The following is a 57,671-nucleotide window of genomic DNA, read 5'->3' on the forward strand; positions in this document are numbered from 1 at the left end:
CCCGGTGCCGCCCAGCGCTTCCGCTCGCCGCTTCACCTCGGCCGTCGCGGTGGCGAGACGTTCGTCGGCGGCTTCGTCCGTGCCGGGCAGGTCGAGGCGGACCACGAGAACGCTGACCTTCTTGCGTTCCTGGACGGTCAACGCTTCCGGGGTGTGCGCGGTGAGAGCCGGGTCCTGGGTGAGGATGGCGTGTTCGAGGCTGGTCAGGGCCGGGCCGGGGGCCACGCCCAGTTCGGCGGCCAGGTGGTGCCGGGTCGTCCTCGCGGTGGCGAGGGCGTCGGCTTGGCGGCCCGAGCGGTAGAGGGCCAGCATCAGCAGGGTCTGGACGCGTTCGCGGAGCGGGTGGGCGCGGGCCAGGGCTTCCAGGTCGGCGGTGACCTCGCGGTGGCGGCCGTTCGCCAGTTCGGCTTCGTAGCGGTCTTCGGTGGCGGTGTCGTGGAGTTCGGTGATCTTGGCGAGTGTCGGCCAGGTGATGCCTTCGGCCACCAGGTCCGCCAGTACCGGCCCGCGCCAGAGGGCCAGGGCTGAGCGCAGCACGGCTGCTCTGTCCTGGGCGCTGGTGGTGTGCGCCCGGGCGAGGGTGGCTCGGAACCGGAGCAGGTCCAGGCCGGCCTCGTCGGCGTGCAGGAGGTAGCCGGGTTTGCGGGTGGTGATCTCGATGCCGGCCTTGCGCAGGGCGGAGACCGCGTTGAGCAGGATGCCCCTGGACGTGGGTGGGGGATCCGCCGGCCAGAGGGCGGTGGTGAGGTCGCTGATCGAGATGACCTGGCCGGGGTGCAGGAGGAGGTAGGCGAGGGTGGCTCGGCGGGTGAAACCGCCGAGGTGGTGCTCGTGGCCGTCCACGCGCACCTGCAGGGGACCGAGCACCGCGAACTCGATGGCCATTGGTGTGGACCATACCGGCGTTGTGGTTCCGGCGGGGTTCGGTTGCGCTTGGGTGGGTGGCTGCGGTTGAGAGGGCGGTTCCGCCGGGTCGAGCCCCACCCTGCCGCCCGTCCTTCCCCTTGTGGGCCAGATGAACCAGTGCCATGTTGGAAGGCATGGGGCGGACAAAGGTGTTCGGACTGCTGGCGGTGTGCGGGTTGCTCGCCGGGTGCCTGGGGCAGCCGCGGAGCGGGGATCAGGCCAGGAACGCGGATGCCGGGGAGTTCACGCTGACGATCGTCGCCAACGCGGCGGTGGGCGGGAAGAACGCTCGCGGGGCCGACTGGATCCAGAACTGGGTGATACCCCGGTTCACCGAGGCGCAGAAGGCCAAAGGGGTGACCGCCACGGTGAAGTTCGAGCAGAACGGCACCGGGGACGAGGACTTCAAGACGAAGGTCGCGCTGGACCTCAAGACCGGCGGTGGCGGGGACGTCGTCGAGATCGACGGGATCTGGCTCGGCGAGTTCGCGCAGGCCGGGCAGATCAAGCCCCTGGACGAGGTCGTCGGCGACACGTCGTGGGACGGGTGGGGGCAGATTCCCGAGGCCGTGCAAGGGCTGGGGGAGTTCGAGGGCAAGACCTACGGCGTGCCGATGGGCACGGACGGGCGGGTCTTGTTCTTCAACAAGAAGTTGTTCGCCCAGGCCGGGTTGCCCGCTGACTGGCAGCCCCGGTCGTGGCAGGACGTGCTGGACGCCGGGGCCGAGCTGAAGGGGCAGGCCGGGGTCACGCCGATCCAGCTCAACGCCGGGTCCGCCATGGGGGAGGCCACCACCATGCAGGGCGTGCTGCCCGCGCTGGTGGGGACGGGGCGGCCGGTGTACGAGAACGGGAAGTGGCAAGGGGATTCCGCTCAGGTCAGGGACGTGCTCGAGCTCTACCGGAAGATCTACGGAGGTGGGCTCGGCGATCCCGTGTTGCAGCAGGAGGCGAACGGACGGCAGCGGTCGTTCGCGTTGTTCAGCGAGAACAAGATCGGGATCTTGCTGGAGAGCGACTACTTCTGGCGGTCCGTGGTCGAGCCGGTCAACGGCGTGGCGAAGATGGCGGATCGGGACTCGGCCGTCGGGTGGGCCTTGGTGCCTGCGAAAGAAGCGAAGGCCGGGGTGGGCGGTCAGGACTTCGTGAGCATGTCCGGGGGTGGGGTGCGGGTGATCAACCCCAACACGCGGTACCCGCGGCAGGCCTGGGAGTTCATGCAGTTCCTCAACTCCGCGGAGGCGGTCAGGGAGTCGCTGGCCGGGACCGCTCAGCTGACGCAGCGGCAGGACGTGAACGACCAGGTGCTCGGGGGTGACCCGATGTTGTCGTTCATCGCGGAGAAGGTCCTGCCGATCACCCGGTACCGGCCCGGGGTGGCGGACTACCCGAAGGTTTCCGCGGCGTTGCAGCAGGCCACGGCGGACGTCGTGGGCGGGATGAGTCCGGACGAGGCGGCGAAGGCCTATCGGGCGTCGTTGGTCAAGGCGGTCGGCGAGCAGAACGTTGGATAGCTCCGGGCTGGGCGTCCGGCGGGCGGTGGGGTTCGTCGCGCCCGCGTTGGTGTTGATCGGGGTGTTCCTGGTCTTCCCGGCGCTGTGGACGCTCTACATCGGGATCACGGACTACCAGCTCACCGGGCCCGCCGCGGCCGATCCGCAGGTGGTCGGCGCGGACAACCTCGTCGAGGCCGTGCGGGACCCGCTGTTCACCAACTCGGTGTGGTTGACGGCCCTGTTCGTGTTGTTCTCGGCGGTGATCGGGCAGAACGTGCTCGGGTTCGGGCTCGCCTGGTCGTTGCGGTCGGTGAGTCCTTGGTTGCGGCGGACGGCCGAGGGGCTCGTGCTGCTGTCGTGGATCCTGCCGAGCACGGTGGTGGCGTTCCTGTGGTTCGCGGTGCTGAGCCGGGACACCGGGACGCTCGGCCTGCTGCTCGGGTCGCCTCAGACGTCGTGGCTGGTGGAGTACCCGATGACCAGCCTGATCATCTTCAACGTGTGGCGCGGGACGGCGTTCTCGATGTTGCTGTACACGTCGGCGCTGGCCGCGGTGCCGCCGTCGCAGGTGGAGACGGCGCGGCTGGTGGGGGCCTCGGGGTGGCAGACGGTGCGGGACGTGGTGTTTCCGCACATCCGGGGGCACGTGCTGACGAACACGCTGCTGATCAGTTTGTGGACTGCCAACGACTTCACGCCGTTCCTGCTGACGTCGGGCGGGCCCAACCACCGGTCCGAGGTGTTGCCGGTGCTGATCTACCGGCAGGCCCTGGAGGGTGGGCAGCTCGGGTACGCGTCGGCGATGTCGATGTTGTTGCTGGTCGGGAACCTGGTGGTGGCGCTGGTGTACCTGCGGTTGCTGCGGAGGCGCGCGTGAGTCCTCTGTGGATGGTGCGGCGGATCGGGTTCTACGTGCTGGTCGCGGTGGTGCTGGCGTTCTTCGCGGTGCCGATGCTGTGGCTGGCGTCGGCACCGTTCGACGAGAAGCCCGGACTCGGGTTGCGGTGGCCGGACTGGACGTGGCGCAACGTCGTGACGACGTTCGAGCACCCGTACGCGGTGTCGTCGCTGGTCAACTCGCTGGTGCTGTGCGTGGTCGCCACCGTGGTGACGACGGTGCTCGCGGCGCTGGCGGCCTACGCGTTGTCGCGGGTGCGCATTCCCGGGCGGGACCTGCTGCTGTACCTGTTGCTGTTGTTGTCGTCGGTCGTCACGGGGACGGCGGCGATGGTGCCGATCTTCGTGATGATGCTGCAGTTCGGGCTGATCAACTCGCAGTTCGGCACGGCGCTGGTGATCGCGGGCGGGATGCTGCCCGCCGCGATCTTCATCCTGAAGGACTTCATGGACGCCGTGCCGCGCTCGTACGAGGAGTCGGCGCGGGTGTTCGGGGCCTCGCCGCGGCAGGTGCTCGGCCACGTCGTGCTGCCGGTGGCGCGGCCGGGGGTGGCGACGATCTTCGTGTGGGCGTTCGTCAACGCCTGGGGCAACTTCCTGCTGCCGTTCCTGCTGTTGCGCGACGTCGGGCAGCAGCCTGCCGCGGTGTTGTTGCGGACCCTGTACGACGAGGGCGGCAGCGCCAACCTGACCGTGATCCCGGTGTTCTCGTTGCTGTACTCGATTCCGGTGGTCGTGCTGTACCTGTTCGTGAGCAAGCGGTACGGGTTCCGATTCCACGGAGGCATCAAGAGCTGATGGCGGGCATCACTGTCGAGGACCTGTCCACCGTGTACCCGAACGGGGTGCGCGCGGTGGACTCGCTGGACCTGGAGATCGCCGACGGCGAGCTGTTCGCCCTGCTCGGGCCGTCCGGGTGCGGCAAGACGACGTTGCTGCGCACGATCGCCGGGCTGGAGGCCGCCACCGGCGGTGCCGTGGCGATCGGGGAACGGGACGTCACGCGCCTGCAGCCCGGTGACCGGAGGGTCGCGATGGTGTTCCAGGACTACGCGCTCTTCCCGCACATGACGGTGTCGGAGAACATCGCCTACCCGTTGCGGGTGCGCGGGGTGGCGAAGGCCGTGCAGCAGGAGACGGCCGTGCGGACGGCCGGCGGGTTGAGCCTCGGGGAGTTGCTGGACCGGCGGCCCGGCCAGCTCTCCGGCGGCCAGCAGCAACGGGCGGCGCTCGCCCGGGCGGTCGCCGCGTCGGCCGAGGTGCTGCTGCTGGACGAGCCGCTGTCCAACCTGGACGCACGGCTGCGGCTGGAGGCGCGGACGTTCCTCAAGAAGCTGCAACGGGAACTGGCACTGACGACGGTGTTCGTCACGCACGATCAGGCAGAGGCGCTGGCGCTGGCCGACCGGATCGCCGTGATGGACGCCGGGCGGATCCGGCAGCTCGGCACGCCGCGCGAGGTGTTCCAGCGGCCCGCGGACACGTTCGTCGCCAACTTCATCGGCTCCACGCCCATGAACCTGGTGCCGCGCGGCGCGGAGATCATCGGAGTGCGGCCCGAGTACCTGTCGCCCGCGCGCGAGGGACTGTTCAACGGCGTGGTGTCCATTGTGGAGAACCTGGGCGTCACGTCGCTGGTGACGCTGGACTGCGGTGAGGACCAGATCGGGTACGTCGTGCCGGAGGACGAGGAACCCGCGGTCGGCGCCGTGGTCACCGTGGACGCACCGGACACCCGCGTGCTGCGGTACGACAAGGAGACCGGTCTACTCGTGAGGTGACGCCCGATGTTCCACACCGACGGTTACGAGACGCACGCCGGCCTGCTCGCGCCGGCGAGGTTCGAGGCGCTGGCAGCGCACTTCGAGGCCAAGCTCGCGGCGTTGCCCGAAGGACAGCGCCCCGAGCACATGGACGTGCCGCACCTCACCGACCCGGTGCTGTTCCGGTGGTTGCTGGACCCGGACGTGCTGGACCTCGTCGAGTCGCTGATCGGGCCGGACATCGCGTTGTTCTCGTCGCACTTCATCTGCAAGCCCGCCGGGGACGGGCAGCCCGTGCCGTGGCACCAGGACGCGCACTTCTGGCGGGACAGCATCGACCCGGCAGGGGACGCCGTGACGGTGTGGCTGGCGATCGATCCGTCCACTGTAGAGAACGGGTGCCTGCGGGTGATCCCTGGCAGCCATCGCGCGCCCGTCGAGCACACGGGCACCGCGGACTCGTTCTTCAACCAGGAGACGGCGGTGGACGAGTCACGGGCGGTCGACGTGGAGCTGGAACGCGGGGCGTGCAGCGTGCACTCGGCCATGCTGGTGCACGGCAGCCCGCCCAACCGCAGCACGGTGCGGCGCTGCGGCTACACCATGCGGTACATGCCCACGACCGTCCGGTTCCTGAAGCCGGACAGCCACCGGATCTACCTCGCGCGCGGCCGTGACCACGCCGGCAACGCCTACAGCTCGACCGAGAGCTCCTGAACCACCGACTCGTCCACCTCGACGCCGAGCCCCGGGCCGGTCGGCACCTGCGCCACGCCGTTCTCGACGGTGAGGCCGGAGGCGTAGGGCGAGGCGATGAACTGACGGCCGTTGAGGTCCGCCGGTCCGCTGATGCCGTGCGCGCCGAACAGGTGCAGCGACGCGGCCAGGCCGACGTCCGAGTCGGTCAGGCCCGAACCCAGCAGGCGGACGCCGCAGTCCTCGGCCAGCTGGCAGAGACGGTGCGACAGCGTCAGGCCGCCGGAGCGCTGCACCTTCGCCACGGCCACGTCGACGGCGTCGAGCTTGACGAACGTCGCCAGGTCGGTGGGGTGGCGGAGGCTCTCGTCCAGGGCCACGGGCAGGACGGAGGCGGTGCGCAGGCGGCGTTGGCCCGCCACGTCGTTGGCGGGCAAGGGCTGCTCGAACGCGAAGACGTCGTAGGGCTGGAGCCTCGTGGCGATGCGGAGGGCCTCGTCGACGGTGTAGGCCTGGTTCGCGTCGACCCACAGGGGTGCGTCCGGGGCGGCCTCGCGCACCGACCTGACCACGGCGAGGTCCGTCCGCTCGTCGTGCAGGCCGATCTTCACCTTGAACGAGCGGTAGCCGTTCTCGATGCCCTCCGCCACGGATTCGGCCACGGCGGAGGGCGTCTGGCCGGAGATGATCCAGGCCAGTTCGACCTCCTCGTGCCGCCGCTGGCCCCACAGGACGCCGATCGGGACGTTCAGGGCGCGGCCGACCAGGTCGTGCAACGCCACGTCGAGCGCGCACTTGGCGAGCGGCGCGCCGATCGAGAAGCCGCGGTTGATCGTGCGGTCGAAGATCTGGCTGATCCGGTCGAGCTGCCACACCGGCTGACCGATGATCGCGGGCGCCAGATACCGCTGGACGGTCCAATAGATCGATTCAGCGGTCTCGTAGGTCCAGGCGGGAACCGGCGTCGCCTCACCCCACCCGTGCACACCACCCGCGCTGATCTTCACGAGGATGCGGATGCTCGGATGACCTGCGACGGCGACGGATCCGCCGGACACGCCGAACGAGCGCAGCGTCGGCAGCGCGACGGCGTGGACGCTGACTTCTTCGACGGTCAGGCCGAGCTGCATCGATCCTCCATCTTGACCGGTCAGTGGACCGGACATAGCGTACGGGAAAGCGCTTTCCAACGGAGGGGAGCTACGTGAGCACAGTTCCGGCAGACCGCTGGCGAGGTGTCGTGGAACGGACGTGGCGTCCGGCCGCGCTGCTCGCCGCGTGCCTCGCGATCTGGCACCTCGTCACCGCCACCGGGATGGTCGAGGCCTACCTGGTGCCGTCGCCCGCCAAGACGTTCGGCCTGCTGGCCGACAAGTGGTCCTACCTGTGGGGCCACACGTGGGTGACCACGTACGAGACGATCCTCGGGTTCGTCATCGCGGGCCTGCTCGGCGTGCTGGTGGCGGTCGCGATGGTCTACTCGCGCACGATCGAGAGCACCGCCTACCCGATCCTGTTGTTCGCGCAGGTCATCCCCAAGATCGCGATCGCGCCGCTGTTCGTGGTGTGGCTCGGGTTCGGCTTCGAGCCCAAGGTGGTCGTGGCCGTGCTGATGGCGTTCTTCCCCGTCGTGATCTCCACGGTCACCGGCCTGAAGTCGGTCGACACGGAGATGCTCGAACTCGCCGCCACGATGGGCGGCGGCCCGGTCAAGACGTTCGTGAAGATCCGCTTCCCGGCCGCGCTGCCGCACCTGTTCGCGGGCCTGAAGGTCGCCGTCACGCTCGCCGTGACCGGGGCCGTGGTCGGGGAGTTCGTGGGCTCGAACGAAGGCCTCGGTTACGTGATCCTGCAGGCCAACGGCAACATGGACACCCCGATGCTGTTCGCCGGCCTGATCGTCATCTCCGTGGTCGGCGTCGTGCTCTTCCTGCTGCTCGACCTCGCCGAAAAGCTGATGCTGCCGTGGCACGCCAGCCGGCGCGGCGCCGCCGTCACCACCCTCCTCGCGAAAGGCTGATCGTGAAGAAAGTGCTTGCAGGCCTGTTGCCCGCGATGCTGCTGATCACCGCCTGCGGCGGGGGAGGCGGCACGACGCCGGGCTCGAGCGGTGAGACCAAGGACGTCACGCTGACCCTCAACTGGTACCCGTACGGCGAGCACGCGCCGTTCTACTACGGCGTGCGGCAGGGCATCTACGAGAAGCACGGCATCAAGCTCAAGATCCAGGCGGGCCAGGGCTCCGGCAAGACGGTCACCGCCACCGGCGCCGGGCAGACGGACTTCGGCTGGGCCGACACGTCCGCGCTCGCCACGGCCGTCGAGCAGGGCGTGCCGGCCAAGAGCATCGGCGTGTTCCTGCAGACCACGCCCGCGTCCGTGCAGTTCTTCACCGACAAGAACATCAAGAAGCCCGAGGACCTGAAGGGCAAGTCCGTCGCCACGACGGCGGGCGACGCGCTGACGAAGACGTTCCCGGCGTTCCTGAAGCAGAACGGCATGCAGGAGTCGGACGTCTCCATCCAGAACATCGACCCGGCGGGCAAGATGGCCGCGGTCATCTCCAACCGCACCGACGTGCTGCTCGGGTTCGCGTCCGACCAGGGGCCGACGATCAAGGAGAAGGCCGGCAAGGACGTCGGCTACCTGCGGTTCTCCGAGTTCGGCCTGAACTACTTCAGCAACGGGCTGCTCACCTCGAAGTCCATGCTGCAGAAGGATCCCGAGCTGGTGAGGAAGATGGTCGCGGCGACGCAGGAGGCGTGGGCGGAGGCCGAGAAAGCGCCGGAGGCCGCGGCCGAGTCGATGAAGGGCGCCGCGGAGCAGTTGCCGTCGCCGACGGTGGTGCTGGAGCAGTTCAAGACCACGCTCACGTTGCTGCACACCGACGCCACGAAGGGCAAGGCGCCGGGCGTGAACTCCGTGGAGGACTGGAAGAAGACCATCGAGACGTTCCAGCAGAACGGCATCATCGAGGAAGCGTCCGAGCCGTCGGCGTACTGGGAAGAAAGCGTGGCTCCGAAGGGATGAGCGTGACTCTGGGAACAGCCACCTCCGCTGTCGAGATCAGCGACGTCTCCGTGCGCTTCCAGTCGAAGCGCGCGGAGGTGACCGCGGTCGAACGGGTCTCGCTCGACGTCGCGCCGGGCGAGTTCGTGTCCATCGTCGGGCCGTCCGGCTGCGGCAAGTCGACGTTGCTGAAGCTGGTGTCGGGGCTGCTGAAGCCCTCGTCCGGCTCGGTGACGCTGCTCGGCGAGCCGGTGCGCGGGCCGCGGCACGACATCGGGTTCGTGTTCCAGCGCGCCGCGTTGCTGGAATGGCGGTCCGCGCGCAGGAACATCCTGTTGCAGGCCGAGATGCGCGGGATGAACGCGGCCGAGGCGGGCAGGCGGGCCGACGAGCTCATCGAGATGACCGGGCTGTCCGGCTTCGAGAACGCCCTGCCGCACGAGTTGTCCGGTGGCATGCAGCAGCGCGTGGCGTTGTGCCGGGCGTTGCTGCACCAGCCGCGCGTGCTGCTGATGGACGAGCCGTTCGGCGCGCTGGACGCGTTGACCCGTGAGCAGATGAACGTCGAGCTGCACCGGGTGTGGCGGGAGACCGGCACGACCGTGCTGCTCGTGACGCACTCGATCGCGGAGTCGGTGTACCTGGCGAACCGGGTGATCGTGCTGACGCGCAGGCCGGCGGTGGTGCACGAGGTCATCGACGTGGACCTGCCGGCGGAACGCGACTACTCGGCGACGATGGCGCGTCCGGAGTTCGCGTCGGCCACGGCCCGCATCCGCGACCTGCTCGGAGCCGTGACAGGGCAGGACTGAGCGCGTGGGGATCTGGCTCGCCGCCCCGTGGTAAGCGCTTTCTCAGGCTGATCCACGAGGTGGTGCGCGATGACACGATCACTCTCGGTCCTGGCCGTGGCGGCGGCCACCCCGGTACCCGAGGCCGCCGCCCAGTCGCCGCGGTTGTCGGCCACGCCCGCCGCCGGCACCAGCAGGCTCCCACCGGACGGCGCAGCGCTGACCTGTGGATCAGCGCTGCGCCGCGGAGGGGTTGTAACCACCTTATTAGCTGGGTAGATTCCGGATGCCGCCGCGTTGGAAAGCGCTTTCCGCTGCCGTGCTGAACGGCCTGGCCCACAGGGTGGTGGGGAATGTACCGACGCTCATCTGCTTTGGCAGTCACAACATTCATGCTTTCGGCGTTGTTCGTGCCGATCGCCTCGGCGCAGTCCGACGTGCCGATCGCCGACCCGTTGCCGACACCGGGCGCCTCCGGGATCGGGCTGGAGCTGACCGAGGCGGCGCAGCTGCCGAAGTCGCAGCCCGTGCCGCCGCCGACCGACACCAGACTGGTGCGCTACAACAGGATCAACTACCTGGGTGAGGTGCCGGACCGTTCGGGACGGCTGTTCGTGCCCGACATGAACGGCAAGCTCTACCTGCTGGACGGGGAAGTCCAGCACGCGTACCTCGACCTGGGGGCCTTGGTCGGTCCCGACTTCCACACCCACCGCGGCCTGGGCAGCGGGTTCGGGTTCGCCGCGTTCCACCCGGACTTCCAGCGCAACGGCAAGTTCTACACCGTGCACACCGAAACCGGTTCCGCGCTGACGGACAAGAAGCCGGACCTGCCGTCACCGAACTCCGTGGTGCACGGTGTGGTCACCGAGTGGACCGCCGCCGACCCGCACGCGGACGTCTTCGCCGGCACCCGTCGTGAGCTGCTGCGGGTCGGGTTCGCCTCGTACATCCACGGGTTCCAGGAGATCGGCTTCAACCCGACCGCGCGGTGGTGGGACGAGGACCACCGGCTGCTGTACATCGCGTCCGGTGACGGCGGCATCGGCGTCTCGACCACGGTGCCGCAGGACCTTTCGGTGCCGCAGGGCAAGATCCTGCGCATCGATCCCTCTGGCCGTGACGGCGTGAACGGCCAGTACGGCGTGCCGCGCGCGAACCCGTTCGTGCGCACCTCGGGCGCGTTGGGCGAGATCTACGCGTACGGCATGCGCGACCCGTACCGCTTCAGCTGGGACGAGGTCACCGGCCGGATGTTCATGGGCCACATCGGCGAGAAGGCCGTCGACGCGGTCTACGAGGTCCGCAAGGGTGCCAACCTGGGCTGGAGCGAACGCGAGGGCATTTGGGAGTACCGGCGCGGCGACCCGTCGTGCGGGGTGTTCCCGCTGCCCGCCGACGACGCCCGCTTCGGCTTCACCTACCCGGTGACCGCGTTCGACCACAACCGCCTGTCCACGCAACGACCGTGCGCGGACAGCGGCAACGCCTTGATGGGCGGCTTCGTCTACCGCGGCTCGAAGATCCCTTCGTTGCGGGGCAAGTACATCTACGGCGAGGGCGTGAAGGGCCTGCTCTACTACGCAGACTCGGGCGAGATGCGCGCCGGTCGCCCGATGGCCGTGTCCCGCGAGCTGATGGTGTACTCCGGCGGCCGGTTGACCACGATGAAGGACCTGGTGGGCGATCCGGACCGGGTCGACCTGCGGTTCGGCACGGACGCCGCCGGCGAGCTCTACGTGCTGGCCAAGGCCAACGGCAAGATCTGGAAGGTGACGGGCGCCCGCACCTTCGCGTCCTGTCACTCCGGCCATGACCTCGTCGCTGGTGCCGTCGGTGCCCGCTCGTGGCAGCCGGTGACGCCGTCGTCGTGGCAGTTCCCCGGCCGCGAGGTCGTGCTGGCCGAGGCAGGGGTGGCCCGGCCCGGCCCGCGCCGCCCGTTCGAGTACGCGGTGCTGGCCAAGGGCCCGGAGTTCGGTTCCGTGCAGCTCGACGCCTCGGTGCGGCTCGACACCCCCGTGTCGGTGTCCAACCGGGACGTGATCATCGTGTTCGGCCACCGCTCCGACACCGAGTTCTACTACGCGCACCTCTCGCAGGACAACAAGATCTACCCGCACAACGGCATCTTCGTCGTGAACAACGCCGACCGGCTCCGTCTCGACCACCAGTGGGACGCGGTGCGTTCCGTCGGCGCCGCCCCGGCCGTGTCGGACGAGGCGTGGCATCGCGTGCGGGTCAAGCACTGCGCCGACTCGGGCGAGATCGCCGTGTACGTGGACGGGTCCCCGCACCCGTTGATGACGGCCGTGGACGGGACGTTCGCTTCCGGGCGCGTGGGCTTCGGCTCGTTCGACAACGTCGGCCGCCTGCGCGACCTGCGCGTGCGGGGCGAGGGGGTCCGCTGATGCGGGTGATCCTGCTCGTGGCGGCCTTCGTCGTGGGAACGGCCGTGCCTGCTCAGGCCACCTCCGGCCCGGTGCTCCCGACTCTGTCCCGCAACCTGGTGTCGTACTACGACTTCGAACACCCGGTGCGCGGCGACTCGGCGCTGGAACGCGACCGGGGCCGTTCCGGCACGGCGTTGCAGCTGATCAACGGCGGTGCGGACATGCGCGTGCGGGACGGCGCGTTCCGCTCGAGCAGTCACTCCCTGCAGCTCAAGCAGATCAACCCGGCCATCGCCGGCAACGACGACTGGAAGGCCGGCCTCTACAGCGAGACCGGCGTGCCGACCTTGAAGGCGTTCAACGGCGCCCGGGAAGCGTCGATCCTGGGCTGGGTGAAGATGACGGGCCAGAACCCGGCCCCGAACTCCACCTCCGCCGACCCTTCCGACCTGTACGGTGCCATCGGCCTGGCCGGAGTGCTGACCGGCGACTCCAACGGCCACGCCGTACGTGCACTGCTGGAGCTGATCCAGGTGGACGGCGAGCTGAAACTCGTCGCCCTGGCACGGCGGATCGACGGCGGCGACTCCCAGACGTTCGCGGCCGCCGAGGACTGGCAGAAGCTGTTGCCGCGCAACGAATGGGTGTTCCTCGCCGCGACGTTCGACTTCGACACCGGCAAGATGGCTCTGTACCGCAACGGAAAGCCGCTCTCCGGTGCCTACGTCGCTGCGGGTGATCCGTGGCAGCTGGAGGGTGAGCCGGAACCCGACCTGGCCTCGGCCACGAACCCGCGCGGCCTCAAGATCGGCGGCAGCTACCCGCAGAACACCCGCGAGGGCAACGCCTGCAACTGCCGCATGGACAGCCTGATGTTCCTCGACCGCGCGGTGCGGCCGTGGGAGGTGGCGCTGCAACACCGCCTGATGAGGGGTTAGGGCGTGTTCTCCGGATCTAGTCGAACACCGTGACGCCCTGGGCGGCCGGCTGCATCGTCCCGACCTTGGCCTCGCTCACCTTGAGCTTGGACATGTCGGCGATCGGCTGGCCGTCCGTCCCGATGAACGTCACCTTCGCCGGCACCATCCCGGGCAGCTCGGCCGTCATCTCGTTGATGGCGAACGAGTTCGCGTCGTCCACGTCGAACAACACGCCCGCGAACGCCGTCTGCCCGGGCTGCAACGTGATCGACGGCCCCTCGCCCGGCACCAGCTTCTGCTCGACCGGAACGGCGGCGGGCTCGTTGGCGGCGTTGGTGAACGACAGCTTCGGCCAGCCCTGGAACGTGATCGGCGCGCTGCCCTGGTTGGTGGCCGTGAGCAGCCCGAGCCCCGGCTTGCCCTGCATCGTCAACTCGGCCTTCACCGCGGGCTTCTGCTTTTCACCGACCCCGCTCGCTGGCGTGCTCGCCGAGGTGGGCGTGTCCGTCGCCGGGCTCGGCTGGGCCGCCGGGGACGACCCGCAGGCCGTGGTGGCGGCGGCCGTGAGGACGGCGGCGACGATCGTGAGACGCATGCGTGGACCCCTAATCGGTGGTGCGTGTTGATCTCCGTCGAATAGCCCGGGTGGAGTGTCCCGCAAACCTCGGTCGCCCGTTCGAGTGCCTTACAACGTGGCGAGCCGCACCGCCTTCGCCATCGCCTCGAACCCCTTGTCCCCGGGGTGCAGGTGGTCCCCCTGGTCGTAGTCGGGCCGGATCCGCTGCGGATCGGCGGGATCCCGGATCACCGCGTCGAAATCCACCACCGCGTCGAAGTCCGGGCTGCTGCGGATGAACGAGTTCACGGCCTGCCGCACGCCCTCCAGCTGTTCGGTGTAGCTGTTCCACCCCTTGAACGGCGTGATCGTCGCCCCCACCACCCGCAGCCCGCGGTCGTGTGCCCGCGCGGCGATCTGCTTCAGCGCCGCGATGATCGGGGCCGGGTCGGTCTGGTGCGGGGTCTGCTGGATGTCGTTGATGCCCTCGAACACGATCACCGTGCGCACGCCGGTCTGGGTGAGGACGTCGCGGTTCAGCCGGGCCAGCGCGTTCGGGCCCGCCCAGTCGCCGTCGAGCAGGAGGCGGTTGCCGCTGATGCCCGCGTTCAGGACCCCCAGGCGTTTGTTGACGCGGTCGGCGAGTTGGTCGGGCCAGCGGAGGTTGGCGCCCCAGGTGGAGTTCGCGCCGTCGGTGATCGAGTCACCCAACGCCACGACGCTGCCTTGCAAGGTCGAAGAACGCACGTCGACGCCGGAGACGTAGTGCCAGGCCGTGGTGCGTTCCGGGTAGAAGGCGGCCGACTCCTGGGCGGTGACGTTGCCGGTGCGGTTGAAGTACGAGTTCTGCATCGTGAGGCTGTGGTGGGTGACCGGGCCGCCCGGCGACGGCGTGAAGGTGCTCACGAGCAGGTCGGAGTCGGCCGGGACGGTCAGGGCCACGCCGTCGCTCACCACGTCGGCACCGGGCGGGGCGGTGACGGAGGAAGCGCCGCCGAACGTCAGGGTGCGCATCGTGCCGGGCAGGGCGAGCGGGGTGTCGGGGCCTGCCGCTCGGGCCACGGTGACCTGGCCGAACGTGATCGGGGTGCGGCCGTAGGCGTTGGAGAGGCGGACGCGGATCTCCTTGCCGCCCGCGCTGACGTGCACGATGTTGCGGATCGAGAAGTTCGGGTAGCCGTTCTCGGTGCCGGGGACCGCGGACGACGGCGCGGTGGCCCAGGTGCCGACCCACCTCGGGGGTGCGGCCTGCGCGGGGGAGGCCGCCGCCACGAGCAACGCCACTGCCAGCAGAAAGCGCGTCATGCCCTCGACCTTGGCAGCGCTCCCACACGGGCGGTATCCGCCGATCTTCGGTTCTATGCTGGCGGACGTGTGGAACGGGGCGGAGTACCAGCGCAGATTCGACGCACTCGCCGAGTCCGGGATGGACGTGCACGGCGAGGCGACGTTCGTGCGCGCGTTCGGGCCGGGTTCGGTGCTCGACGCCGGGTGCGGGACGGGGCGCGTCGCGATCGAGCTCGCGCGGCACGGCATCGAGGTGGTCGGGGCGGACCTCGACGAGTCCATGCTGGCCCACGCGCGCGAGCAGGCGCCGCAGCTCACGTGGGTGCGGTCCGACCTGGCCGAACTCGATCTGGGACGCACCTTCGACGTCGTCGTCATGGCGGGCAACGTGCCTCTGTTCACCCCGCCCGGAACGCAGGGCGCGCTCGTCGCGGGGGTCGCCAGACATGTCGGGAACGTGTTGGTCGCCGGGTTCGGACTGGGACGTGGTTACAGCGTCGAGGAGTACGACGAGCACTGCGCCCAAGCCGGGCTCACGCTGGTCGAACGCTTCGCGACGTGGGACCGCGAACCCTTCGAGGGCGGCGACTACGCGGTGACGGTGAGCCGTCTCAACAGGAGCTGAGGCCTGGTCCTCGCGGCGCTCCTCGCGGTAGATCTGGAGGATCTACCGGCAGGGGGAGCACATGCGTTTCGTAGCAGCGATCGCCGTCACCGCACTGGTGATGAGCGGTCAGGGGGTGGTGGCGTCGGCGGCTTCGGCACCGGTCCAGCCGGACCCGTTGCTCTCGTGGTCGGAGCACCCCGGGCAGGTCGACGCGGGCACGCTGGCGCGGACTCGGGCGGCCAAGTCCCGCGCGCGGATCCTCGCCACGGCCAAGCCCGGCAGGACCTACGCGGAACGGGAGCCGGCGTGGGCGCGCGGACGCAACGACGTGCCGGCGTCCGCCGAGGTCACGGGGTTCCGCAGCAACCCCAACGCGTCGATCACCGGCTCGCTGCTGGCGGACCCGACGCTCGCGGTCCTGCCCGAGTTCGCCGAGCCCAACGACTCGGCGGCGACCGCGAGCGACACCGGCGTCGGCGCGCCCGCTCGCCGCGCGATGCGCACCACGGGCCGCATCACCGGTGCTGACCAGGACTTCTACCGCCTGCACGGCCGGGGGCACACCCGGATCGCCACGCTCACGCCCGGCAGCGACCTCGACACCGTGCTGACCGTGTTCGACGCGGCCGGCCGGGAGGTCGCGTCCGCCGACAACGTCGGCGCCACCTTCGACGCGAGCCTGGAGCTCGACCTCACCTCGGGGGCCGAGTACTTCGTGCGCGTCACGGGCGGGCCCGGCGGCGCGTCCGGCACCTACGAGCTGACCATCGCTGCCGGGGAAGGATCGGGGGACAGGGACTTCTACTCGGTCCAGCTCAGGGCGGGCGACGTGCTCGGCGCGTCCGTCACGGGCTCGGCGCGCAAGCTCGTCGTGCACGACACCGCGGGCCGTGAGGTGCAGGGCTCGCGGCAGGACTTCTCGGTCGTGTACCCGCCGAACAGCCCGCTGCCCGGCGGTGGCAACGCCGCCGTCGACTTCGTCGCGCCGTCGTCCGGGCGCTACCACCTCGGCGTCGAGGACGGCGAGGGCCGCTACGACCTGACCGTGAAGGCGTTGCGGCCCGGCGTCGAAGCGGCCGGTCTCCAGACGGTGTTCGTCGACTTCGACGGCGCGCTCGTCGACACCGTCCCGTACGGCGGCGAGGGCGTGAAGTCGTTGTCCGGCATGAAGAACTTCCTCGCGGCGTGGGGGCTCGGCCCGTCCGACGAGGACGCGGTGATCACGGCGGCGGTCGACGCGCTGCGCGAGAACCTGGCTCTGGGTGGGAAGGTGCGGATCCTCAACAGCCGCGACCACGCCGACCCCTGGGGTCAGCGGAACGTCAGCCGCCTGGTGATCGGCGGCACGATCGCCGAGTCCGGTGTGGCGACCGTGGCCATCGCGCAGAGCATCGACCCGGGCAACTTCGCGCACGAGGAGACCGCACTGGTGCAGCTCGACCTGCTGAGCGCGCCGGCGGGCCAGCCCGTCTCGCTCAACACGTACATCACGCCCGCCAGCGACAAGACGCGCTTCATCGGCCGGGCGCTCGGCAACATCGCGGCGCACGAACTCGGCCACATGTCCGGTTCGTGGCACCAGCACCAGTTCAACGAGCACGACACGCTGATGGACCAGGGTGGCAACCCGCAGGCCATGTTCGCGATCGGCGCCGACGGCGTCGGTGGCAACGCCGACGACATCGACATGGACTTCGGCGAGGACGTCTTCGTGCCGAACGAGGGCTTCACCGGTGTCGAGGACGCGGCGAACCGCACCAAGTGGGGTTACAGCCGGGGTTAGCACGGGGTTGTCGCGGAGCTAGTAGGTGCGGCTCGCTGACTCGACGAACGCCAGGGTCAGCGGGTCGTCCTTGATCCACGCGATCACGACGGGGCTGGGCGCCATGTCGGCGAGCGGCACCGTGACGAGTTCGCCGAGATCGTGCCCGAGCGGGGCCAGGCCGACGGAACCGTTCCACAGCACGGACTGCACGCACTCCTGGACGGCCCTGACCGTGGGGCCGGTGCGTGCCTTCCCGCCGTTCCAGTAGTTCTGCCAGATCTCGTCGGTGCCCGCGGGGAACTGGAACCAGTCGCGGCCGTCGAGGTCGGCGGTGGTGATCTCGGCGCGGGTGGCGAGCGGGTCGTCCGCCCGGAGCACCGCTCCCACCGGATCCTCGTCGAGCACAAGGGTTTTCAGGCCGGCCTCGTCGAACGGGCCGCGCGTCAGGGCGACGTCGACGTGGCCGGAGCGCAGGCCGCAGGTCGGATCGGTCAGGTCCGTCTCACGGACGCGGATCTCGACGTCCGGGTGGGTTCGCCGGAACGCCTCCGCCAGGTGCGGGCCGTGGTCGCCCAGCATGCCGACGGTGATCGTGCGCCTCGTGAGCTTGGCGCGGATGCGGTCGGCGTGCTCCAGCAGCGCCCTGGCCTCCTCGAGCAGCGTCTGGCCCGCGTCGGTCAGCGCGACCCCGGCGGGGGAGCGGACCAGCAGCGTCGTGCCGAGGTCGTGTTCCAGTTGCTTGATCGCGCGGCTCAGCGGCGGCTGGCTCAGGTGGAGTCGTCGCGCGGCCCGGCCGAAGTGGCGTTCCTCGGCGACCGCGACGAAGTAGCGCAGCGTCCGCAGCTCCATGACCAGGCACGATACTCGCCCGGTATCGGGAGTGCGGGATCGGTCTTGGACGTGGGGTGCGTGGTGGGGGTTCGGTTGGGGTCATGAACCTTCCAGATCCAGTCGTCCAGGTCTCCGGTGCCGTCGAGGTGGCGTCCGAGGTGCTGGTGGTCCCCAACTCCGGCGTGGGCCTGGTGCCCAACATCGGGATCATCGGCGGCCGTGAGGCGGTGCTCGTGGTGGACACGGGGCTCGGCCTCGTCAACGCCACCGCCGTGCGCGAGTTCGCCGAGGAGTTCGCCCGCGGGCGGCGCGTGTACCTGACCACGACGCACTTCCACCCGGAGCACGCGTTCGGCGCGTCCGCGTTCAGCGAGTACCTGGTGAACGCCGCGCAGGCGGATGACCTGCGCCGCAAGGGTTCCGGCTACCTGGAGACGTTCCGCGGCTTCGGCGGGCACGTGGCGTCGCGGCTGGCCGGCGTGGCGTTGCCGGTGCCGGACGAGGTGTACGACGGGGTGCGCGCCCTCGATCTCGGCGGGCGGACGGTCCTGCTGCGGCCGACAGGACGCGGGCACACGCTGGGGGACCAGGTGGTCGAGGTGCCCGACGCCGGCGTGCTGTTCACCGGCGACCTGGCCGAGACGGGACAGTTCGCGATCTTCCCGTGGTTCCCGCCGCACGACACCGACGTCTCCGGGGTGGCGTGGATCGGCGTGCTGGACGCGTTGATCGCCGGCGCGCCCCAGATCGTCGTCCCAGGTCACGGCACGGTGGGAGACGTGGGGGTGCTGCAGGGGGTACAGGCCTACCTGCACGAACTCCGCGACGAGACGTGGCGGCGGCGGGACTCCGCGATGGCCGTGGACGAGATCGAGGCCGAGGTGCGGTCGGTGCTGCTCGCGCGGCATCCGGAGTGGACGGGACAGGAGTGGATCTCGCCGGGCGTGCGTTGTCTGTGCAGTGACTTCAGTGTGGACTAAAGATAGGCCTCGCCGAGGCGCTCGCGGATGAGCTTCTTGGGCACGCACAAGGCCCAGGCGCCCTGGACGAGCTCGGTCATCTCCTCGACGTCCAGCTCGGCCATCGAGGCGTGCACCCACTGGAAGCGCATGTCGGACTCGCTGGGGAAGGCGAACTTGACAGGGTCGCTCGCGACGAGTGCCTCCCGTTCCTCGCGGGGGTGGCCGAAGCCGAGCACGGTCTCGTCGCGGGACAGGGCCGCGTAGACGATCTGGCCGACGCGGAACTTCACGCGGTCGCGCACGAGGTGCTCGGTCGTGCGAGGCAGCGTCTTCGCCACGGCGCGAATGTTGTCGACGGTGACCATCCGCTCATCGTGCCCTATCCGTCGTGTTCGCGGAGTTACTTCAGGCAAATTCGGCAAACCATCCTGAATCGGACAATGGTGATCGAGAACGGCGTCGTTCATCAATTGTCCGGTTGTCTCAATTCGAATTTGCGCACACAACGAACTTGCCTGAATTCGCGCTCACCTGTACCTGTTTCAGTGCCTGTGACCTGCGAAGACGCACGTCCCGACGCTGAATCAGTTCAGTCCCGGCCGGAATGGAACGCCGGGAATAATTCAGGTGGATGAGAGCGCGACCACACTCCACTCCCCATTTCACCCGATCGGGTGAAAAGTGATCACATGAACCTTAAGCGGTCCCTCCCGGCGCTTCTTCCGCTCGTGCTCACCGCGACGTTCTTCGCGTCCGGCGCGGCCGAGTCGGCGACGCCGAAGCAGAGTCCCGTCAACGTCACGCCGAACGCGATCCGGTTCGATCCGCACGCGGCGAAGCTCGACGTCTCGTACGGCGAGTCCGCGCTGGAGCTGAAGTACGTCCGCAAGGACGCGGACAAGCCGAACGGCTGCACCACCCGCGACCACGAGGAAACCGAAGAGGCCGAGGTAGAACCCGGTGCCGGCCACGTGACCGTGGCCGGCACCAGATACGACCTCGTCCAGTTCCACTTCCACACGCCGTCCGAGCACCAGTTCGGCGGTCGCAACACCCCGCTCGAAATGCACCTCGTCCACCGCAGCGCCGACGGCAAGCTCCTCGTCGTCGGCGTCCCGCTCGTCGTCGGCTCCCACTCGGTCGTCGACGACGTGCTCGCCGAACTCTCCCCGGAGTGCGGCGCGCCGGTGGACATCGAGTCGATCAACCTCAACCGCCTGCTGCCCGCGGGCCACCACACGCTGCACTACACGGGCTCGCTGACCACGGCCCCGTTCACCGAGGGCGTCGAGTGGTACCTCACCGGCGAGCAGCACGTGACGGCGGCGACCATCGCCCGCTTCAAGGGCCTGTTCACCGCCGGTAACGCACGTGCGACGCAGCCGCTCAACGGCCGCACGTTCGTGGACGTGCCGCGCATCTGAGTTCGGGTTGGCGGAAGGCCGGTCCCCGTGGGGGCCGGCCTTCCGTCGTGTTCGGGGGCTGGGTCGGGGCCGGGTGTGGTCGACCGGCTGGGTGGAAGGCGAGGCGGTCGGGGGTGAGGCGGCTGTAGGTGGGGCGGTCGGAGTTGGGGCGGCCGGAGGCGGGGCGGCCGGAGGTGGGGTGACCGGAGGTGGGGTGACCGGAGGTGGGGTGACCGGAGGTGAGGCGTGATGGGAGTCGGAGCGTGAGGCCTCGCTCTCCGCCGACGCGTCGTTGTCCCGTCGCCGCCCCACCCTCGGACGTGACGGGCTTCACCGATTCAGGAGTCGCCTGCAATTGCCCGCGTGTGCAACTATTGCTGACGCGGACAACCTACGACTTCAAGGAACGTGTGATCATGCCTGTCGCTCTGCTCGCCCTCGCGATCAGCGCCTTCGCCATCGGCACGACCGAGTTCGTGATCATGGGCCTGCTGCCGGAGGTGGCGGCCGACCTCGGCGTGACCATCCCCGGCGCGGGACTGCTGATCTCCGGCTACGCCCTGGGCGTGGTGGTCGGTGCGCCGCTGCTGACCGTTCTCGGAGGGCGGTTGCCGCGGAAGAAGATGCTGGCCGGGTTGATGGTGCTGTTCATCGCGGGGAACCTGGTGTCGGCGCTCGCGGACACGTACGGCGTGCTGATGAGCGGGCGGGTCGTCGCGGCGCTGGCGCACGGGGCGTTCTTCGGCGTCGGGTCGGTGGTGGCGGCTGATCTCGTTGCGCCGCACCGGAGGGCTAGTGCCATCGCGTTGATGTTCACCGGGCTGACGGTGGCGAACGTGCTGGGTGTGCCGATGGGGACGGCGCTCGGGCAGGCGTTGGGGTGGCGGTCGACGTTCTGGGCCGTGACGGCGCTGGGCGTCGTCGGGTTGCTGGGGATCCTGTTCCTGGTGCCGCAGCAGCAGGCGAACGAGAGCAGCCTGCGCAGCGAGCTCACGGTGTTCCGGAACCCGCAGGTGTGGCTGGCGCTGCTGATGACGGCCTTCGGGTTCGCCGGCGTGTTCGCGTCGTTCACCTACATCGCGCCGATGATGACCGAGGTGGCGGGGTTCTCGTCAGGGGCGGTCACGTGGTTGCTGGTGTTGTTCGGGGTGGGGTTGTTCGCGGGCAACCTGCTCGGCGGCAAGGCCGCAGACCGCAGCGTCATGAAGAGCGTGATCGTGATCCTGACGGCGCTGGCCGCGATTCTGACGGCGTTCGTGTTCACGGCGCACTCGCCGGTGCTGGCGGCGGTGACGATCGTGTTGTTCGGCGCTGCCGGGTTCGCGACGGTGCCGCCGTTGCAGATGCGGGTCATGCAGACGGCCGCGGGTGCGCCGGCGCTGGCCAGCGCGGCGAACATCGCGGCGTTCAACCTCGGCAACGCCGGTGGGGCCTGGCTGGGTGGGCTCGCCATCGAGCGGGGGCTCGGGTACACGGCGCCGAACTGGATCGGGGCGTTGCTCGCGGTGGGTGGTCTGGTCATCGCGCTCGGGTCGGTATTCCTGGAGCGGCGTGTGAGCATCGGCACCAGGTCAGGGGCTTCTGAAGCGCGTCAGAACGCCCGTAAAATCGATGCAGTAGCTAACTAGCTGACTAGCCATGGGGAAGCCTTGAACACCACGCGCGCCATGACCGCGCTCGCCCTCGGCGGGTTCGGCATCGGGACGACCGAGTTCGCGACGATGGGGTTGCTGCCGCAGATCGCGGAGACGTTCGGCATTCCCGACTACGAGGCCGGGCACGCGATCAGCCTGTACGCGGCCGGTGTGGTCGTCGGGGCACCGCTGATCGCGGTGCTCGGGGCCAAGTTGCCGCGCAAGGGCATGCTGATCGGGCTCATGCTGGCCGTCGCGCTCGGCAACGGGCTGTCGGCGATCGCGCAGGACAAGACGCTTCTCCTCATCGCCCGCTTCGTCGCTGGGCTGCCGCACGGTGCGTTCTTCGGCATTGCGGCGGTTGTCGCCGCCACGCTCGTTGCTCCCGAACGGCGAGGAACGGCCGTGGCGCGCGTGATGGTCGGTCTGACCGTGGCGAACCTTGTGGGCGTGCCGTTGGCAACGGCGGCGGGGCAGCAGATCGGGTGGCGCACGGCGTACCTGGCGGTCGCGGTGATCGCGGTCATCACGGCGTTGGCCATCTCGGCCTGGGTGCCGCGGGTGCCCAAGGTCGAGGGTGCGTCGATGAAGGGCGAGGTCCGCGCGTTCGGACGCCCCACGGTGTGGTTCGCGATCTTCACCGGCATGATCGGCTTCGGCGGCATGTTCGCCGTCTACTCCTACGTCGCGCCGCTGACGACCGAGGTCGCCGGGCTGTCGTCGAGCGCGGTGCCGTGGATCCTCGCGGTGTTCGGGCTCGGCATGACGCTCGGCGCGGCCTTCGGCGGACGGTTCGTGGACCGGTCGGTGACGGGCTCGGTGTTCGGCGGGCTGATCGCGGTCACGGCGATCCTCGTGCTGTTCGGGTTGCTCGCGGCGATCCCGGTGTTCCTGTTCGTCTTCCTGTTCCTGCTGGGCTTCACCGTGCAGATCCTCGCCGCGGCCCTGCAGATCAAGCTGATGGACGCCTCGCCGGACGCGCCGTCGCTCGCCGCCTCGTCCAACCACTCCTCGCTCAACGTCGCGAACGGCGCGGGCGCGTGGCTCGGCGGGCTCGCCATCGCGGCGGGCTGGGGTTACACCTCCACCGCCTGGGTGGGGGTCGGCCTGTCGCTCGCGGGTCTCGCGATCGCGAGCGCGGCGCTGGTCTACGAGCGTCGCGCCTTCACCCGCGCCACCACGAACCAGGCCACGCTGATGGCCAGCACCGCGAGCACGCCGGTCGAGACCCAGCCCAGGTAGCGGTCGACGAGCTCGTAGTTGTCGCCGAGCGCGTACCCGGCGAGGATCAGGGCGGTGTTCCAGACGAGGCTGCCCGCCGCGGTGTAGAGCGTGAACTTCACGATCGGCATCCCGGACACCCCGGCGGGGATGGAGATCAGGCTCCGCACCACCGGCACCATCCGGCCGATGAACACGGCCTTGTTGCCGTGCTCGTCGAACCACGCGTCGGCCTTGTCCACATCGGACGCCGAGGTGAACGGGATCTTGTCCGCGACCTTGCGCAGCCTCTCCAGCCCGAGCCACGCGCCCAGCCCGTAGAGCAGCAGGGCGCCCACGACCGAGCCCGCCGTCGTCCACAGGATCGCGGCGACCAGCGAGATCTTGCCCTGGCCCGCGGTGAACCCGGCCAGCGGCAGGATCACCTCGCTCGGCACGGGTGGGAACACGTTCTCCAGCGCGACCGCGAGGCCCGCGCCGGGCGAGCCCAGCGCCTCCATCAGACGAGTGATCCACTCCATACCTGTCGAATTACCCGTTTTGCCCCGGCTCTCAACCTGGGGGTGGAGACGGATCTCCACCCTGGCTACGCTCCTGGGTCCACGCGTTGACCTGCGGGAATTCCTAACGTTGCCGGCATGAACGCAACCGCAGAGATCGTCCTCATCGCCGCCGCGATCGTCTACGTGCTGGCCCGCAGGCTGAGGGGAGAACCCGCCGTCGGCAAACGCCTGCTGCTGCTCCCGGCGGTCCTCGGCCTCATCGGCCTGACCCAGACGACGCCGAACGGCCTGGGGTTCCTGCTGGTCAGCGTCGTGCTGAGCGTCGCGTTCGGCGTGCTGCGCGGACTGACGATCCGCACCTACGAGCAGCACGGCATCGTGATGCTCCGCTACACCGCGACGACCGTCGTGCTGTGGGTGGCGAGCATCGCCGCGCGGTTCGCCGTCGGGTTCCTGCTAGCTCCCGGCGGCGCGCAGAGCAACGGCCTGATGCTCGTCGTCGGCGCCGGACTGCTGGCCGAAGGCCTGGTCGTGATGTCGAGGGCCGTGCGGGTGGGCGGCCAGGTCGTGTGGGCGAAGGGACGCAACGGTGCCCCGCACCGCACTTCGGCGGTGCTCGACTCCTGGCAGGAGAAGGTCCGCGAGACCCGGCATGATTCGACCCGATGAAGCTCGCCGACGAGATGTTCCGGCCGCTGGCCACGCTGGTGCTCGCCGCGGTCACCGTGTTCCAGCTGGTGACCCGCCCACCGTCGCTGCTCGCGCTGACCTGGTCCGTGACCGCCGTGGTGATCGCCGCGGCGGTCACGGCCGTGTTCGCGCTCGACCGGCTCTCCGACCGCGGCCAGATCGTGGTCGTCGGCGTGTTCGTGCTGGCCGGTGCGCCGTTGTTCGCGCTGGCGCCGTCCACGGCCGGGGTCGCGTTCGTCTTCCTCGCCACCGGCACGGCCGGGCGTCAGCTCCGGTCGCGGCACGTGTCGGTCGCGCTGGCCGTCTCCGGTGCGGTGCTCGCGATGGTCTCGACGTGGGTCGCGGAGGCGCTCGGGGCCGCTGAGGTCCCGCCGTGGTGGCTCGGCCTCACCGCCGGGCTGCCCGTGTACTTCGGCCTGGTCCGCCGCGACCGCGTCGCCGCCCAGGCCGCCGCCGAGTACACGGCGGTGCTCGAGGAACGCGGCCGCATCGCGCGCGAGATCCACGACGTCGTCGGGCACTCGCTGTCGGGCATCGCCGTGCAGCTCGACATGGCCGACGCACTGCACGGCGCGGGCAAGTCCGCGGAGGCCAACGAAGCCGTGCTGCGGGCACGGGCGTTGGCGGTGTCGGGCCTGAAGGAGACACGACGGGCCGTGCACGCGTTACGAGAGAGCACGTTGCCGTTGACGGAGTCGGTCGCACGGCTCGCGGAGACGCACGGCGCCACGTTCCGCAGCACGGGGGAGGGGCCGGTGAGCGTGGAGATCGCGCAGACCGTGATCCGGGCGGCGCAGGAGGCGTTGACGAACGCCCACAAGCACGCACCAGAAGCAACGGTGGTGGTGGACTTGGAGTACGCGCCGACGGTGGTGAGGCTGACGGTGACCGACAACGGAACGAACGACGCACAAGGCAGCGGCATGGGACTGAACGGAATGCGGGAACGAGCGGAGCTGCTGGGCGGCGAGCTCTTCGCGGGCCCGGGAGGTCCGGGGTGGACGGTCAGGCTGGAGCTGCCCCGATGATCAGGCTGTTGATCGTGGACGACCAGGCCGCCGTGCGCGACGGTCTCGCCGTCATGCTCGACCTCGACCCGGACATCACCGTCGTCGGCACCGCGCCCAACGGCCAGGACGCCCTCGCGAAGGTCGGGGAACTGACCCCCGAGGTCGTGCTGATGGACCTGAACATGCCGGTCATGGGCGGCGCCGAGGCCACCCGGCAGCTGAGGCGGTCACACCCGGAACTACCGGTCGTCGTGCTGACCACGTTCGACGACGACGAGTCGATCCTGGAGGCGCTCCAGGCCGGGGCACGCGGGTACCTGACCAAGGACGCCGACCGCGCGACGATCGTCCAGGCCGTCCGGAGCGCCCACGCCGGCAACGCGATCCTCGACCCTGCCGTCCAGCTGCGGCTGCTCGACCTCGCGAGCCGCCGCCCCGCGCAGGACCCCGGCTTCGACCTCACCGCCCGCGAACGCGAGGTGCTCGACCTGATCGGCCAGGGCCTGCGCAACGGCGAGATCGCCAAGAAGCTCTTCATCAGCGAGGCGACGGTCAAGACGCACATCAACAACCTGTTCGCCAAGGCCGGTCTGCACTCGCGGGCGGACGCGGTCAGGCTCGCCCTCGAACTGCGCTGACCGGGCGGACGCGGTCCGGGTGGCCCGCCGATCTGGACCAGGTCTACCGTGGAACGCCTTCACTTCTGGAGGTCGACGGTGCGAGGCGCGATCGCGGCGGGCCACCCGCTCACCGCACAGGCGGGCGCGGCGATGCTGCGCGCCGGGGGCAACGCCGTGGACGCGGCCGTGGCGGCGATGCTCACGTCCTGCGTCACCGAACCCCTGCTCACCGGTCTGGGCTCGGCCGGGTACATGATGATCGCCCCAGCCGGGGAAACCCCTGTGCTGCTGGACTTCTCGGCCGTCGCGCCGGGCAGCGGCAAGCAGGGACCCAGGGCGCCGCTCGACCCGATCACCGTCCACTTCGGTGACGCCGAGCAGGAGTTCCACGTGGGACCGTCCTCGGTCGCCGCCTACGGAATGCCCGCCGGCGCGGCGAAAGCCGCCACCTACGGCCGTGCGCCGTTGGACGAACTCGTGGCCACAGCGGCGATGCATGCCCGCAAAGGCCATCGGGTCAACCGGTACCAGGCGTACGTCACGACGTTGCTGCTGCCGCTCGCCCGAAGCGCCGGCCTCACCGCGCTGGAGGAGGGCGAACTCCTCGTCCAGCCCGAACTCGCCGAAGCCCTCGACCGGCTCGGCCGCGACGGCGCCACCCCGTTCTACGACGGCGACATCGCGACCGCGATCACCGACTGGATCCAGAGCCACGGCGGCGACCTCACGCGCGCGGACCTCAGGGCGTACGAGGCCGTCGAACGCGAACCGCTGCACGTACGGCATCGCGGCCGTGACATCCACACGAACCCACCACCCGCGGCGGGCGGTGCGTTGCTCACGCAGATGCTCGAGGCGTTGCCGGACAACCCGTCGCAGCAGGACCTGGTCCGCGCCCTCGCCACGCCGAAGACGCACCTGAACCGCCTCGGTTCCACCACGCACATCTCCGTGCTCGACGCGGACGGCACGGCGTGCAGCGTCACCACCACGAACGGCGCGGGCTCCGGCATCTCGATCGCGGGCGTGCACCTCAACAACATGATGGGCGAGGAGGACCTGTCGCCGGACGGGTTCTTCAGCCACGCGCCGGGCGACCGGCTGCCGTCGATGATGGCGCCGACCGTCGTGACGCGCGACGGCGCACCGGAACTCGTGCTCGGCAGCGCCGGGTCGAGCCGGATCACCGGCGCGATCCTGCAGGTCCTCGTGAACGTCCTCGACCGCGGCATGCCCGCCCAGGACGCCGTCGACGCACCCCGCATGCACCTGTCGGGAGACCACCTCCACGTCGAACCGGGAATTCGACCGGAAAGCGAATTGCCGGTCACCCGGTTCCGCGCGCCGAACATGTTCTTCGGCGGTTGCCAGGTGGTCGAAATGACCGGATCAGGCCTGCTCAGAGGTGGTGCAGATCACCGCAGGGACGGCGCGATCGTCGTCGTGTGAGATTTTGCCCGCATCAAGGGATATCTGGTTTCCTGATTGACCGCTCAACGAGCACGATGACGGGGTGACAACACTCAGCGAGAGAAGATCCTCGCCGTTCTTGTCCCGCACGTTCCTCCAACTCTCCGGCATCAGCGTCGTGTCGGGCGTCTCGATGGCGTTCGCGTTGCCGTTCGGCTCGCTGTTCCTGACCAGCGAGATCAAGGTCTCGCCGTTCCAGCTCGGGTTCTTCCTGATCGTCAGCCCGATCGCGCAGGTCGTCGCGAGCACGATCATGGGCAGGCTGTCGGACGGCCGGGTGCAGCGGCGGTACATGCTCGCGGCGGGCGGTGTCGCGGGCGCGATCGGCTACGGCCTGTTCGCCGTGCTGCGCGACTACTGGTACCTGCTCGGCACGTCCGTGGTGTTCATCGCGATCACGGGCTCGTTGCTGCCGCAGCTCTTCGCGTACGGCCGGCAGGTCTCCCAGGGACCGTCGATGGTCGTCAGCGTGCTGCGGACGCTGCTGTCGGTCGCCTGGGTCGCCGGACCGCCGGTGGCCGCGTTGCTCGTCGCGCAGACCGGCTGGGTCGGGCTCTTCGGCGCCACCGCGGTCCTCCAGCTCGGCGTCGCCGTCCTCGCGCTCACCCTCCCGGTCCCGCCCGCACAGGCCGAGGAGCCTGCCGCGGAAGAGGAATCGGCCGGTCCGGCGCGCGGCAACATGATGGTCGTGTCCGCCGCGTTCCTGTTCCTGCAGGGAGCCGTGGCGCTCGCGGTGAGCGGCCTGCCGTTGTTCATCACGACCGAACTGCAGGGCACCGCGGGCGATGCCGGGCTCGCGATGGGCCTGTGCGCGGCGCTGGAGATCCCGATGATGCTGTGGTTCGGCTCGCTCGCGAACCGCATGTCGCAGCACAAGCTCGTGCTCATCGGCGCCGTGATCGCGTTGGGCTACCACGGGGTGATGGTGTTCACCGACTCCGTCTGGCAGGTGATGGCCGCGCAGCTGCTGCACGCCACGGTCATCTCGTTGATCATGGGCGTCGGCATCACGTACTTCCAGAGCCTCGACCCGTTGCGGCCCGGCCACGCCACGACGATGTTCAGCAACACCCAGATCGTCGGCGGCATGGTCGCGGGCGCGTTGCTCGGCGTCTCCCAGCAGCTGGGGTTCCGCTGGGTCTACGGGTTCAGCCTCGCGATGTCCGTGTGCGGTCTCGCGCTGCTGCTGGTCGCGGGCTCACTGAATCGTCGAGCCGCTGACCTTCGGCTTCTCGGCCGCGCCTAGGTAGAAGATCCCCTTGATCGTCTCGAAGCCGAGGCTCGGGTTGCGGCGCAGCGTGGACCCCTCGACCGACATCGAGCCGGACTTGTCGTTGCTGACGAAGAAGACCGCGCCACCGCCCTCGTTGGCGGTGTTGTCCTCGATCAACGAACCGGCGACGCGCAGCGTGAACGTGTTGCCGTCGTTGTAGATCGCGCCACCGCTGCCGCCGCCCGGCGTGCCCCCGCGCGCCGGGTTGGCGCCGCGGCCGATGGCCTTGTTGCCGCGCATCAGGCTGTTGAGCACCACGAAGGACGCGCCGATGCTGCTCAGCGCACCACCGTTGGAGCACACGCCACCCTCGAACGTGCTGCTGGTGACGTAGATCGGCGTCTTCTGCGCCCAGTCGGTCACCCGGATCGCGGCACCGCCGAGGTCGGGTCCGTTGGTGTCGCACCTGTTGTTCGCGAATCGCGAGTTCACGACCTTGAGCTGGCCGCCGAGCACGAAGATCGCGCCGCCGCCCCCGCCCTCGGTCTGGTCGCCGGTCGAGTTGCCGTCGGCGAGGGTGATGTTCTGCACGACGAGCCGGGGCCCGTTCTGCTCGATGATCCGGCGCTGGCCCTGGCCGCTCAACGTGACGCGGCCGCCGCCGTCGAGCACGGTCCGCTGCCGCACCTTCGCGGTCGCGGCCATCGGGATGGTGTGCGGCTGCGCGCCGCAGTCGAAGGTGACGACACCACCGGCGCCGAGCGCGTCGGTCACGGCCTGCGAGGTGCAACTGGCCGGTGTGCCGGTGCCGATCACGCGGGTGGGCTTGGAGGTGTCCTCGGCGGCGGCTTCCGCGGGTACGGCGACGGTGCCGTTCGGGTTGCCGAACTTCGCGACGGGCGGAGGCGGGGGAGGCGGCTGCGGTGCGGAGGGAGCAGCGGCGCTGCTGCTCGCCGGCGGAGTCGTCGTCACGACGGTGACGGTCTGCGACGCCGAGGTGGAAGGTAACTGCGGTCCTGCGACGGGGGAACCGGGGATCGCCGTGCCGCAACCCGCCACGAGGGCGGCAAGCAGCACGACGGCCTGTCTACCTGAGGGCATGGCGGGCACCCTAGGCGGCTCCGGGGAGCTTGGCTACCACCGTCTTGGCCAGCAAGATCGCTCCGGGGCACAGGGTCGAAGAGTCCTTCACGTCCTTGTCCGCCAGCACGACGACGACCACCTCGAACCTGTCCTCGCGCACCTCCTTGTGCTGCAACGAGACCTCGCAGGCGCCGTCCTCGGGTTCGGCGCGGGCGGGCCTGCCGACGTCCGCCGGGTCGCCGTCGTCGGGTTCGAACGGGCCCTGGCGGCTGAACTCGATGGTGATCTGGCGCTGCCGGTAGTCCCAGCCGCAGCCCCAACTGCCGAGCTCGTTCCACGGGTACGGGGTCGCCTCGGACTCCAACTGGGCGCGGATGTCGCCCTTCTCCAACACCGCGCAGGCGTCGGCGGAGGCGAGGGAGTCCTTCGGCCAGGCGTGCTCGCGGCGCGGGATCTGGTCGCGGGCGAGGACCTCGAGCGCGTGCCCGCCCGCCACGTCGGCGATCTCGCACAACGGCCGTTGCGCCGTGCCACCGGTCTTCACGTCGATCTGCAGCACGTTGCCGTCCACGAGTTCGGCGGTCTTCGTGCAGATGCCGGGCGTGTCGGCCTGCTGCTCGAGCGGGCCCAGCACGCCGTCGGGTTCCTTGGCGCCGTACTGCACGAACTGCTTGACGGAGTACTCCACCACCAGGCGGTCCTCACCCTTGTCGTCGAACGACAACCAGGTCGCGCAGCCGTTGAACCAGTACGACTTCTCATCGGCCGTGTCGGCCTTGCGCGCGCCGAACCGCTCGTAGGCGGTTGGCGTGGCGGCGAGCGCACAGACGTCCATCGTGGCCGGGTCGCCGACCGTGCCCGCGGTCGGGCGTTGCCAGAGGTAGAGGCCGCCCGCCGCGACGACGAGGGCGAGCGCGGCCGCGCCGAGGACCAGGGGCCTGCGACTGCGACGAGGTGTCACGCCTTCCAGCAACGCGCGGACGTTCTCGGCGGCGGGACGGTCCTCGGGGTCGCGCCGCAGCAGCTGGGCGAGCAGGTCGCCGAACGGTCCGGGGCGGCGTGCGGGCGTGATGTCGTAGGCCTTGGCTCGCCGGAGCTGCTCCGCGGACCCGGCGTCCGGGGAGCCCCACGGCGAGGTGCCCTCGACGGCGGCGAAGAGCGTCGCGCCCAGGGCGAAGACGTCGGCCGCGGGCCGTGCCTCGTGGCCGTCCGCGACCTCCGGGGCGAGGTAGGCGGGCGTGCCCGCGACGTCACCGCCGCCGACCAGGGTCGCCTCGGCCCACCGGGAGATGCCGAAGTCGCTGAGCTTCGCGACGTCGTGCTCGGCCACCAGGACGTTGCCGGGCTTGACGTCGCGGTGGACCATTCCCTTGGCGTGCATGGCCGTCAGCGCGTCCGCGAGCTGTGCGCCGATCCGCGCGGCCCGGTCGGGGGCGATCGGTCCGTCCGTCTCGATGATCTCCGCGAGGGTGCGGGACGGCAGGTACTCCATCACCAGCCACTGCCCGTCGCCGTCGGTCGCGGTGCCGAGGGTCGCGATCACGTTCGGGTGGCTCAGCTCGGCCCCGATGCGTGCCTCCCGGGCGGCGTCGCCGGTGCGTTTCAGCGCGACGGTCTCCTGGAGTTCCAGATCGGTCGCCCGCCAGACCTCACCCATGCCTCCCGTGCCGAGGTGCTGCTCCAGCCGGTACCGGTCCGCGATCGTCCGCCCAACCACGAACCCGGATCTTAGGCCGCCTCCGGGTCTCTCGACCGCGACTCTCATCGAACGCACTGGCCGGACACGGCCTGGGGACGGGTCCCCGTTCGGTGGGAGGAGACTGCTCGGAATGTACGAAAGCCTCGCCCGGCAAGTGCCGCAGACCGTGCCCGGAGGGATCGTCGCGCTCGCTCTCGCGGGCCGCGTGAACAGCGCTCCGGTGGACGGCCACGCCGTCGTGTTCGGCCGCAACCGGCCCGACGTCGACATCTGCGTGGGCGAGAGCGACCTGCGGGTGTCCCGCCGGCACGGCGTGCTGACCTGCCGCGACGGCGGGTGGTGGGTGAGCAACCTCGGGCGGCTGCCGATCCGGCTGCCCAGATCGCGGTGGCTCTTCCCCGACGAGGACCCGGTGCCGCTCGTGCACGGCTACACGCCGTTGTTCATCCGCGGCACCCGCGACCGCGAGCACCTGCTGGAGCTGTACGTGGCGGGACCCGACGGCGGCCAGCCGTCAGTGCCGCACGGCGCGGTGACCGAGCCTCCACGCCGATGGCGGCTCACCGACGACGAACGACTGCTTCTGGTCGTGCTCGGCCAGCGCTACCTCATGCACGAGGCGAACCCACAGCCGTTGGCCCGCCAGCACGTCGCCACCGTCCTGTCTGATTTGCGGCCGGACGAGCAGTGGAGCCTCAAGAAGGTCGAACACATGGTGGCCGCGGTGCGGGTCCGGCTGTCCCGCGAGGGAGTGCCCGGCCTGGTTCGCGAGGAGGTCGGCGAGCCGGTCGGGAACGCGTTGAACGACAACCTGATGCGGGAACTCGTCCTGTCGACGACCCTGGTGCCGCCAGATCTTGCGTTGATCGACGCCCTGTCCTGAACATGGCGGCGCTGAACCGGTTCCGTTGCCTCGCAACGCACCGAGATCAAGGCGTTCTGCAGGTGTTTCCCTTCCGTGACACGGAAACCGGGACAAGATCCGGTTTTTCGCCACTTGCGCGACGGGTGTCCGCAGGTGCGGGAGGGTGCCTCGCTTGACTCACGAGTCAGGAATCGGCACGAGATTGACCCGCTCGCCGTCACGGTACGTAGACGAAACGGGCTAACGGCCGCCACGGCGTGCGGTCCATTGAAGTCAAACAACCCGTTCGTGAAAGAACCACACGTTCGAGTGGCCCTGTGTCCCTGGCACACTGCGCTCCGTGCCGACCCAGTTCCCCGACGAACCACCGACCGAGCGCCACCTGGCGCCCGACCCCGCGTTGATGGAGGCTGCCCGCGCCAGGGGAGCCGCGCGCTGGGCCGCCGCCGGTGACCGCGTGGAGCAGGCAGAGCAAGCGAAACAGGCAGGTCCCCTCAAGCCGCGCGCCGCCGCGATCGCCGCCATCGTCGCGCTGGTCGTGCTCGGCGGGATCGCGATCACCACGTTCGACGGCGGCTCCGGCGACGGCACCACCGACATGGCGAACCCCTCGCACAGCTACATCCCCGGCATGATCACGCCGCCCGAGGAGCTGCCGGAGGAGTCCGCGTCGGACAGCCAGAACCCGACGCTCGCGTCCTCGGCGCTGGGCCTGGTGCCGACGACCACGCAGAACGTCGCCCCGCCACCCGCCGGGGACACCGGCCGCGCGCCCGGGGGTGCCAGGTCGTTCACGACCGGGCCCGGCTGCGGCGGGTTCACCAGCGTCGGCTCGTACCGCGACGGCAAGAAGGGCTGGGTCGACCACGGCGACGGCAGGTGCGGCTCGACGTTCGTGTCGATCCCGATGTCGGGCGACGCCCGCCGCGACGACAGCTCCGCCTACGGCCTGTGGACGTTCGCCGCAACCGGCACCTGCGAGGTCTCCGTGCACGTCCCGAACGGCGGGCTGGAGGAGGTCGGGGGTAATCCGACCGTGTACAACGTCTACGACCGCAACGGGGTCGGCGGCACGCCGCTCGCGTCGTTCGCGATCAAGCAGGTCGACAAGCGCGGCCAGTGGGTCAGCGCCGGGAAGTTCAAGGCCAGCGGAAACCTGACCGTGCAGCTGCTCACCCGAGGTCAGGACTGGAACAACTCCGGACCCACCTACGCCCATCACGCCGCCAGTGCCATCAAGGCAGACTGCACGGCGTGACAAGAGATCTTCACCTGGTCCGGCACGGCGAAGCGACGAACGACGGGTCGAGGCTGACCGCGCACGGCCGCAGGCAGACCGAAGCGCTGGCCGAACGGTTGCGGGACACCGGTTTCGCGGCCGTGCACCACGGTCCCCTGCCCCGCGCGACCGAGACGGCGTCGATCATCGCGGACGTGCTGGAGGTGCCGTGCCGGGTCGAGGCCGCGGCGGACGACTTCGTGCCGCACTTCGTCCCCGACCACGACGAGTTCTTCGACCGGTTCCCCGAGTCCGAACGCACCCGCGGCCCGGCACTCGCGCACGAGGCCGAGACCCGGTTCGCCCGGCCCGGCGACGGACCGGTGCTGGTCGTGACGCACGCGTTCCTGATCAGCTGGCTCGTGCGGGACGCACTCGACGCCCCGCCCGAGAGCTGGCTGACGCTGAACCACGACAACGCGGCGCTGACGGTCATCCGCTACACGACCGGCCAGTCACCGCGTCTCGTGCGGTTCAACGACTCAGGTCACCTCACGCGGCTTTGAGCGTCAGCAGCGAGATCTCGCTGGGCGCGAAGACGCGCATCGGCGGACCCCAGAAGCCGGAGCCGCGGCTGGTGTAGAGCTGGGTGCGGTCGCTGTGCCTGGACAGGCCGGCGACCACCGGCTGCTGGAGTCGCACCAGGTAGTGGAACGGCCAGATCTGCCCGCCGTGCGTGTGCCCGGACAGCTGCAGGTCCACGCCCGCCTCGACGGCCTTGCCGATCTCCGACGGCTGGTGCGCGAGCAGCACGACCGGCGCGGTGGAGTCGGCGCCGCGCAACGCGTGCGCGAGGTCGGCGGCGTGGCCGGGTTCGCCGGAGTGGCTCGCCGTGACGTCGTCGGTACCCGCGAACACGAGCTTGGCCTCGCCGCGCGTGAGCGTCTCGTGCTCGTTGCGCAGCGCCTTCCAGCCCAGCCGGGTCATCAGGTCGACCCAGCCCTGGCCGTTCGAGTAGTACTCGTGGTTGCCGGTGATGTAGAAGCGGTGCGGGGTGTTCACGTCGCCGAGGGGCGTGGCCTGCTCCAGGCGCTGCTCGGCCGTGCCGTCCGCGATGTCACCGACGTGCACGGCGACGTCGGCGTTCAGGCTGTTCACGGCGTCGACCATGCCGCGTGACCACTTGGCGCGGTTGATGGCGCCGTAGTGCGTGTCGGTGATGACCGCGACGGTCAGGCCGTCGAACGCGGGGTCGAGCCGGGGAATCGTCACGTCTTGCCGCTTGATCCGCGGCACGCGCATCGCCTCGTACACGCCGTACACCGTCACGGTGACGATGAGGACCGCGAGCAGCACGGCGATGAAACGGCTGCGGAACGGGTTCTCGACGCCCGCGAGCGCCATGCCGAGCCGCACGACGTCCGTCAGCAGCGTCCACACGAACGCGATCCACACGAACCCCAGCAGGAACTGGGAGATCCGTGCGGCGCGGTCACTGCCGCGCTGGGTGAACAGCACCATCATCGTGACGGCCGCGGCGATGAACACGACGGCCGCGATCGGGCGGACCGGGTCGGGCCATTCCGCGCTGGCCGCGAACAGGCCCTCGAACGGCACCCAGAACAGCAGCGTCGTCACGGTGAGGAGGACGAGCGTGAACACCACCCGCCGAACCGTGACGCGGGGCCGGGTAGCGGTGGTCGTCATCGAGCACATCCTCCTGAGTCAGTTGCCTTGGAACTGGTTCAACGCTCGACGGCCGCCGTTTGTTCGCCTTGCCGCCGATTGACGTCCGTCACAGGCGTTTTCCCTGTTCGGACGCAACCGCGCGGGCGTTCGGGAGTCTTCTAATCAACACCGGAACTCCCCGCCGACCCGACGACCTAGAGTGGGCCACATGATCTTCTACTCCGACGAGGAAAGCCGCACGCTCCGCACCGCCGTGTACGGCGCGATGCTGCTGGTTTCCCACGCCGACCCCGGCCCGGTGCTGGAGGAGCGGTTCGCCGGCCTGCGCGCTCTGACGCACCTGTCGCCCGACCTGCGCACCGTCCTCGGTGGCGCGCGCCCGTCCGTTCCCGCCGGGACGGACGAGGAGATCGAGCCGATGATCCTGGAGGCGCTGCGGTCGTCGATGAAGACGCTGACCGCGAAGTCGCCGGAGGACGCGGCGGACTTCCCGCGCGCGGTGCTCGCGATCTGCCGCGAGGTGGCCGAGGCGGACGGTGTCGTGGTGGACGCCGAGGACGCGATGGTCGCCCGCATCGAGGGCGCGCTCGCCCTCTGACGCCGGGTGGGCCGTTCGGATGAACGGCCCGCAACTCGCTGAAACGCCGCTCGCCCTGCCGCGATCATTCCGGCATGAACGGGTTGTACGACGGCGAGTTCGCCGGCTACAAGATCGCCTCCCCGGCCGAGCTGGACACCGCGCTGCGGGAGGCGGTCGTCGCGGTGGACGCGAACGTGCTGCTCGACCTGTACAGGTTCAGCCCGCGGACGTCGAGCGACCTGATCAACACCTTCAAGAGCCTGGGCGACCGGCTCGTCGTGCCGCACCAGGCGTTGCGCGAGTTCTGGCGGCACCGCCAGCGGGCGCAGGGCAGCCCGCGCGGCGCGACGAAGACCGCGACCGACGCGCTCGCCAAGTCGGGCCGCGCGATGACCGACACCCTGACGGTCTGGGCCAAGGCCGTGGGCTTCAACCAGGGCGATCTGGCCGGGCTCACCGGCGAGGTGGACGCGCTCGTGCGGGGACTCCAGGGAAAGCTTCAGCAGGCGCTCGCGCACGCCGACGCGGACCGGGTCGGGGATCCGATCCTGGAGCAGCTGGAGGAGTTGCTGCACGGCCGGGTCACCTCGCCGCTGCCGGAGGAGGAGCACGCTTCCTGCGTTGCCGAGGCTGCTCGGCGCATCACCGCGGAGATCCCGCCCGGCTACAAGGACGCGGGCAAGCAGGAGGACGGCTCGGCCGACGGCGGTGCGGGCGACTACCTCGTCTGGTACCAGGCCACCCGGTACGCCCAGGAACACCAGCGCGACCTGCTGATCGTCACCCGTGACGAGAAGGAGGACTGGTGGTGGCGGCAGGGAGCCGAGTTCATCGGCCCGCGCCCTGAGCTCTCTCTGGAGTACCAGGGCCTGACCGGACGGCGGCTGTTCCTGATGCGTCCAACTGAGCTGCTCGCACGTGCGTTCGTGTTGGAGGTGGACGTCGACGAGGATTCGTCCGCAGACGCGGATCGCCTGTCCTCCTACGTCGACGAGATCGAGGATCAGCGGCCGGCGACATGGACGCTGGAAGAGCTCGCCGTGCTCCTCGTCGAACTCGACGCGCACGCGCCGTCCCAGGCGGCAGCGCTCCGACTCGCAGTCCAAGGGAACCGGGTCCAGTTCGACCAGGTGCCCTCGCTGGGTGCGGATCCAGACGTCGGTGAAATGCGCAGGTTCAGCAGCCCTTATCTAGGTCTGACCGCATCGCTGCAGGCGCAAGGGCTTCTTCATCGGGGCCTGCCTCCGATCGTCAAGTATGGCATCCAGGAAGGGGCCTTGTGTTTCGTGTTCCCTCCGGAGGTGCCCGCGTTGCTGCGCGCACTCGCCGCCAACTGAGACCAGCGTCCCACTAGGTGGGTGGTGGGCCGAATGGCGGATGTGCGGTGAAATCGCGGTGCCAGGGTGGATTCCATAGGGGAGAAGACACTGGGGAGTGTGCCGCCATGGAACTGTCGCGCCGCGAACTGCTGACCCGCAGCGGCCAGGCCGCCGCCGTCGCCACCGCCGCGTCCGCGTTGACGATCGGGACCGCCTCCGCCTCCGAGCAGGGTGAGCGGGTGAAGCTGACGCAGGGCACCAACATCTCGGTGTCCCGCTCGCGTGACGGCCGGTGGCTCGCCATCGACCTGGTCACCGCGATCTGGGTCTTACCGGCCGGTGGCGGGGAAGCGCGCAAGCTCACCGACGAACTGCAGGACGCGACACTGCCGTCGTTCGGGCCTGGCAACCAGATCGCGTTCCAGTCCTATCGGGACGGCAACTTCCACCTCTACCTGATCGGGCTCGACGGGCGTGGGCTCAAGCAGCTCACGCAGGGCAAGTTCGACCACCGCGAACCCGCTTTTTCGCCTGATGGCAAGCATCTCGCGTTCGTCAGCGACCGAGCGGGCAGCTACGGCGTGCACGTGCTGGAGCTGGCCAGCGGCAAGATCACGCAGCTCACCGGCGTGCCGGACGAGGCCGCGGCGCCGCAGTGGTCGAGCGACGGCAAGCGGATCATCTTCACCGTCGGCAACGCGGCGGTGGACGTCGTGTCGTTGGACGGCAAGCGCGAACGACTCGTCACGGCGCCCGCTGGGTGGCAGCTGTTCGGGGCCGCGTTCGGGCCGGGCGACCAGCCGAGCTACACGCGGATGCGGCCGGGCGAGGCCGAGTTGGTGCTCGGGACCGCGGCGGTCGTCACCGGGCAGGACGTGTTCGGGTTCGCGCCGATCTGGGACGGCGACAGCGTTCTCTACACCGCCGACGGCAAGATCCGCCTGCTGGCCAACGGTTCCACGAAGGACATCGCGTTCGAGGCCGTCGTGCCGGTGACCACGAAACGGCGGCCCGCGCGCACGCAGAACCTCACCGGCGGCGCGGTCAAGGGCATCGCGAGCCCTGTGGTGTCGAGCGACGGCAAGATCGCGTTCCGGGCGTTGAACGCGCTGTACCTGCTGACCGACGGCAAGGCCACCAAGCTCACCGACGGGAAGTACTTCGACTCCGATCCGGACTTCTCGCCCGACGGCAGGCAGATCGTCTACGCGAGCGACCGCACCGGTGTCGCCCAGCTGTGGGTCCGCGACCTCGCCTCCGGCCAGGACGATCTGTTCGCGCCCGCACCCCACGCGCAGATCACGCCCCGCTTCTCGCCGGACGGCACGAAAGTCGCCTACCTCGACCAGGACGGCCAGGTGTGGGTCACCGACCGGCAGGGCCGCCGCCAGCTCACCCCGACGTTGTTCCAGCCCGGCCGCCCGACCTGGTCGAAGGACGGCAACACAGTCGCGCTGGCCGCGGTGAAGCCGTTCTCGCGCCGGTTCCGCGAGGGCACCAGCCAGGTCCTGAGCGTCGACCTGACCAGCGGCGACCTCCGCTACACCGAGCCGATGCCGTTCCGCTCCATCGCGACCCGAGGCGACGACGGGCCGGTGTGGTCACCGGACGGCAAGCACATCGCGTTCGTCGTCGAGAGCGTCGCCTGGGTCGTCCCGGTCGACGCCAAGGGCACCTTCGTCGGTGCACCGCGCCAGGTCACCCGCGAGGTCACCGATTCGCTGGCGTGGCACGGCGACGACGCGTTGGTGTACCTCAACAACGGCCGCCTCCGCAGGTCCACTCTGGACGGAAAGGTCACGACCATCCGGCACGGCCTCACCTGGCGCAAACCGAAGGCCCCGGACCGCAAGGTGATCCGCGTCGGCGCCTACTGGGATGGCGAGGCGCACGAGCTCAAGCGCGACGTCGACATCGTCGTAGAGCACGGCAAGATCGCCGACATCCGTCCGCAGCGCGGCAAAGCCGACGTCGACGCCGGCGGTTTGACCGCCATCCCGGGCCTGATCGACGCCCACAACCACTGGCACCTGCGCGGCCGCCAGTGGGGCGCGCGGCAGGGCAACGTCTGGCTCGCGTACGGCATCACGACCGTCCGTTCGCCCGGCGACCCGGTCTACCAGATGGTCGAGACCAGGGAGGCCCTCGCGGCCGGAACCCTGACGGGGCCGAGGTTCTACGCCACCGGCGAGGCCGTCGACGGCTCCCGCGTCTACTACAACTTCATGCGCCCGACCCTGAGCAAGGCGCAGCTGGACCTCGAACTCCGCCGCGGCCACGAACTCGGCTACGACATGATCAAGACCTACGTCCGGCTGCCCGTCGAGCTGCAACGCGCCGCCGTGCGGCGGTCGAGGGTCCCGCTGTCGAGCCACTACCACTACCCGGCCGCGCTCTTCGGCATGGACGGTCAGGAACACGTCGGCGCCACCAACCGCCTCGGCTACTCGCACACGATCACCCGGCAGGGCAGGGCCTACCAGGACGTCGTGGCGATCTTCACCACGTCCGGCATGTCCATGACCCCGACCCTGTTCCAGTCACGGGCCTTGTACGACAACGACAAGTCGCTCGCCACCGACGAACGCACCCGCGTCCTCTACCCGCCGTGGGAGTACGAGCGCAACCTCGCCGACGCCAACGCCCAGGGCACCCCGGCGGGCACCTCGTCCCGCGCGGTCCTGAAGGGCTGGGTGGAGTTCGCGCTGAACGTGCACCGCGGCGGCGGGTTCGTCATCACCGGCACCGACGCCCCGCTCGACAGCCCCGCCACCGCCACCCACCAGAACCTGCGTGCACTCGTCGAATACGGCTTCACCCCACGGGAAGCGCTCATCACCGCGACCCGCAACCCGGCGAAGTGGCTGGGCCTGCCGCTCGGCGCGATCAGGCCGGGCGCGCCGGCCGACATCGCGTTCGTCGAAGGCGACCCGCTGGCCGACATCAAGGCGGCGGCGAACGTCCGGCAGGTCATGGTCGGCGGGGTGCTGCACACCGTCGCCGACCTGCTGGAGCCGTACCGGCAGCAGGGGCAGAACCTGACGACGTCAGCGGCGCTCGACCCGTTCCCGTCCGCGGAGAACAAGCACTGGTGGCACGAACCGGAGTGGGCCGAGCGCGTCTGCTGCGATCACTGAGAGGGCGCCAGCACGATGTCGAAACGGGAGCGCGTCCACGGTTTGTCGCCGAGCGCCCTCCCGTCCGGCGTCGGCGCCCCCACCGGCTGCTCCTCGAACCGCTTGACCAGCGACTCCTTCACCCCGAACACCGAGTCGCCGATCTCCAGCTGCGGATCGCCCTCGACGAAGATGTGCGTGACCAACGTGCGGAAGCCGGTGGCCGACACCATGAAGTGCAGGTGTGCGGCCCGCACGGGGGAGCGGTCGACGGCGTCGAGGAGCGCGCCGACCGGGCCGTCGTGCGGGATCGGGTACGGGGTGGGCTGCACGCACCAGAAGCCGAACCCGCCGTCGTCGCCGGAGAACAGGTGGCCGCGGCCCGCCACGCGTGCGTCGGTGTACTGGACGTCGTAGAAGCCGTCCTCGTCGGCCTCCCACACCTCGATCCTCGCGCCCGGCAGCGGGTTGCCGGCGGTGTCGCGGACGGTTCCCTCGACCCAGCACGGGGTTCCGGCCGCGCCGCCCGCGATGTCGCCGCCGATGCCCACCAGCGGTGACTCCTCGACGAAGAACGGGCCGAAGACCGTTGCCTCCGTGGCGTTCTCGTAGGCCTCGTTGTTGACGGCGATGGTCTGCATCGAGGCGCCCAGGACGTCGGACAGCAGGATGAACTCCTGCCGCTTGTCGTCGGTGATGTGGCCGACGGCGGTGAGGAACTCGATCGCGCGCGTCCACTCCGCCTCGGTGAGGCGGGTTTCGCGGATGAACGCGTGCAGGTGCCGGACGAGCGCCTCCATGAGCTCGCGCAACCGGGGGTCGGGGGTGCGGGCGAACGAGGCCAGCACGTCCGTGATCAGCTGCTCCTCGACTCGTTGCTGGGCGGTGGTCATGCCGGCACTCCATCCGGGTTCTGGCCCGCCTGGGCGGCGGCGAGCAGGGAGATCAGGTCGTCCTCGGTGACGGCGCGGGGGTTCGACGGGGGAACGGACGGCAGGATCAGTGCAGCCGCCTCGCGCACGTCCGGGACGCCGTGCAGCACGTGCGAGGCGCCGACCGAGTCGTAGAGGTCGATCAGGCTGCCGCCCAGCGCCTCGCGGATGCGGGCAGCCGCCTCGGGTGCCGCAGGGGTGTTGAACGCCAGCACGTACGGCAGGATCGCCGCGTGCGTCTCGGCGTGCGGCACGTTGTAGGCGCCGCCCAGGACATGGCAGATCTTGTGGTGCAGGCCGGATCCGGCCGACGCGAACGCCACCGCGGCCAGGTAGGCGCCGTAGAGCATCTGCTCGCGGGCGTCCTGACGCAGGCCGGCACTCAGCGCCCGGATGCCCTCCAACGCCAGCGCCTGGTTGATCGGGTCGGTGCGGGGCGCCCACATCGAGTCGACGCAGTGCGCCAGCGCGTTGCAGCCCGAGGCGACGGCCAGCGCACGGGGCAGGGACGCGGTCAGGGCGGCGTCGTAGACGACGGTCTTCGGCAGCACCCGGTCGTCCGCGCCGGTGGTCTTGCGCGACGCCTCGGTCAGGCCCCACACGTCGGTCGCCTCGGAACCCGCGTAGGTGGTCGGCACGGCGACGATCGGCAGGCCGGTGGTCAGCGCGATCGCCTTGGCCAGACCGGTCGTGGAACCGCCGCCGATGCTCACCAGCAGGTCCGCGCCGGAGTCCAGAGCCAGCGCACGCGCCCGTTCGGCGTTCTCGACCGGTACGTGCGGTGCCACGTCCGTGCAGTGCGCGGCCACGTCGATCTTCGCGGCCACCTCGGCGGCGACGGGTTCGCTGGAGATCAGCAGCACCCGCCGCGCACCGAGCCGGTCGACCTCGGCCGCGAGGTCGGCGGCGGCCGTGCCGGTGCCGAACAGCACGCGCTGGCCCAAGGTGGTGTGCTGCCAGTTCATGCGGTCTCCTCCCGGTCCAGCACCGACGTCAGGACGGTCATCAGCTCGGCCTCCGGGTCCGCGGGCAACGAGGGAGCACGCCAGGCGACGTGCTTGTCCGGCCGCACCAGCACCGCTCCGTCTTCGTCCACACCGGACAGCCGCGACCAGTCGAAGTAGAGGTCGGTGACCTCACGGCCCGGCCCGATGATCACGGTCTGCAACGCGATGCCCAGCCGGTCGGCGGCCTTCTGCGCCGCGTCCGCCCAGGCCTCGCCGGTGATCCCGGTCAGCAGCGTGAACCGCCCGTACGGCACCAGGTCGTGCGTCGAGACCTTGCGGCGGCTGTCCCCGACCCAGGCGTGCGGCAGCCGGGCACCGGGCCAGGTCGACGGCTCGTAGTACAACTCCGGATCGCGCGACGGCTCAGGACGATCGGAACCATCACCCACGACGGCACGCGACACGTACGACTGACCCATCTCCACGCCGTGGGCGTTGAACTCGTAGTTCTTCAGTTCCATCGCCTCCCGCACGGCCGCGCGCTTGGCCGCCCCGGCAAGGCTGCTGTCCTTGCGCTCCTCGATCCGCGCGTCCATCTCGGCCGCCGACTGAGAGGCGTCCAACCCCAAGGCCTCGAACAACGCACCGAACTCACGGGCGGACCTGTTGGCACGCGTCACGATCTGGCGCGCGACGGGCGCGCGTTCGTCGGAATAGGTGTCCAGCAAAGAGCTTCCAGCCTGTCCGTTCAACACCAGCGCGAGCTTCCACGCCAGGTTGTACGAGTCCTGGATCGAGGTGTTGGAGCCGAGGCCGTTCGACGGCGGGTGCTTGTGCACGGCGTCCCCGGCGCAGAACACCCGGCCGCGGTGCAGGCGCGTCGCGTACTGCTCGTTGTTGCCCCACAACGAGATCCCGGTGATCTCGGCGTCCAGCGCGGGATCACCGACGAGGTTGCGCACGATCTGCAACGCGTCGTCCTCGCTCACCTCGGGCACGCCCTGCGCGAGGTCGAAGCCCCACACGATCAGCCACTCGTTCCACGGCCGCACCATCCGCACGAGCCCGGCACCGATGCCACCGACGTTCGCGCCCGGCTGGATCACCCAGTACAGCACCGAGGGCCGGTGCCGGCAGAGGTCGGAGAGGTCCGCCTTGAACGTGATGTTCATCGAGCCCGCGATGTCCATCTCGCCCTCGTAGGGCAGGCCCAGGTCGGCGGCCACGGCGGAGCGCGCGCCGTCCGCGCCGATCAGGTACCTGGCCCGGATCTCGTACTCGTGCCCGGTCGTCCGGTCGAGCACCCGCACGGTCACGCCGTCCGCGTCCTGCTCGTGCCCCAGGTACTCGGTGCTGAACCGGGTGAGGGTGCCGCGTTCCGTGGCGTTGCGGACCAGGATCGGCTCCAGGTACGTCTGCGGGATGTCGCAGTTCATCGACGGTGACGCGAGCACGTGGTCGGCGTGCCGCGCGGGGTGGGTGCCCCACGTGAGGATGCGGCCGATCTCCTCGCCGGTGATCGACGTGCAGAACACCGTGTCACCGATCTGGTCGTGCGGGGTGGCGTCGGCGAGCACCTGGCTCTCGACGCCGACGTCGCGGAGGATCTCCATCGTGCGCTGGTTGGTGATGTGCGCACGGGGCGTGTTCGCGGTCCACCGGTACTTCGTGATCATGATGTTCGGAACGCCCAGGGTGGACAGGAACAACGCCGCGGAGGCCCCGGCAGGGCCGGACCCCACGATCACCACATCGGTCTCGACGAAGGTCACCATGCCGAGAACGGTGACAGGTCAACTTCCTCGTCGGTGGCCCGTACGCGTCACGTGGCGGAAACAGGCAAAAACTTCAGCGCCGCCCGGTCCTGCCTCGGCGTCACGCCGAACCGCGCCCGGTACGTGCGGGAGAAGTGCGCCTGCGAGACGAACCCGGTCCTGGCCGCGACCTCGGCCAGCGGGACCGGTTCGGCGAGCATCCTCCGGGCCGCGTCGAGGCGGGCGTTCAGGATCGCCTGCGGGACGCTCTGCCCCGACCTCGCGAACAACCGCGACAGGTGCCGGTCCGAGTAGCCGATCGCGCCCGCGATCCGCTGCGCGCACAGCTCCGGTTCGTGCAGGTGGGCCTCGATGAACGCGTGCGCGGCGGCCAGGTCGGCGGCCGGCGTGCGGGCGCCCAGCAGCGAGTCCAGCAGCGCGGCGGCCGTGCTCTCCAGCCCGTCCCAGTCGGCAGGCCCGCGCAACGCCCCGGTCAGCGCGTTGACCAGCGCGAACGCGTGCGCGTTGGTCCGGAAACCGAACAACTGCGGTGTCACGGGACCCCGGCGCGGCGCCTTCAGCACGAGTTCGGTGAGGCCGTCGGAGAACTCCCGCCGGAACGGCCGGTCGGCGTCGAGCACCAGCGCCTGGCCGGGGACGACGTGGTCGGTGCCGCCCCGGTGCTCGAACGTGCTCCGCCCGGCGAGCGAGAAGTAGACGACGACGCCGTCGGCGGGGTGCTCGGCGATCTGCCGGACGTCCCTGTCGACGGCGTGCGGCGACCCGGTCACCCGCGCCACCTGCAGCTTCGGCAGCGTCAGGTTCACCTCGGTGCCCTCGAACGGCCGGTCCGCGGTGACCCGCAGGCCGACCAGGGCGCGGGCGTTGTGCTGCTCCCACCCGGCCAGCCTGCGCGCACCGGGCAGGTCGTGCGTCCGGAACCTGGTCAGGCCGGGCGGGTGCACGAGTGCCATCCGTTCACGGTAACCCGTCCGTCACACGCGGGCGACGAACCTGATCTCCACCCGCTGTTCCGGGAACGCGAGCCCGGTCGTGCCCGCCACCCGCCCGCCGTCACCAGCCGACGACCCCGAACGCCTCTCCCGCCAGATATCCCGCGATCCCCGCCGCCGGGTACCCGATCATGTTCTCCGGCAGCTCCCGCAGCCCGAACCACCCCAGCTCCGAACACTTCTCCGGCTCCTGGTTCTCCGGCTCCCCGCTCCACCGCGGCACCTCGAAGTACAACCCGAGCCGCGGCTCCACCCCGAACCCGTTGGCGTGCGAGGTGTGCACGTGCCGCAGGTCGGCGGGGTCGATCACCACCCCGACCTCCTCCTTCGCCTCCCGCACGGCGGCCGCGACCACCGACTCACCGGCGTCGAGCTTGCCGGACGGCAGGTGCCAGCACCCGTCGAACCTCGGATCGGGATCACGCCGCCGCGACAGCAACACCGAGCCGTCACGGACGAGCAGGACGTGGACGTCGATCAGGTGACGGTCAGCCATGTCGCCCACCGTAAATGATCTGCGAGGGGCTGCGGTTTCGTGACACGATCGTGCCATGTCAACCTTCGCGACCCCTGAAGACATCGCCCACCGCACGGAGGCGGCCACGCGGGCCGCGGTCGAAGCCGGTCGCGAACTCGGCCTGGAGATCACCGAGGGCAAGGTCCTCTACGAACTGTTCTCCGTCGTCGTGCACCTCGCGCCGTCGCCGGTCGTGGCCCGCATCCCGACCGTGCTGCCGCACACCACGACCCCGGAAAGCCTGGCCAAGAGGCAACAGCGGGAACTGGACGTCGCGCAGTGGCTGCACGACCAGGGCACCCCGGTGATCCCGCCGAGCCCGCTCGTCGAGCGCACACCGGTGCGGAAGAACGGTTTCTCCATCACGTTCTGGCCGTTCACCGACGAGGACAGGTCGAAGGAACCCGACTACGTCAAGAACGCCGAGCTGACCGCCGACCTGCACAAGGCGCTGCGGGACTACCCCGGCGAGCTCGACTTCCTGTCGTCGGCCGAACCCCAGTTCGTCCGGGAAGGCCTGCAACGCTTGGCAGGGCTCGACATCGTGAGCGCAGAGGACCTCGCCAGGGCACGAGCCGAGTGGGAGGTCCTGGAACCGCTCGCGAGCGACGAGGCCGAGTTCCGCAAGCGGTTCCCCGGCATCGACCTGCAGCCCATCCACGGCGACTCGCCGCCCGCGAACATCTTCGCGAGCACCAACGGCCCGTTGTTCTCCGACTTCGAACTCATCACCCGCGGCCCGGTCGAGTGGGACCTCGGCGGCCTCGGCCCGGAGTACGAAGCCGCCTACAACCGGGGCGCGAGCAGGAACGGCCTGCGCGACCTCGACAAGGAGGTGCTCAGGTTCGTCAACGCCATCGGCGCGATCCGCGTGCTCGCCTACCTGTCGGTGGCGGACCAGCTCCCCGCCATGGTCGAGTTCATGCAGCCGTTCATCGACCAGTGGCGGGACACCGATCCTTACGCGTGAGCCGCGGCCCGGTCACCGAGCCAGGACACGACTTCCTCGGCGGGCAGCGGCTCGCTGAGGAAGTACCCCTGCACCACGTCGCAGCCCGCCTCGGCCAGCGCGGTCCAGGTGTCCTGGTCCTCCACGCCCTCCGCGACGGCCTGCAGGCCGAAGTTGCGGGCCAGCGCCACCAGGGCGTGCACGATCGCCGAATCGCCGGCGTCGGTGCACATGTGCGTGACGAACGACCGGTCGAGCTTCATCTCGTGCACCCGCATGCTGCGCAGGTACGAGATCGACGAGTAGCCGGTGCCGAAGTCGTCGATCGAGAGCCGCACGCCCAGTTCGGTCAGGCCGCGCAACACCTCCACCGCGCGGTCCGGGTCCGAGATGATCGCGGACTCGGTGATCTCCAGCGTCAGCAGGCGGGCCGGCAGGCCGTGCCGCTTGATCAGGTCGGCCACGTCGCCGGGGAACTCCGTGTGGTGCAGGCAGGCCGCGCCCACGTTCACCGAGACCGGCACCTCCCAGCCCGCGTCCGACCACGACCGGCACTGCCGCAGGGCCGCGTCGATCACGTACCGGGTGAGCGGCTCGATGAGGCCGTTCTCCTCGGCGATCGGGATGAACTCGTCCGGCCGCACCAGACCGCGGGTCGGGTGCTGCCAGCGGGCCAGCGCCTCGACACCGCACACCGCGCCCGTGTTCGCCAGTGCCTTGGGCTGGTAGTGCAGGAACAGCTCGCCGCGGTCGATCGCGTGGCGCAGTTCCGTGACGGCCGTGAGGTGCGCGGCGCCGCGTTCGTGCAGACGCGCGTCGTACACGGCCACACCGGACTTCTCGCGCTTGGCCGCGTACATCGCGATGTCCGCGTGCCGCAGCAGCTCGTGGCCGTCGCCGGAGTCCGACGGGCACAGCGCCACGCCGACGCTGCCCGCTATCTCGAGCTCCAGGCCCTCCAGCGTCACCGGCATCGCCAGCGCCTGCAGGATCTTCTCCGCGACCATGCTCGCGTTCTCCGCCGAGCCGACACCCGGCAGCAGCACCGCGAACTCGTCGCCGCCCAGCCGTGCCACGAGGTCCGTGTCGCGCACGGCCCACGACAGGCGGTGCGCCACCTGGCGCAGCAGCAGGTCACCGGTGTGGTGGCCGAGGGAGTCGTTGACCTCCTTGAACCTGTCCAGGTCCACGATCAGCAACGCCAGCGGCTCGTCCTTCTTGCGCGCCTTCTCGACGGCCTCTTCCATCCGCCGCGCGAGCAACGCCCGGTTCGCGAGGCCCGTCAGGGTGTCGTGGTGCGCCTCGTGCTCGTTCTTCGCGGCCTGGCGCAGGATCATCCGGCGCTGGCCGAGCAGGATCATGCCGAACAACCCGACCAGGGCCGCGTCCAGCACGAACACCACGATCTGCGCGATCCGCAGCTGGGCGTTCTTCGCGTCGGCCGTGCGCAGGTACTCGTTGGTGTCGAGGCGCTGCACCCCGATCGTCGAGGAGATCTGGCGCTTGAGCGACGAGTGCGCGAGCGCGGCCTGGTCCGCCTGCAACGGGTCGGTGCCGGCGACGACCTCGCGCAGCATGTCCGTGCTCTGGTCGTACAGCGTCAGCAGCCGGCCCGCCTCCTGCTTGTCGGTCGGCGAGCCGTTGGTGAGCAGCCACTCGAGGTCCGGTCGCGCTGACGCGACGGAGTTCTGCAGCGGCTGGACCGTCTGCTCGGTCCGCGCCAGCCGGATGTCGCTCAACGCGTTGTCGGCGACGTTGATGTGCTCCAGCACGCGGGCCCAGCGCTCGCTGGTCTCGTTGAGCTCGCGGACGTGCGCGGTCGTGGACCGGGCGCTGATGCTGCTCCACAGCGCCAGCCCGGCCAGGACCAGCAGTCCCAACGTCAGCCCCACCGTCGCCACCCGTGCGGTGGCGCGGCCCTCCCAAAAGCTCACCGTGCCTGCTCCAACGGTCGCACCCAGCTCGCCGGATCCTCGACGAAGCTGTCGATCTGAGGCTGGAAGAAATCCTTGCGGGCCTTCTCCGACTCCTGCCGGTGCAGGATCTGGTCCAGGTTCCCGGTGGTGACCGTGAGCCCCGGCGTCTCGATCCAGCCCTGCGGCAGCGGCTCCCCACCCTGGGCGTGCCGAGCCAGGAGCCAGCCTGCCACAGCGCCCTTGAGGTAGTGCTCCGGCGAGATGGACGCCACCATCGCGCCGTCCCGCACCGCCTGCAACGTTCTCGGGTCGACCCCGAACCCGCCCACCAGCCACCTCGCCGACTTCTCGGTTCTCAACGCGGCGAGGTTCACGCCGTCGCAGTCGCCGGTACCAACGAACGCGAGGGCGTTCGGATTCGCGGCCACGAGACGTTTCCACGCGTCGCGATTCGCGGCGTCGTCACGTTGCGTGTCGAACGGGCCCAGCACCACTACCCCCGGTAGCTTTTCTGCGAATCGACCCCGGATTCCCTCTGCCCGGTCGTCGAACCCGGCGAGTCCCGGCGCGGTGTTTCCCAACACCACCGTTCCGGTCGCGTCCGAGGGCAATCGGCGCATCAACTCGTCAGCCAGCTTTTCGCCCAGTTCGTAGTCGTCGTTACCGATGTGCAGCCTCACTCCGGAACTCGCGGTGAGCCGCGTGTCCACCCCGACCACCGCGACGTGCCGGTCGAGCGCCTCACCGATGGACGGGGCCATCAGCGCGGGTTCGGACGTCGCGACGGCGATTCCGCCTTTCGCGGCGCTCGTCAAATCCCGGAACAACTCGACTTCCTTGTGCCCGTCCTGCCCGCGAGGGCCGGTGACCGTCGCGCTGACGCCGCCGACGCGGTTGACGCCCTCGTGAAAGCCGCTGGTCATCTCCTGCGCGAACGAGCCACCGGTCCGCTTGACCACGAAAGCCACGTGCGGCAGCGCCTGGGAACCGGTGGCGTCACCGCACCCCGCCACCAGCACCAGACCCAGCACCAGCGCCGCAGCTCGCATGGATGACCTCGGGCTCGTCACGAGATGGATTGATCTCCAGAGCGGCTGAGCCTACAACGCTTGGTGCCAAACCGGGATGACGCCTACCGATACCGGCAAGCGCTTTCACGTCGCGGAACCGATCAGGCGGGTTCGTAACCGAGGTTGGGGCGCAGCCACTGCTCGACTTCGCGCAGCGGCTTGCCGTACCGGTTCGCGTAGTCCTCGACCTGGTCTCGCCCCAGCCGTCCGACGGTGAAGTACTTCGCCTCCGGGTGCTGGAAGATCAGGCCGCTCACGCTCGCCGCCGGGTTCATCGCAAACGATTCAGTGAGCCCGATCCCGATTTCCTGCTCGGCGTTCAACAGGTCGAACAGTTCGCGCTTCACCGTGTGGTCGGGGCAGGCCGGGTAGCCCAGGGCAGGGCGGATGCCGCGGAACTTCTCGGCGTGCAGGTCGGCGAGTTCCGGCTGGGCGTCCGGCTCGAACCAGTCGCGCCGCGCCCGCAGGTGGATCCACTCGGCGAACGCCTCGGCCAGCCGGTCTGCCAGCGCCTTCACCATGATGGCGCGGTAGTCGTCGTTCTGCGCCTCGTACTTCGCGGCCAGTTTCTCCGCGCCGAGGATCGTGACGGCGAACCCGCCGACGTGGTCGCCTTCCGGGGCCACGTAGTCGGAGAGGCACCGGTTCGGGCGCGACAACGGCTTCTGCGTCTGCTGGCGCAGCATCGGGATTCGCACGCCGTTGTCGAGCAGGATGTCGTCGCCGTCGGAATGCGCGGGCCAGTACCCGTACACGCCCTTCGCCTCGAACGATTCGCCCGCGATGATTTCGTCCAGCAACGCCGTCGCGTCGTCGAACAGTTCCCGCGCGACCGGGTTTTCCAGGATCGCCGGGAACTTGCCCTTGACCTCCCAGGCGAGGAACAGGAACGTCCAGTCGATGAACTCGCGCAGTTCCGCCAGCGTCGGGGTCATCACGCGAGTTCCGGTGAATTCCGGCGTCGGCGTTTCGGAGAAGTCCACCTTCTCCGCGTTCGCGCGGGCCTCTTCGAGCTTGAGCAGCGGAACCGATTTGCGGTTTTCGTGCTGTTCGCGCAACCGGGCCTGTTCGGCGCGGTTCGACAGGTTCAGGTCGTGGGCGCGCTTGTCGTCCAGCAGGTCGGACACGACGCCGACGACCCGGGACGCGTCCAGCACGTGGATGACCGGCTCGTCGTAGACCGGGGCGATCTTCACGGCGTTGTGCTGCTTGGACGTCGTGGCGCCACCGATCAGCAGCGGCACCTTCATGCCGCGCCGCTGCATCTCCTCGGCGACCGACACCATCTCGTCCAGCGACGGCGTGATCAGCCCGGACAGGCCGATGACGTCGGCGTGCTCCTTGATCGCGGTGTCGAGGATCTTCGCGGCGGGCACCATCACGCCGAGGTCGATCACCTCGTAGTTGTTGCAGCCCAGCACGACGCCGACGATGTTCTTGCCGATGTCGTGGACGTCGCCCTTGACCGTGGCGAGCACGACCTTGCCGTTGCCGCCCGCGGTCGCCTTCGGCTCGGCGTCCATGAACGGCTCGAGGTACGCGACGGCGCGCTTCATCACGCGGGCGCTCTTCACGACCTGCGGCAGGAACATCTTGCCGGCGCCGAACAGGTCGCCGACGACCTTCATGCCGTCCATCAGCGGGCCCTCGATGACGTCGAGGGGCCGGGGCAGCGCCTGGCGGGCCTCCTCGGTGTCGTCCTCGATGAAGTCGACGACGCCGTGCAGGATCGCGTGCTCCAGCCGCTTGGCGACCGGGGCCTCGCGCCACGACAGGTCGACGACGCGCTTCTGGCCGGGGCCCTTGACGGTCTCGGCGTGCGCGACGAGCCGGTCCGTCGCGTCCTCGCGGCGGTTGAAGATGACGTCTTCGACCAGTTCGAGCAGCTCGGCCTGGATGTCCTGGTAGACGACGAGCTGGCCGGCGTTGACGATGCCCATGTCGAGGCCCGCCTTGACGGCGTGGAACAGGAACGCCGAGTGCATCGCCTCGCGGACCACGTCGTTGCCGCGGAAGGAGAACGACAGGTTCGAGATGCCGCCGCTGATGCGGACCCCCGGACATCGCTCCTTGATCCGCGGCAGCGCGTCGATGAACGCCTTGGCGTAGCCGTTGTGCTCCTCGATGCCGGTCGCGACCGCGAGCACGTTCGGGTCGAAGATGATGTCCTCGGCCGGGAAGCCGACCGTCTGCGTGAGCAGGTCGTACGCCCGTGCGCAGATCTCGACCTTGCGGTCGGTCGTGTCGGCCTGGCCCGTCTCGTCGAACGCCATCACGACGACACCGGCGCCGTAGTCGCGGATCGTGCGGGCCTGCTGCAGGAACGGCTCCTCGCCCTCCTTGAGGCTGATCGAGTTGACCACGCCCTTGCCCTGCACGCACCGCAGCCCGGCTTCCAGCACGGTCCACCGGGAGCTGTCGATCATGACCGGGATGCGGGCGATCTCCGGTTCGGTGGCGATGAGGTTGAGGAACGTCGTCATGGCCTGTTCGCCGTCGAGCAGGTCGGCGTCCATGTTGACGTCGAGCAGGTTCGCGCCGCCGCGCACCTGCTCCAGCGCCACGTCCAGCGCTGCCTGGTGGTTGTCGGCCTCGATGAGCCGGCGGAACTTGGCCGACCCGGTGACGTTGGTGCGCTCACCGATCATCACGAACCCGGTGTCGGGCCCGATCTCGAACGTCTCCAGGCCGCTGTAGCGGGTGGTGTGCCGCGCCTGCGGGACGTCGCGCCTCGTTTCGGCCTGGACGGCGTCGGCGATGGCCTTGATGTGCGCGGGGGAGGTGCCGCAGCAGCCGCCGACGACGTTGACGATGCCGTTGCCCGCGAAGTCCTTCAGCAGCGCCGCGGTCTCGTCCGGCGTCTGGTCGTACCCGCCGAACGCGTTGGGCAGCCCGGCGTTGGGGTGGCAGGCGACGTAGGTGTCGGCGAGCCGCGCGAGGTCCGTGACGTGCGGCCGCATCTCCTCGGCGCCCAGCGAGCAGTTCACGCCGACGACCAGCGGCTTCGCGTGCGCGATGGAGTCCCAGAACGCCTCGACCGTCTGCCCGGACAGCGTGCGGCCGGACAGGTCGACGATCGTGACCGAGATCCACAGCGGCAGGTCCGGCGCCACCTCGCGGGCGGCGGCGATGGCGGCCTTGCAGTTGAGCGTGTCGAAGATCGTCTCGATCAGCAGCAGGTCGACGCCACCCTCGCGGAGCGCGTCGATCTGCTCGACGTAGGTGGCCTTCACCTGCTCGAACGTGACGGCCCGGTACGCCGGGTCCTCGACCTTGGGGGACAGGCTCAGGGTGACGTTGAGAGGCCCGACCGACCCGGCGACGAACCTGCCGCCGAACTCGTCCGCGGCCTGCCGGGCGAGCCGCGCGCCCGCGAGGTTCATCTCGCGGACCTTGTGCTCGAGCCCGTAGTCGGCCTGGCCGATCGAGGTGGCGGTGAACGTGTTGGTCGTCGTGATGTCGGCGCCGGCCCGCAGGTACTGCCGGTGCACGTCGAGGACCAGGTCGGGGCGCGTCAGGTTGAGCAGGTCGGGGTCGCCCGCCACGTCCGGGACGTGGTCCGCGTACTCGGTGCCGTAGTAGTCGCTCGGAGCGAGCTTCGCCTGCTGGAACATCGTGCCCCAGGCGCCATCCAGCACGGCGATCCGCTGGTCCAGCAAGGACTTGAGTCCACTCACGCGCGCTCCCGAAGATGTCCGGAAGCGCCCTTGTCCGTGGTGGAACGAAGCCGAGCGTGGCAGGCTTGCTGGCCCGTTGCAGCGCTTCTCGGTTTCAGCTGTCAAGGCTACCAATCTGGACCAAACACCAGGAACTCGTCTCACTCCATAGGATGGTCACCCGCGTGCCAGGATGGTGCCGTGACTGGACGACGCGCGTTGGTGCTGGGTGGCGGGGGTGTCACCGGGATCGCCTGGGAGACAGGGATTCTGCACGGGCTGGCTGAGCAGGGTGTCGACCTGGTGGCCGCCGACCTCTTCGTCGGCACCTCGGCGGGTTCCGTGGTGGCCGCGGAGGTGGCCGGGGGTGGGGTGCTGTCCGACCTGTACGCGGGCCAGCTGCTCCCGCCCGAGGCGGAGATTCCGGCTCGGTTGACCGCGTGGATGGTGGCGCGGTACGCGCTTTCCTACGTGATGCCGGGGTCGGCCGCGGCCAAGCGGGCCCGGTTGGGACGGGCGGCCTTGAAGGCCTCCACGCCGTCGGAGGAGTCCCGGCTCGCCGTGTTCGACTCCCGTCTGTCCATCAAGGACTGGCCTGAGCGGGCGTTGAAGGTCACGGCGGTGGACGCGGTGAGCGGGAAGTTCGTGGCGTTCGACCGGGACAGCGGGGTACCGCTGGTGTCCGCGGTGGCCGCCAGTTGTGCGGTGCCGTTGGTGTGGCCGCCCGTCACCGTGAACGGGAGCCGGTACATGGACGGCGGGATGCGGTCCGTGGCCAACGTGGACCTCGCCGCTGGGTACGAGCGGGTCGTGGTGGTCGCGCCGTTGACCAGGGCTGTCAGTGCGGCTGCTTCGCCCGGTGCTCAGGCGGCTCGCCTCGGGGTGCCTTCGGTGGTGGTGAGTCCTGACCGGGAGGCGTTGGCCGCCATCGGGCCGAACCTGCTGGACCCGGCTCGGCGGCGGGCGGCCGCTGAGGCCGGGTACGCGCAGGCCGCCTCGGTCGCCGAGGCGGCCCGGGAGGTCTGGGGCTGAGCCCGGCCGGGTCGGCGCTCGGCGAACTCACACCTCCTCCCTCCTGACCGGAACGGCTGGAACTCGTTCCGGTCTCCGTTTTGTCCAGGACAACTGGTACGTACCTCTTGTCCGGGGGTGACCCGCCGCCTAATCTGCGGCCGTCTGCGATCAGGCAGCTTTGTTACCCAATGGGCAAGAGGTGGTTGTGAGCAGCAGATTGATGGTGGGAGCGCTCGCATTGACGCTCCTCGCGGCAGGGACGACCAGCGCTTCGGCGGCGGATCCGCTGGTCTCCCGCGGCAAGGCGACGACGGCCTCCTCCGTGGAGGCGTCCGGGTACGAGCCGGACAAGGCGGTCGACGGCAACACCGGTACCCGGTGGGCCTCGGCTCTGGGCACCGCCCAGGAGTGGATCCGGGTCGACCTCGGGTCGGCGCACTCGGTCAGCCGCGTGCGGCTGAACTGGGAGGCGGCGTTCGCGAGGGCGTACCGGGTGCAGACCTCCGCCGACGGTGGCGCGTGGACCGACGTGTTCACGACCAGCGCCGGTGACGGTGGCGTCGACGACCTGACCGTGTCGGGCAACGGGCGGTACGTCCGCGTGCTCGGGACGACTCGGGGTACGGAGTGGGGTTATTCGCTCTGGGAGTTCGAGGTCTACGGGGTGGGTGACGGCACGCCGCCGCCCACCGGGGTCGCGGTGCCGTTCGGCAGCCGGCAGCAGCCGTACGCGGCGGGGATCCTCCGGCCGTCCGGCAGCACGTCCACTTTGGACGCCCAGGTGGTGGACTACTACCAGCGGTGGAAGTCGGCGTTCGTGCGGCAGAACTGCGGCAACGGCTGGTACCAGGTGATCTCGCCCGATGCCGACCACCCGTACGTGGCCGAGGCGCAGGGGTACGGCATGGTCGTCGTCGCGACGATGGCCGGGGCGGACCCGGACGCCAGGAAGATCTTCGACGGGCTGGTCAAGTGGAAGATCGACCACCCCTCGTCGATCAACCGGGACCTGCTGGCCGCCGAGCAGGACGTGAACTGCCGCAGCGTCAACGGCGGGGACGGCGCCACCGACGGCGACATGGACGTGGCTTACGGGCTGCTCCTCGCCGACCGGCAGTGGGGCAGTTCCGGGACGTACGACTACAAGTCGCTGGCGGTCCGGCACATCAACGCCATCAAGGCCAGCGAGGTCAACCCGCAGACCAACCTGCTCAAGCTGGGTGACTGGTCGAGCGCGGGGGACCAGTACTACTACCTGTCGCGGTCCTCGGACTGGATGGTCGACCACTTCCGGGCGTTCCGGAAGGCGACCGGGGACGGGGCGTGGGACACGATTCGCGGCGCGCACCAGAACGTCATCGCGCAGCTCCAGCAGAACTACGCGCCCGGCACCGGGTTGCTGCCGGACTTCGTGGAGAACACGAACTCCTCGCCGCGGCCTCCTGCCGGGCAGGTGCTGGAGAGCGTCAACGACGGCAAGTACTACTGGAACGCCTGCCGGGTGCCGTGGCGCATCGGCGCGGACGCGGTGACCAGCGGGGACTCGCAGTCGCTGGCGGCGGCCCGCAAGCTCAACACCTGGGTCAAGGGCAAGACCGGCGGCAACCCCAACGGCATCGCGATGGGGTACCAGCTCAACGGCACGCAGATCTCCGGTGGCAGCGCCGCCGCGTTCTTCGCGCCGTTCGCGGTGGTGGCCGCCACCGATCCGGGCAGTCAGGTGTGGCTCGACGCGTTGTGGAACAAGATGCTGCAAACGCCGATCGACGGCGGCAGCTACTTCTCCGCGAGCATCCAGCTGCAGGTGATGATCACGGTGACCGGCAACCACTGGGTGCCGTAGCACGGCGGCCGGCGGAGAACCCTCCGCCGGCCGTGCTGTTCGAACGCGCAACAAGCGGGCGTACCTCTTGTGAGCTGCGCAGACGCCTGCCTACCGTCCCCTCCAACTCGCATTGGCAGTTTTGTTAACCAATTGCTGGAGGCGGTCGTGGGCGGCAGGAAGATGGCATTCGGGGCGGCCGGGCTCGTGCTCGGCCTCCTCGTCGCCGGAACAACCATCGCGTCGGCGGCGGACCCGCTGGTCTCGCGCGGCAAGGCCGTGACGGCCTCGTCGGTCGAGGCCAGCGGGTTCGAGGCCGGCAAGGCGGTCGACGGGAGCACGTCGACGCGCTGGGCCTCGGCGGAGGGCAACGACCCGGAGTGGCTGCGGGTCGATCTCGGCTCGGCGCACTCGATCAGCCGCGTGAAGCTCAACTGGGAGGCCGCGTACGCGAAGTCGTACCGGATCCAGATCTCCGCGGACGGCTCGGCGTGGACCGACGTCTACTCGACCACCAGCGGTGACGGCGGCACCGACGACCTGACGCTGTCCGGGGCGGGACGCTACGTCCGCATGTACGGAACGGCGCGCGGCACCACGTACGGCTACTCGCTGTGGGAGCTCGAGGTCTACGGCGTCTCCGGTGGCACCCCGCCGACGACGACCACCACCACGACGACCACGACGACGCCTCCGCAGACCGGGCTCGGTTACCCGTTCGGCAGCAGGAAGACGCCGTACGCGGCGGGCACGCTGCGCCCGTCCGGCAGCACGTCCACTCTGGACGCCAGGATCGTGGACTACTACCAGCGCTGGAAGGCCGCGTTCGTCAAGCAGAACTGCGGCAACGGCTGGTACCAGGTCATCTCGCCGGACGCGAAGTTCCCGTACGTGGCCGAGGCGCAGGGCTACGGCATGGTGATCACCGCGACGATGGCGGGCGCCGACCCGGACGCGAAGAAGATCTTCGACGGCCTGCTGAAGTACAAGCTCGCGCACCCGTCCGTGCACAACGCCGACCTGCTCGCCTCCGAACAGGACACGGCCTGCCGCAGCGTCAACGGCAGCGACAGCGCGACCGACGGCGACATGGACACCGCGTACGGCCTGCTGCTCGCCGACAGGCAGTGGGGCAGCGCCGGCACGTACAACTACAGGCAGATCGCCGTGAAGAACATCAACGCGATCAAGAAGAGCCTGGTCAACCCCAACACGAACCTGCTGCTGATGGGCGACTGGTCGGGTCCGGACGACAGCAGGAAGTACTACGGGTCGAGGTCGTCGGACTGGATGTCGGACCACTTCCGCGCGTTCCGCACCGCCACCGGCGACGGCGCGTGGGACACGATCCGCGCCAAGCACCAGGACCTGATCGCCCAGCTCCAGTCCAAGTACGCGCCGAACACCGGCCTGTTGCCGGACTTCGTGCAGGACACCAACACCACGCCCAAGCCCGCGGTCGGAGAGCTGCTGGAGGAGGCCGAGTACGACGGCAAGTACTGGTACAACGCCTGCCGCGACCCGTGGCGGATCGGCGCGGACGCGGCGCTGACCGGTGACGCGAAGTCGGTGGCGGCGGCCAGGAAGATGAACTCCTGGATCAAGGGCAAGACCGGCGGCGACCCGAACAAGATCGCGACCGGCTACCAGCTGGGCGGCACGCAGATCCAGAGCGGCGGTGACTCGGCGTTCGTCGCGCCGTTCGCGGTCGCGGCCACGACCGATCCCGGCAGCCAGGCGTGGCTCGACGCGCTCTGGACCAAGATGGTGAACACGCCGATCGCCACTGACACCTACTTCGGTGCCAGCATCCAGCTGCAGGTGATGATCACGGTGTCCGGCAACCACTGGATCCCGTAGATCGGTCGCTG

At 69.8% G+C, this 57,671-nt stretch carries 49 protein-coding genes and 1 riboswitch (1 of these 50 only partly in view); of the genes, 31 read left to right on the plus strand and 18 right to left on the minus strand.

What is annotated here, in order from left to right; translation table 11 throughout:
- Positions 1–885 carry the 5' end (the start) of an ATP-binding protein gene (locus QSK25_RS01655; RefSeq protein WP_285631398.1) on the minus strand. Its footprint begins 2,592 nt before the window's first position, so only the first 885 of its 3,477 coding nucleotides appear in the window; its start codon is at positions 883–885; the stop codon falls past the left edge of the window.
- Between the two features lie 155 nt (positions 886–1,040).
- Here QSK25_RS01655 and QSK25_RS01660 point away from each other — a divergent pair, with 155 nt between their 5' ends.
- Genes QSK25_RS01660 through QSK25_RS01680 form a run of 5 tightly spaced genes read left to right on the plus strand, consistent with a single transcriptional unit; the run spans position 1,041 to position 5,779 of the window.
- Entirely contained in the window at positions 1,041–2,420 is a 1,380-nt protein-coding gene (locus tag QSK25_RS01660; protein WP_285631400.1) for an extracellular solute-binding protein, read from the plus strand.
- Positions 2,413–3,279 (plus strand): carbohydrate ABC transporter permease, encoded by an 867-nt coding sequence (locus tag QSK25_RS01665; protein ID WP_285631403.1) that lies wholly within the window; start codon positions 2,413–2,415, stop codon positions 3,277–3,279. The genes QSK25_RS01660 and QSK25_RS01665 overlap by 8 nt, the downstream gene beginning before the upstream one ends.
- A complete protein-coding gene (locus tag QSK25_RS01670) occupies positions 3,276–4,097 on the plus strand; it encodes a carbohydrate ABC transporter permease (RefSeq protein WP_285631406.1) in 822 nt (273 codons plus the stop codon). The genes QSK25_RS01665 and QSK25_RS01670 overlap by 4 nt, the downstream gene beginning before the upstream one ends.
- Entirely contained in the window at positions 4,097–5,080 is a 984-nt protein-coding gene (locus QSK25_RS01675) for an ABC transporter ATP-binding protein (RefSeq protein ID WP_285631409.1), read from the plus strand. Before QSK25_RS01670 ends, QSK25_RS01675 begins: the two co-directional genes overlap by 1 nt.
- A 6-nt stretch (positions 5,081–5,086) precedes the next feature.
- Positions 5,087–5,779: a phytanoyl-CoA dioxygenase family protein gene (locus QSK25_RS01680; RefSeq protein ID WP_285631412.1), complete on the plus strand. Its 693-nt coding sequence runs from the start codon at positions 5,087–5,089 to the stop codon at positions 5,777–5,779.
- Here QSK25_RS01680 and QSK25_RS01685 read toward each other — a convergent pair.
- Complete coding sequence (locus QSK25_RS01685; RefSeq protein ID WP_285631415.1) at positions 5,755–6,888, minus strand: mandelate racemase/muconate lactonizing enzyme family protein; 1,134 nt, start codon at positions 6,886–6,888, stop codon at positions 5,755–5,757. The two genes, QSK25_RS01680 and QSK25_RS01685, sit on opposite strands and share 25 nt — an antisense overlap.
- A 74-nt stretch (positions 6,889–6,962) precedes the next feature.
- On the opposite strand from QSK25_RS01685, the gene QSK25_RS01690 reads away from it, so the two are divergent.
- From QSK25_RS01690 to QSK25_RS01710, 5 genes are all read left to right on the plus strand, one after another.
- A complete protein-coding gene (locus QSK25_RS01690) occupies positions 6,963–7,778 on the plus strand; it encodes an ABC transporter permease (protein ID WP_285631418.1) in 816 nt (271 codons plus the stop codon).
- A 2-nt stretch (positions 7,779–7,780) separates the two neighbouring features.
- Positions 7,781–8,788, plus strand: coding sequence for an ABC transporter substrate-binding protein (locus tag QSK25_RS01695; RefSeq protein WP_352235700.1), 1,008 nt, complete (start codon positions 7,781–7,783; stop codon positions 8,786–8,788).
- 2 nt (positions 8,789–8,790) lie between these two features.
- Positions 8,791–9,579 (plus strand): ABC transporter ATP-binding protein, encoded by a 789-nt coding sequence (locus QSK25_RS01700; RefSeq protein WP_285631421.1) that lies wholly within the window; start codon positions 8,791–8,793, stop codon positions 9,577–9,579.
- Positions 9,580–9,932: 353 nt separating this feature from the next.
- A complete protein-coding gene (locus QSK25_RS01705; RefSeq protein ID WP_285631424.1) occupies positions 9,933–11,966 on the plus strand; it encodes a PQQ-dependent sugar dehydrogenase in 2,034 nt (677 codons plus the stop codon).
- The gene (locus tag QSK25_RS01710; RefSeq protein ID WP_285631428.1) at positions 11,966–12,886 is read left to right on the plus strand and encodes a hypothetical protein; all 921 of its coding nucleotides are present in this window, start codon (positions 11,966–11,968) and stop codon (positions 12,884–12,886) included. Before QSK25_RS01705 ends, QSK25_RS01710 begins: the two co-directional genes overlap by 1 nt.
- Before the next feature lie 16 nt (positions 12,887–12,902).
- Here QSK25_RS01710 and QSK25_RS01715 read toward each other — a convergent pair whose 3' ends face one another.
- On the minus strand, positions 12,903–13,463 hold the full coding sequence (locus QSK25_RS01715) for a DUF4232 domain-containing protein (RefSeq protein WP_285631431.1): 561 nt from the start codon (positions 13,461–13,463) through the stop codon (positions 12,903–12,905).
- Positions 13,464–13,553: 90 nt separating this feature from the next.
- Entirely contained in the window at positions 13,554–14,729 is a 1,176-nt protein-coding gene (locus QSK25_RS01720; protein ID WP_285631433.1) for an SGNH/GDSL hydrolase family protein, read from the minus strand.
- Positions 14,730–14,796: 67 nt separating this feature from the next.
- Between QSK25_RS01720 and QSK25_RS01725 the strand changes: the two genes are divergently transcribed.
- Together QSK25_RS01725 and QSK25_RS01730 are read left to right on the plus strand one after the other, a co-directional pair.
- The gene (locus QSK25_RS01725) at positions 14,797–15,336 is read left to right on the plus strand and encodes a class I SAM-dependent methyltransferase (protein WP_285631436.1); all 540 of its coding nucleotides are present in this window, start codon (positions 14,797–14,799) and stop codon (positions 15,334–15,336) included.
- Between the two features lie 61 nt (positions 15,337–15,397).
- Positions 15,398–17,101, plus strand: coding sequence for a hypothetical protein (locus tag QSK25_RS01730; protein ID WP_285631439.1), 1,704 nt, complete (start codon positions 15,398–15,400; stop codon positions 17,099–17,101).
- Positions 17,102–17,119: 18 nt separating this feature from the next.
- On the opposite strand, the gene QSK25_RS01735 is transcribed toward QSK25_RS01730, so the two are convergent.
- A complete protein-coding gene (locus tag QSK25_RS01735; RefSeq protein ID WP_285631441.1) occupies positions 17,120–17,932 on the minus strand; it encodes a LysR family transcriptional regulator in 813 nt (270 codons plus the stop codon).
- Between the two features lie 83 nt (positions 17,933–18,015).
- On the opposite strand from QSK25_RS01735, the gene QSK25_RS01740 reads away from it, so the two are divergent.
- Positions 18,016–18,894 (plus strand): MBL fold metallo-hydrolase, encoded by an 879-nt coding sequence (locus QSK25_RS01740; protein ID WP_285631444.1) that lies wholly within the window; start codon positions 18,016–18,018, stop codon positions 18,892–18,894.
- Here the strand turns inward: QSK25_RS01740 and QSK25_RS01745 are convergent.
- Positions 18,891–19,241: an MmcQ/YjbR family DNA-binding protein gene (locus QSK25_RS01745; RefSeq protein ID WP_285631447.1), complete on the minus strand. Its 351-nt coding sequence runs from the start codon at positions 19,239–19,241 to the stop codon at positions 18,891–18,893. The two genes, QSK25_RS01740 and QSK25_RS01745, sit on opposite strands and share 4 nt — an antisense overlap.
- 324 nt (positions 19,242–19,565) lie before the next feature.
- Between QSK25_RS01745 and QSK25_RS01750 the strand changes: the two genes are divergently transcribed.
- The 3 genes from QSK25_RS01750 to QSK25_RS01760 all read left to right on the plus strand — a co-directional run bounded on the left by QSK25_RS01750 (position 19,566) and on the right by QSK25_RS01760 (position 23,155).
- Entirely contained in the window at positions 19,566–20,300 is a 735-nt protein-coding gene (locus QSK25_RS01750; RefSeq protein ID WP_285631450.1) for a carbonic anhydrase family protein, read from the plus strand.
- A gap of 395 nt (positions 20,301–20,695) precedes the next feature.
- Positions 20,696–21,907, plus strand: a complete 1,212-nt coding sequence (locus QSK25_RS01755; protein WP_285631453.1) for an MFS transporter — start codon at positions 20,696–20,698, stop codon at positions 21,905–21,907.
- A gap of 21 nt (positions 21,908–21,928) precedes the next feature.
- Entirely contained in the window at positions 21,929–23,155 is a 1,227-nt protein-coding gene (locus tag QSK25_RS01760) for an MFS transporter (RefSeq protein ID WP_285631457.1), read from the plus strand.
- Here the strand turns inward: QSK25_RS01760 and QSK25_RS01765 are convergent.
- Positions 23,062–23,655 (minus strand): DedA family protein, encoded by a 594-nt coding sequence (locus tag QSK25_RS01765; RefSeq protein ID WP_285631460.1) that lies wholly within the window; start codon positions 23,653–23,655, stop codon positions 23,062–23,064. The genes QSK25_RS01760 and QSK25_RS01765 overlap by 94 nt on opposite strands.
- 117 nt (positions 23,656–23,772) lie before the next feature.
- On the opposite strand from QSK25_RS01765, the gene QSK25_RS01770 reads away from it, so the two are divergent.
- From QSK25_RS01770 to QSK25_RS01790, 5 genes are all read left to right on the plus strand, one after another.
- On the plus strand, positions 23,773–24,306 hold the full coding sequence (locus QSK25_RS01770; RefSeq protein WP_285631462.1) for a DUF1453 domain-containing protein: 534 nt from the start codon (positions 23,773–23,775) through the stop codon (positions 24,304–24,306).
- The gene (locus QSK25_RS01775; RefSeq protein ID WP_285631465.1) at positions 24,303–25,355 is read left to right on the plus strand and encodes a sensor histidine kinase; all 1,053 of its coding nucleotides are present in this window, start codon (positions 24,303–24,305) and stop codon (positions 25,353–25,355) included. Before QSK25_RS01770 ends, QSK25_RS01775 begins: the two co-directional genes overlap by 4 nt.
- On the plus strand, positions 25,352–25,975 hold the full coding sequence (locus tag QSK25_RS01780) for a response regulator (RefSeq protein ID WP_285631468.1): 624 nt from the start codon (positions 25,352–25,354) through the stop codon (positions 25,973–25,975). The genes QSK25_RS01775 and QSK25_RS01780 overlap by 4 nt, the downstream gene beginning before the upstream one ends.
- Positions 25,976–26,053: 78 nt before the next feature.
- Positions 26,054–27,406 (plus strand): gamma-glutamyltransferase family protein, encoded by a 1,353-nt coding sequence (locus QSK25_RS01785; RefSeq protein WP_285631472.1) that lies wholly within the window; start codon positions 26,054–26,056, stop codon positions 27,404–27,406.
- 64 nt (positions 27,407–27,470) lie between these two features.
- Entirely contained in the window at positions 27,471–28,673 is a 1,203-nt protein-coding gene (locus QSK25_RS01790; protein ID WP_285631475.1) for an MFS transporter, read from the plus strand.
- Here the strand turns inward: QSK25_RS01790 and QSK25_RS01795 are convergent.
- Positions 28,626–29,741 carry a hypothetical protein gene (locus QSK25_RS01795; protein WP_285631478.1) on the minus strand — a complete coding sequence of 372 codons (1,116 nt, stop codon included), beginning with the start codon at positions 29,739–29,741 and terminating at the stop codon, positions 28,626–28,628. The genes QSK25_RS01790 and QSK25_RS01795 overlap by 48 nt on opposite strands.
- Before the next feature lie 10 nt (positions 29,742–29,751).
- Positions 29,752–31,440 (minus strand): serine/threonine-protein kinase, encoded by a 1,689-nt coding sequence (locus tag QSK25_RS01800; protein WP_285631481.1) that lies wholly within the window; start codon positions 31,438–31,440, stop codon positions 29,752–29,754.
- Positions 31,441–31,552: 112 nt separating this feature from the next.
- On the opposite strand from QSK25_RS01800, the gene QSK25_RS01805 reads away from it, so the two are divergent.
- The 3 genes from QSK25_RS01805 (at position 31,553) to QSK25_RS01815 (ending at position 34,072) form a co-directional block, all read left to right on the plus strand.
- On the plus strand, positions 31,553–32,305 hold the full coding sequence (locus QSK25_RS01805; protein ID WP_285631484.1) for an FHA domain-containing protein: 753 nt from the start codon (positions 31,553–31,555) through the stop codon (positions 32,303–32,305).
- Between the two features lie 322 nt (positions 32,306–32,627).
- Positions 32,628–33,545 carry a hypothetical protein gene (locus tag QSK25_RS01810; RefSeq protein WP_285631486.1) on the plus strand — a complete coding sequence of 306 codons (918 nt, stop codon included), beginning with the start codon at positions 32,628–32,630 and terminating at the stop codon, positions 33,543–33,545.
- Positions 33,542–34,072 carry a histidine phosphatase family protein gene (locus QSK25_RS01815; protein WP_285631489.1) on the plus strand — a complete coding sequence of 177 codons (531 nt, stop codon included), beginning with the start codon at positions 33,542–33,544 and terminating at the stop codon, positions 34,070–34,072. The genes QSK25_RS01810 and QSK25_RS01815 overlap by 4 nt, the downstream gene beginning before the upstream one ends.
- Here QSK25_RS01815 and QSK25_RS01820 read toward each other — a convergent pair.
- Positions 34,059–35,213: a metallophosphoesterase gene (locus QSK25_RS01820; protein ID WP_285631492.1), complete on the minus strand. Its 1,155-nt coding sequence runs from the start codon at positions 35,211–35,213 to the stop codon at positions 34,059–34,061. The two genes, QSK25_RS01815 and QSK25_RS01820, sit on opposite strands and share 14 nt — an antisense overlap.
- 190 nt (positions 35,214–35,403) lie before the next feature.
- On the opposite strand from QSK25_RS01820, the gene QSK25_RS01825 reads away from it, so the two are divergent.
- The 3 genes from QSK25_RS01825 to QSK25_RS01835 all read left to right on the plus strand — a co-directional run bounded on the left by QSK25_RS01825 (position 35,404) and on the right by QSK25_RS01835 (position 40,231).
- Positions 35,404–35,793 (plus strand): hypothetical protein, encoded by a 390-nt coding sequence (locus QSK25_RS01825; RefSeq protein WP_285631496.1) that lies wholly within the window; start codon positions 35,404–35,406, stop codon positions 35,791–35,793.
- A gap of 74 nt (positions 35,794–35,867) precedes the next feature.
- On the plus strand, positions 35,868–37,112 hold the full coding sequence (locus QSK25_RS01830; RefSeq protein WP_285631499.1) for a PIN-like domain-containing protein: 1,245 nt from the start codon (positions 35,868–35,870) through the stop codon (positions 37,110–37,112).
- A gap of 107 nt (positions 37,113–37,219) precedes the next feature.
- The gene (locus QSK25_RS01835; RefSeq protein WP_285631503.1) at positions 37,220–40,231 is read left to right on the plus strand and encodes an amidohydrolase family protein; all 3,012 of its coding nucleotides are present in this window, start codon (positions 37,220–37,222) and stop codon (positions 40,229–40,231) included.
- Here QSK25_RS01835 and QSK25_RS01840 read toward each other — a convergent pair.
- The 5 genes from QSK25_RS01840 to QSK25_RS01860 form a co-directional block, all read right to left on the minus strand.
- Positions 40,225–41,103, minus strand: a complete 879-nt coding sequence (locus QSK25_RS01840; protein ID WP_285631507.1) for a hydroxyquinol 1,2-dioxygenase — start codon at positions 41,101–41,103, stop codon at positions 40,225–40,227. The two genes, QSK25_RS01835 and QSK25_RS01840, sit on opposite strands and share 7 nt — an antisense overlap.
- Complete coding sequence (locus tag QSK25_RS01845; RefSeq protein WP_285631511.1) at positions 41,100–42,107, minus strand: maleylacetate reductase; 1,008 nt, start codon at positions 42,105–42,107, stop codon at positions 41,100–41,102. Before QSK25_RS01845 ends, QSK25_RS01840 begins: the two co-directional genes overlap by 4 nt.
- The gene (locus QSK25_RS01850; protein WP_285631514.1) at positions 42,104–43,864 is read right to left on the minus strand and encodes an FAD-dependent oxidoreductase; all 1,761 of its coding nucleotides are present in this window, start codon (positions 43,862–43,864) and stop codon (positions 42,104–42,106) included. Before QSK25_RS01850 ends, QSK25_RS01845 begins: the two co-directional genes overlap by 4 nt.
- Before the next feature lie 47 nt (positions 43,865–43,911).
- The gene (locus QSK25_RS01855) at positions 43,912–44,817 is read right to left on the minus strand and encodes a helix-turn-helix domain-containing protein (protein WP_285631517.1); all 906 of its coding nucleotides are present in this window, start codon (positions 44,815–44,817) and stop codon (positions 43,912–43,914) included.
- 100 nt (positions 44,818–44,917) lie between these two features.
- Positions 44,918–45,352 (minus strand): NUDIX hydrolase, encoded by a 435-nt coding sequence (locus QSK25_RS01860; protein WP_285631520.1) that lies wholly within the window; start codon positions 45,350–45,352, stop codon positions 44,918–44,920.
- 55 nt (positions 45,353–45,407) lie between these two features.
- On the opposite strand from QSK25_RS01860, the gene QSK25_RS01865 reads away from it, so the two are divergent.
- Positions 45,408–46,343, plus strand: coding sequence for a phosphotransferase (locus tag QSK25_RS01865; RefSeq protein WP_285631523.1), 936 nt, complete (start codon positions 45,408–45,410; stop codon positions 46,341–46,343).
- On the opposite strand, the gene QSK25_RS01870 is transcribed toward QSK25_RS01865, so the two are convergent.
- The 3 genes from QSK25_RS01870 to metH form a co-directional block, all read right to left on the minus strand.
- Positions 46,334–48,256 carry a putative bifunctional diguanylate cyclase/phosphodiesterase gene (locus tag QSK25_RS01870; RefSeq protein WP_285631526.1) on the minus strand — a complete coding sequence of 641 codons (1,923 nt, stop codon included), beginning with the start codon at positions 48,254–48,256 and terminating at the stop codon, positions 46,334–46,336. The two genes, QSK25_RS01865 and QSK25_RS01870, sit on opposite strands and share 10 nt — an antisense overlap.
- Positions 48,253–49,287: a sugar ABC transporter substrate-binding protein gene (locus QSK25_RS01875; protein ID WP_285631529.1), complete on the minus strand. Its 1,035-nt coding sequence runs from the start codon at positions 49,285–49,287 to the stop codon at positions 48,253–48,255. Before QSK25_RS01875 ends, QSK25_RS01870 begins: the two co-directional genes overlap by 4 nt.
- Positions 49,288–49,409: 122 nt before the next feature.
- Positions 49,410–52,985, minus strand: coding sequence for a methionine synthase (gene metH, locus QSK25_RS01880; RefSeq protein ID WP_285631532.1), 3,576 nt, complete (start codon positions 52,983–52,985; stop codon positions 49,410–49,412).
- Positions 52,986–53,000: 15 nt separating this feature from the next.
- Positions 53,001–53,081, minus strand: a riboswitch (S-adenosyl-L-homocysteine riboswitch).
- A gap of 84 nt (positions 53,082–53,165) precedes the next feature.
- Between metH and QSK25_RS01885 the strand changes: the two genes are divergently transcribed.
- The 3 genes from QSK25_RS01885 to QSK25_RS01895 all read left to right on the plus strand — a co-directional run bounded on the left by QSK25_RS01885 (position 53,166) and on the right by QSK25_RS01895 (position 57,660).
- Entirely contained in the window at positions 53,166–53,996 is an 831-nt protein-coding gene (locus QSK25_RS01885; RefSeq protein ID WP_285631535.1) for a patatin-like phospholipase family protein, read from the plus strand.
- Positions 53,997–54,183: 187 nt separating this feature from the next.
- Positions 54,184–55,821: a glycosyl hydrolase family 8 gene (locus QSK25_RS01890; RefSeq protein WP_285631538.1), complete on the plus strand. Its 1,638-nt coding sequence runs from the start codon at positions 54,184–54,186 to the stop codon at positions 55,819–55,821.
- Between the two features lie 147 nt (positions 55,822–55,968).
- The gene (locus tag QSK25_RS01895; protein ID WP_285631542.1) at positions 55,969–57,660 is read left to right on the plus strand and encodes a glycosyl hydrolase family 8; all 1,692 of its coding nucleotides are present in this window, start codon (positions 55,969–55,971) and stop codon (positions 57,658–57,660) included.
- The last annotated feature ends 11 nt before the right edge of the window (positions 57,661–57,671 follow it).

Origin of the sequence: Lentzea sp. NBRC 102530 (genome assembly GCF_030269365.1) — a bacterium.
Lineage (GTDB): Bacteria > Actinomycetota > Actinomycetes > Mycobacteriales > Pseudonocardiaceae > Lentzea.

Bases quoted from the DNA above. Each gene is read 5' to 3' on its own strand.
- QSK25_RS01820 (WP_285631492.1), bottom strand. From the start codon at position 35,213: ATGACGACCACCGCTACCCGGCCCCGCGTCACGGTTCGGCGGGTGGTG.
- QSK25_RS01805 (WP_285631484.1), top strand. From the start codon at position 31,553: ATGTACGAAAGCCTCGCCCGGCAAGTGCCGCAGACCGTGCCCGGAGGG.
- QSK25_RS01685 (WP_285631415.1), bottom strand. From the start codon at position 6,888: ATGCAGCTCGGCCTGACCGTCGAAGAAGTCAGCGTCCACGCCGTCGCG.
- QSK25_RS01660 (WP_285631400.1), top strand. From the start codon at position 1,041: ATGGGGCGGACAAAGGTGTTCGGACTGCTGGCGGTGTGCGGGTTGCTC.
- QSK25_RS01850 (WP_285631514.1), bottom strand. From the start codon at position 43,864: ATGGTGACCTTCGTCGAGACCGATGTGGTGATCGTGGGGTCCGGCCCT.
- QSK25_RS01845 (WP_285631511.1), bottom strand. From the start codon at position 42,107: ATGAACTGGCAGCACACCACCTTGGGCCAGCGCGTGCTGTTCGGCACC.
- QSK25_RS01710 (WP_285631428.1), top strand. From the start codon at position 11,966: ATGCGGGTGATCCTGCTCGTGGCGGCCTTCGTCGTGGGAACGGCCGTG.
- QSK25_RS01780 (WP_285631468.1), top strand. From the start codon at position 25,352: ATGATCAGGCTGTTGATCGTGGACGACCAGGCCGCCGTGCGCGACGGT.
- QSK25_RS01720 (WP_285631433.1), bottom strand. From the start codon at position 14,729: ATGACGCGCTTTCTGCTGGCAGTGGCGTTGCTCGTGGCGGCGGCCTCC.
- QSK25_RS01795 (WP_285631478.1), bottom strand. From the start codon at position 29,741: ATGCCCTCAGGTAGACAGGCCGTCGTGCTGCTTGCCGCCCTCGTGGCG.
- QSK25_RS01735 (WP_285631441.1), bottom strand. From the start codon at position 17,932: ATGGAGCTGCGGACGCTGCGCTACTTCGTCGCGGTCGCCGAGGAACGC.
- QSK25_RS01835 (WP_285631503.1), top strand. From the start codon at position 37,220: ATGGAACTGTCGCGCCGCGAACTGCTGACCCGCAGCGGCCAGGCCGCC.
- QSK25_RS01765 (WP_285631460.1), bottom strand. From the start codon at position 23,655: ATGGAGTGGATCACTCGTCTGATGGAGGCGCTGGGCTCGCCCGGCGCG.
- QSK25_RS01740 (WP_285631444.1), top strand. From the start codon at position 18,016: ATGAACCTTCCAGATCCAGTCGTCCAGGTCTCCGGTGCCGTCGAGGTG.
- QSK25_RS01750 (WP_285631450.1), top strand. From the start codon at position 19,566: ATGAACCTTAAGCGGTCCCTCCCGGCGCTTCTTCCGCTCGTGCTCACC.
- QSK25_RS01755 (WP_285631453.1), top strand. From the start codon at position 20,696: ATGCCTGTCGCTCTGCTCGCCCTCGCGATCAGCGCCTTCGCCATCGGC.
- QSK25_RS01830 (WP_285631499.1), top strand. From the start codon at position 35,868: ATGAACGGGTTGTACGACGGCGAGTTCGCCGGCTACAAGATCGCCTCC.
- QSK25_RS01730 (WP_285631439.1), top strand. From the start codon at position 15,398: ATGCGTTTCGTAGCAGCGATCGCCGTCACCGCACTGGTGATGAGCGGT.
- QSK25_RS01825 (WP_285631496.1), top strand. From the start codon at position 35,404: ATGATCTTCTACTCCGACGAGGAAAGCCGCACGCTCCGCACCGCCGTG.
- QSK25_RS01865 (WP_285631523.1), top strand. From the start codon at position 45,408: ATGTCAACCTTCGCGACCCCTGAAGACATCGCCCACCGCACGGAGGCG.
- QSK25_RS01775 (WP_285631465.1), top strand. From the start codon at position 24,303: ATGAAGCTCGCCGACGAGATGTTCCGGCCGCTGGCCACGCTGGTGCTC.
- QSK25_RS01860 (WP_285631520.1), bottom strand. From the start codon at position 45,352: ATGGCTGACCGTCACCTGATCGACGTCCACGTCCTGCTCGTCCGTGAC.
- QSK25_RS01680 (WP_285631412.1), top strand. From the start codon at position 5,087: ATGTTCCACACCGACGGTTACGAGACGCACGCCGGCCTGCTCGCGCCG.
- QSK25_RS01745 (WP_285631447.1), bottom strand. From the start codon at position 19,241: ATGGTCACCGTCGACAACATTCGCGCCGTGGCGAAGACGCTGCCTCGC.
- QSK25_RS01855 (WP_285631517.1), bottom strand. From the start codon at position 44,817: ATGGCACTCGTGCACCCGCCCGGCCTGACCAGGTTCCGGACGCACGAC.
- QSK25_RS01875 (WP_285631529.1), bottom strand. From the start codon at position 49,287: ATGCGAGCTGCGGCGCTGGTGCTGGGTCTGGTGCTGGTGGCGGGGTGC.
- QSK25_RS01675 (WP_285631409.1), top strand. From the start codon at position 4,097: ATGGCGGGCATCACTGTCGAGGACCTGTCCACCGTGTACCCGAACGGG.
- QSK25_RS01770 (WP_285631462.1), top strand. From the start codon at position 23,773: ATGAACGCAACCGCAGAGATCGTCCTCATCGCCGCCGCGATCGTCTAC.
- QSK25_RS01715 (WP_285631431.1), bottom strand. From the start codon at position 13,463: ATGCGTCTCACGATCGTCGCCGCCGTCCTCACGGCCGCCGCCACCACG.
- QSK25_RS01840 (WP_285631507.1), bottom strand. From the start codon at position 41,103: ATGACCACCGCCCAGCAACGAGTCGAGGAGCAGCTGATCACGGACGTG.